Raw genomic sequence first — 43,079 nt, forward strand, 5'->3', positions numbered from 1 at the left:
GAGCCGTCGCCGCCGCCATCGGGCCAGCGCTGGGTCACCGTCTTGGTCTTGGTCCAGAAGCGCACGCCTTCGGTGCCGTGCTGGTTGATGTCGCCAAAGGCCGAGCGCTTCCACCCGCCAAAGCTGTGATAGGCGACCGGCACCGGGATCGGCACATTGATGCCGACCATGCCGACATTCACCCGCGCGGCAAATTCGCGCGCGGCGTGCCCGTTGCGGGTGAAGATGGCGACGCCATTGCCATATTGATGCTCGCTGGGCAGGCGCAGCGCGGTTTCGAAATCGGGCGCGCGCACAATCTGCAGCACGGGGCCGAAAATCTCTTCCTGGTAGCTCTGCATCTGCGGCGTCACCCGGTCGAACAGCGACGGGCCGATGAAATAGCCCTGTTCATGCCCCTGCAGCGTGAAGCCGCGCCCGTCGACCACCAGTTCGGCGCCTTCGTCGATGCCGGTCTGAATCCAGTTTTCAACGCGCGCCTTGTGCGCGGCATTCACCACCGGGCCGTAATGCGCATCGGGGTCGGTCGACACGCCCACGCGCAGCGCCGCCATCGCCGGGATCATCCGTTCGCGCAGTGCGTCCGCCGTCCTGTCGCCCACCGGCACGACCACCGGCAGCGCCATGCAGCGCTCGCCCGCCGAGCCGAACGCGGCGCCCGACAGTTCGGCCACCACCTGGTCCAGATCGGCGTCGGGCATCACGATGCCGTGATTCTTGGCGCCGCCCATCGCCTGCACGCGCTTGCCGGCGGCAACGCCCTGGCGATAGATGTAATGCGCGATGTCGGACGAGCCGACAAAGCTGACCGCGGCAATGGCGGGGTGGTCCAGGATCGCGTCGACCATTTCCTTGTCGCCGTGCACCACCTGCAAAATGCCCTCGGGCGCGCCGGCTTCGCGCATCAGCTCAGCAAGACGTACCGGCACGCTGGGGTCGCGCTCGCTCGGCTTCAGGATGAAGGCGTTGCCGCAGGCGATGGCAACGCCGAACATCCACATCGGGATCATCGCGGGGAAGTTGAACGGGGTGATGCCGGCGCCGATGCCGATCGGCAGCCGCATCGAATAAACGTCGATGCCCGGCCCCGCCCCTTGCGTATATTCACCCTTCAGCAGGTGCGGAATGCCGCAGGCGAATTCGATGACGTCGAGCCCGCGCTGAATGTCGCCCCGGGCATCGGCCACCACCTTGCCATGCTCGCTGGAGAGCAGGCGGGCGAGATCGTCGATATTCGCCTCGACCAGTTCCTTGAAGCGGAACATCACGCGGGCGCGGCGCTGGGGATTGGTGGCGGCCCAGCCGGGCTGCGCAGCCTGCGCGGCGGCCACCGCACGCGCCAGATCGGCCGCCGTGCCTAACGCGACGCGCGCCTGCACCGTGCCGTTATTGGGATCGAACACATCGCCCGAACGCGCCGCCGCGCTGCTGCCGCCGCCGGCGATATAATGGTCGATGATACGCATGAGGCTCTCCTGAAAGCGATATTGCGGCTCGCTTTAGGCGCCTTGGTTCAACCGGGCAATCGCGCGATGGGCACTGGCAGCAGGCGACCATCGGCACCGGGCGTCAGCGCAACATGGATGCCGAACAGCCGCGCGATGGCGGCCTCGTCCAGCGTATCGGGCGCGGCGCCAAAGCCCGCCAGCGCCCCGTCCGCGATCAGCAGCACGTCATCGGCCACCCGCGCCGCCTGCGCCAGATCGTGCAGCACGACCACCACCCCCATGCCGCCCGCCGCCAGCGCGCGCAGCCGGTCGAGCAGGTCGAGCTGATGCGCGGGATCAAGGCTGGCCAGCGGTTCATCGGCCAGCAGCCAGGCGGGCCGGCCCGCCAGCACGCGCGCCAGCAGCACCCGCGCCAGCTCGCCGCCCGACAGCCGGTCTACCGCGCGCGCGGCAAAGCGGGCCGTGTCGGTCGCGGTCAGCGCGGCATCGATCGCGTCACGGTCCGCGGCAGACAGCGCCGCCATCGGCGCGCGGTGCGGCAGGCGGCCCAGCGCGACCAGATCGGCCACGGTCATGTTCCAGTGCGCCACGCCCTGTTGCGGCAGATAGCCGATGGCGCGCGCCCGCGCCCGGGGCGGCATCTCGGCAACCGGCGCGCCCTCCAGCCGCACCGCGCCGCCGGCAAGCGGAACGAGCGCTGCCATCGCCTGCAGCAGCGTGGACTTGCCGGCGCCGTTCGGCCCCAGAATGGCGGTCACCCGGCCCGGCGCCAGCGTCGCGCTGACCCCGTCCACCACCGCCCGGCCGCCCAGCGCCACCCGCACCCCCTCCAGCGTCAGCGCCATGCCGCCCCCCGCCTGCCCAGCAGCAGCCACAGGAAGAAGGGCGCGCCGATCAGCGCCATCGCCACCCCCAGCCGCACCTCGCCCGGCCCCGGCACCAGCCGTACCAGCGCATCGGCCGTCAGCGTCAGCGTCGCCCCGCCCAGCGCGCTGGGCAGCAGCAGCGCGGCGGGCCGCGCGCCGAACCAGGGGCGCAGCACATGCGGCACGATCAGGCCGACAAAGCCGACCACCCCGGTCACCGCGACGCTTGCCCCGACTGCAAGGCCCGTGCCCAGCACCACCAGCGCCTGCACCCGGCCAAGCCGCACGCCCAGCGACCGCGCTGCCGCCTCCCCCAGCGTCAGCGCGTCGAGCGCGGGACCAGTCGCCAGCAGCAGCGCGGCACCGGCCGCCATCACCGGCACGCCCAGCGCCACCTCGTCCGGCCCGCGATCGGTGAGCGCGCCCATCAGCCAGTCAATCGCTTCCGCCACCGCATAGGGGTTGGGCGCGATCGAAATCAAAAAGGCCGTCGCCGCCCCCGCCAGCGTTGCCAGCACGGTGCCCGCCAGCACGAACGCCACCGTGCCGCCGCCGCGCCACAGCAGCAGCGTCAGCAGCGCCATGGCGAGCGCCGCACCGGCCATGGCGGCGGCAATCATCGCGCCGACGCTGCTGAACCCGGCAATGATCGCGGCGACCGCGCCCATCGCCGCGCTCGACGAAACGCCGACCACCGCCGGATCGGCCAGCGGATTGCGCAGATAGCCCTGCAGCACCGCGCCCGACAGCCCCAGCGCCGCGCCGACGGCGAGCCCCAGCACCGCGCGCGGCAGCCGCAGCTGGACGATGATCGCCCAGCGCGGATCGCCCGTGAACCAGCTCTCGGCCGGCACCCAGACCTTGCCCGCCCCCAGCGACAGCAGGAACGCCGCCGCGCACAGCAGGGCGAGCAGGGCCAGGCGCGCGGGCCGGCTCATCGCGCGACCTGCTTCAGGGTGGCCATCGCCTCGATGATCACCGGCCCGCCGCAATTGATCAGCCGGCGCGGGAACACTGCCTGCCGGGTGCGCGCGCCCAGCACAGCGGCCCGCGCCCGCGCCTGCCGCGCCGACAGGTCAGGCGCCAGGATCAGTGCCGGCGGGCGCAGCGCCAGCGCCTCCGCCGACACCGCGCCGCTATAGGCCAGGCCATAATCGGCCGCCGCATTGGTCAGCCCGGCGCGCGTCATCATGTCATCAAGCAGATTGCCGGGGCCATTGGCCATCCCCCCGCCCAGATAAAGCAGGGTGCGGATGCCCTTGGGCGGCACCGGCTGTGCCGCGCGCTCGATCGCCGCGACCAGCGCCTCGCCCCGTGCCTGCGCGCCGACGGCTGCTGCCAGCGTGCGCAGCTGCGCGACGCTCGCCGAAACCGAGGGCGCCCCATCGAGCACCAATGTGCGCAGCCCCGCCCGGGCATAGGCGGCGCGGGTGGCCGGCGGCGCAAAGCTGGAGGTGATGACCAGATCGGGCCGCAGCGCGATCACTTCCTCCGCCGTTCCCGCCGTCGCACGCAGCCGCGCGGCGAGCGCCGGGGCGATGGAACTCGCCGCCGGGTCCTTCGAATAATGGCTGATCGCCGCGACACGTTCAGGCGGCACCAGCGCCAGCAGCATCGCATCGGCACACGGATTGGTGGAGACGATCCCGCCGCCGCCCGGTGCCGCCGCCGACGGCGCGCACGCCGCCAGCGCCAGCGCCAGCATCGGCAGCGGGATCGCCCATTTCATGGCAGCGTGACCCGCACGCCCGCATAGGCGGTGCGGCCGAAGGTGCCATAGCCGTTCACCACCTGATAGCGTTCATCGGTCAGGTTCTCGACGCGCGCATAAAGTGCCAGCCGCTGGCCGACCGGCATTTCCGCCCGCGCGCCGACCAGCGCATACCCGTCCAGCCGGGTGCGGTTGCCGGCATCGTCGAAACTGTCCCCCACAATTTGCACCGTGCCGCCCAGCGCCAGACCGAAGGGCAGCCGGTAATCGATATTGGTGCTCAGCGTCTGGCGCGGCCGGCGGGCAAGTTCGCGCCCGAAATTGGCGCCGGGCGACTGGTTGCGGCTGTTGATGAAGCTGTACGCGCCGGTCACCGTCAGCGCGTCGATCGGGTTCAGCCGCAGCTCGACCTCGACGCCATCGGCGCGGGTGCGAACGATGTTGCTATAGGTGAAGGTGGCCAGGTCGAAATCGATCTGGTTGCGGATGCGCCGGTTGAAATAAGTGACCGACAGCCCGGCGCGCCCGTTCAGGAAGCGCTGGGCGACACCGACGTCGAAGCTGGTCGCGGTTTCGGGGCGCAGCGTGCGATTGCCGAACGCGCTGAACAGCTGGAACAGGGTCGGCGCCTTGAACCCCTCGCCATAGCTGCCCCGGATGGTCGTGCCGCTGGCCAGCGCCAGCACCGCGTCCGCGCCGAAGGTCAGCCGGTTGCCGAAATCGCGGTGCGCGTCGTAACGGATGCCACCGGTCAGCGTCAGCGGCGCGAGGGGCTTGGCGATCAGCTGGGCGAAGCCGCTGGTGATGCCGGTGCGATAGCGGTTGCGCGCATCGGCAAAGCGGCTTTCCTCATGCTCGGCACCGAACACGGCGCGCAGCGCCTTCGAAAGCTCGAAGTCGCCCTGATATTCATAGCGTTCGGTGCGGCCCCGGCCGACAAAGGCCGGCGTCGGCGCGGTCGGCGACGCGAAATTGTCGCGGTTGATGTCGGCAATGTTGAACGCCAGCCGGTTGCGAAACCGCCCCTCGAACAGCTGCACGTTGAGGCCGGCATAGCCATAAATTTCCTTCGCGGTCGAATATTCGGGCGTGTCGGCCAGCGTGAAGCGTGGCGCCGGAAAGCCATCCAGCATCGTGCGGCCATTGGCGTAATAGGTGCGCAGGTCGAGCTGCACATTGCTCGCCAGGTCGGCCGTCACCCGGCCGGAGACGCCATATTGGCGAAAACCGTCGCGCTCGGTGCCGATCGCGGCCGAGGAAATGCCGTCGGTCTTGTAATAGCCGCCCGACAGGCTCGCGCGGATCGGCCCGGTGCCGCCGCGGATTGCCGCCGTGCCGAACACTGTGCCGGCCTCGCCCCCTTCGATCTGGGCGCGCGCGGACAGCGCCTGGCCGGGCTTGTCGGTGATGATGTTGATGACGCCGCCGATCGCGCGGCTGCCCCAGGGCACCGAATTGGGGCCGCGCAGCACCTCCACCCGCTCGATGGTGGAGGTCAGCAGATTGCCGAAATCAAAGCCGCCGCCGGGCGAGGACGGGTCGTTCACCCGCACCCCGTCGATCAGCACCAGCGTCTGCTCGGCCTCGGCGCCGCGAATCCGCACGCCGGTAAAGCCGCCGACCGAGCCGTTGCGCGTCACCGTGACACCCGGCGTCTGGCTCAGCAGGTCAGAGAGCACCGCGATCTGCCGCTGCTCGATCAGCTGGCGGTCGAGAATGGTGATCGCCTGGCCGACTTCGCTCGCCGGCTGTTCGACGCCGGTTGCCGTCACCACCACCTCGTCGCGCTTGTCCTCGGCATCGTCGCCGGGTGCCGCCAGCGCCGGCAGCGGCAGCAGAGCGGACGAAATCACAATGTATTTAAATAGCTTAAACATAAGACGTACCCCAATGGGGGGCGTTGCACGGATTCCGGGTGGAATCCGGGCGCGGCCCGGTTACGTCGTTCGCTCGAGGAAGAACCTCGTCCGCGCAGGAGCACCCCGCCCGCGCAGTGGATCGACCGTGGCAGGCAGGTCTCCTGGCTCCCGGCTCGATCGCTGGCACCCCGCCTTCCCGGGCACGCGCCCAGTGGCATAATGGGGTGCCGGCTCGCCGGCTACAGTTGCGGGGGCAGCGTCGGCGTTGCTCCCGAAGGGGCGCACCGGCCTTCCCTTTTGATCCCCTTCCGGGGAACCTGTCACGCGCCTGCCCTTATCGCAGCGGGCGTGGCGCGGCAAGCCGCCACGCCGATGGCGTCGCGCGAGGCTGACCTGCCGGCGGCGCCCGCGCCTTTCGCGCCAACATTACCGCGCGGCCCTGCTGGCTGAATGCCGGATGAATTATTGTCCACAATAGCTTACATTGCTTGGCGCGTTGTTGATTTACACACCCAGCGCTGCCTTAGAATTGCGCGACGCCCGTTCCGTTCGCGCATTCAGGAGCGCTTTCTTTCGTGACCGAAGACCCACATGCCGCCCTGCCCCTGCCGCCGGTAACCCGGCTGAGCGGGCCTCGCCAATGGCGCCTGATCGCCCTGATCGCCGGGGCGATTGTGGCAATTGCGCTGCTGATCGGCGCGGTCCGCGCGCTGACCACGCCCAAGCCGCCCGAGGAAAAGCCACTGCCGCCCGGCACGGTAAGGCTCGACCCGAGCGAAGTCGCGCGTGCCGGCATCATGCGCGTGGGCGTGGGCAATCCGGGCGAGTCAATCCAGGCGGTCGGCGTGATCAGCGTCGACCAGAACCACACGACGCCGGTGCTGCTCAACTATTCGGGCCAGGTCGCGCAGGTCTATGTCGAAGCCGGCGACCGGGTGGGTGCCGGCCAGCCGCTGCTGCGCATCGCCTCGCCCGATCTGGTTGATGCCGTGAATGCCAGCCTGACCGCGCGCGCCAATCAGGCAACGGCTGCGGCACAGCTTGCCACTGCCAGCCTGACCGCGGAGCGCCAGAAGCAATTGTTCGAAACCGCAGGCGGCGCCGAAAAGGATTACCGCCAGGCGCAGACCGACCTGATTGCCGCGCAATCGGCCAAGCGCGCCAGCGACGCCGCCGTGCTCGCCGCGCAGAACAAGCTGGCACTCTATGGCCGCAGCGGCGGTGGCGGCTCGATCTCGCAGGTCATCTATCGCGCGCCGGTGGCCGGCACCATTGCCACCCGCGACGTGGCGATCGGCCAGTTCGTGGGCGCGGGCGGCGACAAGCCATTGCTGACAATTTCGGACCTGTCGCGCGTCTGGCTGGTCGCGCAGCTTTCCGAACAATATGCCGCCCGCATCCGCAAGGGCGACGTGGTGCGGGTGACGACGCCCGCCTATCCCGGCCGCACGTTCGAGGCGGTGATCGACAATGTCGCCGCATCGCTCGACCCGGCCACGCGCAAGCTGGCGGTGCGCGCCAGCGTCAACAACCCCGACAGCGCGCTGAAGCCGCAAATGTCGGCCCGCTTCGCCATCGCGCCCGCGCAGTCGCCGGGCGACAGCATCATCGTGCCGGCGGCGGCCATCATCTATGAAGGTGACACGGCGCGAGTGTGGGTGCTGGGCGACAATGGCCTGGCCCGCGCACGCACCGTGCAGGTGGGGGAAACCAACGGCGCCACCACCCGCATTGCCGCCGGGCTGAAGCCCGGCGAGCGCATCGTCACCAGCGGCGCGCTGTTCGTGAACGAGGCGGGGCTGGGTGAATGAACGGCCTTGTCGATTTCGCGCTGCGACAGCGCTTCATCATCCTGTTGCTGCTGGTCGGCATGGTGATTGCGGGCGGGTTCGGCTTCGCCAATCTCAACATCGAAGCCTATCCGGACCCGGTGCCGCCGATGGTGGAGCTGGTGACGCAAAGCCCGGGCATCTCCGCCGAGGAGATGGAGCGCAACGTCACCACACCCATTGAAATCGCGATTGCCGGCCTGCCCAATGTGAAGACGGTGCGCTCGATCTCGCTGTTCGGCCTGTCGGACGTGAAGATCCAGTTCACCTATGACGTGACCTTCCGTCAGGCCGAGCAGCTGGTGCTGGGGCGGCTGGCCCAGCTTGGCGGCCTGCCCAATGGCGCGCAGCCGGTCATCTCGCCCACCAGCCCGATCGGTGAAATCTATCGCTACCGGCTGAGCGGACCGCCCGGCTATTCGGTGATGGACCTGAAAACGGTGCAGGACTGGGTGCTGCAGCGCCGGTTCAAGCGGATTCCGGGCGTGGTCGACGTCACCGGCTGGGGCGGCAAGCTGCGCAGCTATGAAGTGGTGGTCGACAATGACCGGCTGATCGCCAACGGGCTGACCGTGCCGCAGGTGCTCGATGCGCTCAGCAAGAGCGACGGCAATGTCGGCGGCCAGACGGTGAATTTCGGCCAGCAGGCGGCCATCGTACGCGGCGTCGGCCTGATCCAGTCGGTGGAGGCAATCCGCGACACGCTGGTCGCAGATAACAACGGCACGCCGGTGTTCCTGAAGGATGTCGCCGACATCCGCATCGGCAACCTGCCAAGGCTCGGCATCGCCGGCGAAGGGCAGGATGACGACATCCTGATGGGCATCGTGCTGATGCAGCGCGGCGCCCAGTCGCTGCCTGCGATCGAGGCGGTGAAGGCCGAGGTGGAGACGGTCAACTCGAGCGGCATCCTGCCGCCGGGCGTGAAGATCGAACGCATCTATGACCGGTCCGAACTGATCTCGATCACCACCCGCACCGTTACCGAGAACCTGATCGAAGGGGTGGTGCTGATCTTCCTGCTGCAGTGGATTTTCCTCGGCAATCTGCGCAGCGCAATCATCGTTGCCGTCACCATTCCGTTCGCGCTGTCATTCGCGGTGCTGATCCTGATTGCGCAGGGCGAATCGGCCAATCTGCTGTCGGTCGGCGCGCTCGATTTCGGGCTGGTGGTGGATGCAAGCGTCATCATGGTGGAAAACATCTTCCGCCACATGGTCGATCGCGCGGCCGTCGTGCGCGCGGGGCGGGCGCATTTCACCCCCGCCAACCGCTTTTCGGCGATCCTGGGCGGCGCTTCCGACGTCAGCCGGGGCATCTTCTTTGCCGCGGCCATCATCATTGCCAGCTTCCTGCCGCTGTTCACGCTGACCGGAGTGGAAGGGCACATCTTCGGCCCGATGGCGAAAACCTATGCCTATGCGATTGCCGGCGGGCTGATCGCCACCTTCACCGTGTCGCCGGTGCTGTCGGCGATGATGCTGCCCGACGAGCTGGACGAGGTGGAAACCTGGATCGTGCGCCAGCTGCGCCGCCTGTACGAGCCGGCCGCCGCGCTGGCGCTGGCCAACCGCACCGCGACGATCGGCATCGCGGTGGTGCTGTTCGCCACGTCGATGGTCGCGGTGCGCTCGCTGGGGGTGGAGTTCCTGCCGGCGCTGGAGGAGGGCAACCTCTATGTCCGCGCCACGCTGCCCGCATCGGTCTCGCTGGAAGCGGGGCAGCCGGTGGTGAACGAAATCCGCCGGATCATCGCCAGCTATCCCGAAGTACGCCGGGTAACCACCACGCACGGCCGCCCCAATGACGGCACTGACGCGACCGGCTTTTTCAACGCCGAATTCTACACGCCCCTGAAGCCGGCGAACGAATGGCCGTCGGGCGTGACCAAGGAAAGCCTGACCAAGGAGCTCGAAGGGCGGCTGCGCGCGCGATACCCCGGCGTCGATTTCGAATTCACGCAATACATTCAAGACAATGTGCAGGAGGCCGCCTCTGGCGTGAAGGGCGCCAATTCGATCAAGGTTTTCGGGCCGGACCTGGCCGCGCTCACCAAGCTCGCCGGCGAGATCAAGGACCAGGCGGCCAAGGTGCGCGGCGTGACCGATCTGGGCATCGCCTCGTCGCTGGGCCAGCCGACGGTGCGCATCGACATCGACCGGATCGCCGCCGCGCGCTATGGCCTGACGCCCGACGACATCAACAAAACGGTCGCTGCCGCCATCGGCGGGCAGAGCAGCGGCGACCTGTACGAAGCCGGCACCGACCGCCACTTCCCCATCGTCGTGCGGCTGAAATCCGGTCAGCGCGACAGCCTGGACGCGATCAAGGCGATCACCATCGGCGCCCCCAGTCCCAGCGGCACCGGCGCGGTGGAAGTGCCGCTGGCCGAGGTGGCCAATGTCCACCTCACCTCCGGCGCGTCGTTCATCTATCGCGAGCATCAGGAACGCTATGTGCCGATCAAGTTCAGCGTGCGCGGCCGCGACCTGGGCGGCACGGTGGACGAGGTGCAGGCGCGGATCGCGAAGAACGTGACCATTCCACCGGGCTATCATCTGGAATGGGCGGGCGAGCTGGGCAGCCTGACCAGCGCGGTGCAGCGGTTGCAGATCGTCGTGCCGATCAGCCTGGTGCTGATCCTGGTGCTGCTGTTTTCCAACTTCCGCTCGATCCGCGACACGCTGCTGGCCTTTTCGGTGATCCCGATGGCGATCATCGGCGGGGTGCTGGCGCTGGCGCTGACCGGCACCAATTTCAGCATTTCCGCCGCGATCGGCTTTGTCGCGCTGTTCGGCATCGCGGTGATGGACGGCATCTTGATGGTGACGACGTTCAACCAGCAGCTGGAAGACGGGCATGCCCGCGACGTGGCGATGGCGCGCACCGTGCGCACCTGCCTGCGCCCGGTGGTGATGACGTGCCTGGCCGCCGCCATCGGCCTGTTGCCGGCGGCGGTTTCCAGCGGCATCGGCAGCCAGGTGCAAAAGCCGCTGGCGCTGGTGGTGGTGGGCGGCATGACGCTGGCGCCCTTGCTGATCCTGCTCGTGCTGCCGGTGCTGCTCGATATCTTCTCGCGCCACCGGCACATTCCCGTGGACCTCGACCACCCCCAAGCGGAGCCCGAACCGGCATGATCCGCCCTGCCCCCCGCGCCAGCATGCTGGCTGCCCTCGCGCTGCTGGTCGGCTGCACCGTCGGCCCGCGCAACCCCGGCACCACCGTGCCGCTGCCCCCCGAACGGCCGGCCGACACGATCGCGCCGGCAAGCGGCCCGGCGCAGCAGCTGGTCGCCGGCACGCTGGTGGAGCGCGGCTGGTGGAAGAAGTTCGGCAGCGCCAAGCTGAACGCGCTGGTCGACCGCGCCCTTGCCGCCAATAACGACCTTGCCGCCGCCGATGCCGCCCTTGCGCAGACGCGCGCGCTGGCCCGTGCGGTAAAGGGTGATTTCGGGCCGCAGCTCGACGCCGGCTTCAACGCCAACCGCACCCGCGTGTCTGGCCGGTTGCAGGGGCCGCTCCTCGATTCGAACATTCTCGATTATACGCTCAGCACCGCGCAGCTCTCGGTCAGCTATCCGCTCGACCTGTTCGGCATCGGCCGCAACCAGATCCGCTCGGCGCGTGCTCAGGCCGAAGTCGCGCTGCACCGGCGCGATGCGGCGCGCACCACGGTCGTTACCAATCTGGTCGTCGCGGTCATCTACCACGCCGCGCTGGCCGAGCAGTTGGCCGCCGCCAAGCAGAGCGTCAGCGACAACCGCCAGATCCTGGCCCTGCTCCAGCGGCGCCAGGCGCTGGGCGAGATCGGCCAGGTCGATGTGGCGCAGCAACAGACCGCGCTTGCCAATGTAGAAGCGCTGGTGCCGCCGCTCGAACGCGCGCTGCAGCACCAGAAGAGCCTCGTCCTGACACTCACCGGCCAGCCCGCCGGCGGCGCCGCGCCCGACCTGCCCGGTTTTGACGAGCTGACCCTGCCCGACACGCTGCCGCTGTCGCTGCCCGCCGCGATCGTTGCCAACCGGCCCGATGTGCGCGCGGCCGAAGCGGCGATGCGCGGCGCCGGCTATGACGTGGGCACCGCGATTGCCGCGCGGCTGCCGCAGCTCAGCATCAGCGGCACCTTTGGCGGGCAGACCGAAAACATCGCCAATCTGCTGAGCCCGACCAGCGCCTTTTTCGCGGTGATCGGCGGCCTCACCCAGCCGCTGTTCCATTCGGGCGCGCTGAAGAACCGTCAGCGCGCGGCCGAAGCCGCGCTGGAAGCGGCCAAGGCGCAATATCGCGCCGCCGCGCTGCAGGCGTTACTCGATGTGGACGATGCGCTGGCCGGACTGCGCACCGATGCCGGCGCGCTCGATGCCGCCACGCGGGCGCGCACCGCCGCGGCACAGGCGCTGCGCTTCACCCGGCGCCAGGCCGAATTGGGCGCGACCGGCACGCTGCAGCTGCTGACAGCGGCAGCGGCGGACGCGCAGGCGGCACAGGCGCTGGTGCAGGCGCGCGTCGCCCGGCTGACCGACACGGTCGCGCTCTATCAGGCGTGCGGGACGGACAGCTTTCCGGGTTGACCGGGCGGGAGGGTGACAGGCGCCCTCACCCACGCGCAACCCGTTCGTCCCGAGCAAAGTCGAGGGACGCGATGCAAAGCGTCGCGCCCGGTCCGCGTGTCTCGACTGCGCTCGACATGAACGGGTGATGATAGGCTGAGGTGCACTCGAGGGCGGTCAGTCAGGGAACCGCCCCACCCCAACCCCTTCCCTGAAGGGGAGGGGCTGATGGGGCTTTAACCCGTCACCGCCGTCACATTGTCATCCGAGTTGCGATCGACATATTTGTTATAGGCGTCGACCCCGGCAAAGGCCGGCTTCTTGGTAGAGATGACACGGATTTCCTGCTTGCCGCTGGCAATCGGGCGGCGGTCGATCAGCACCACGTCCTTCGCGCTGAACGCGCCGATGCCGGGCCGCGCACCGAACAGGCCGATATCGACCGTGTCGGCGAGCGGGGTCTCGCGCTCCTTGCCGCTGCCATCGGCATAGAATTTGCGCGCGGCGACCGTGATGCGCGTTTCATAGCGCCCGTCGGCCAGCTTCTTCACCGTCGCGGTTTCCGCCTTCAGGTCATAGAGCGTAATGCGTTCGAGCAGGTCGCTCACCAGCTGGCGCTCGGCATCGTTGCGGGCCAGGCTCTTGAAGCCTTCGACCAGGTCGGTCGAGCGGGCATAGGGCGCGCCCTTGAAGCGGAACCGGTCGAGCAGCTTGGCCAGCATCGCGTTGACGCGCGCCTCGCCCAGCCGGTCCTGCAACAGATAGAGCACGACCGAGCCCTTGCGGTAATGGATATAGGGCTGGTTCTCGACCCGGTTGAGCGGCAGTTCCTCAACCGATTCGCCGCCGCGCGAGCGCAGATAATTGTCCAGCTCATATTTCAGGAAGCGGCGGATCTTGTCCTCGCCGTACAGCTTCTTCATCACCATCAGCGCCGAATATTGCGCCATGGTTTCCACCAGCATGGTGCCGCCCTGCATTTCGGCGGAAATCAGCTGGTGCGCCCAATATTGGTGGCCCAGCTCATGCGCGGTGACATAGGTGACATAGTCGATCGCGTCGGGATCGCGCGTGTCGGCAATGAAGCCGATCCGCTCCGAATAGGGGATGGTGCCGGCAAAGGCCTGCGCGAAGCTGGCATAGCCGGGGAATTCCAGCACCCGGGCATAATCGAACTGATACGGCCCGAAATTGGCGCGGTAATAATCCAGCGACAGCTTCATCGCATTCAGCATCCGGTCGACATTATAGGCGTGCTTGGGGTCGAAATAGACGGTGCCCGTCACCCCGCCGCCCAGCGGCATTGATCGTTCGGCATAGGCCGCCGACTGGACCGAGAAAAAGGCCAAGATTGGTACTTTGGACACGAAGCGCGCGGTGCGGCGGCCATTGGCGGTGCTGTCCGCCACCCGCCGGCCCGGGGCGATGGGTGTCTGCCCCGCATCGGTCGTGACGGTGATGTCGGACTGCACCCAGCTGGCATTGCCGATATAGTTGCGCTGCGTGGCCGACAAGTCTTCAAGCTTTGCCATGCGCAGCTGCGAGGGCAGCTTGAACCGCCGCCGCGTGACCGGATCGCTCAGCAGCGTGTCGCGGTCCATACCGATCCGCGGCGCGAACTCGAAATTGTTCAGGAAGCTGCCGTTGCGCACCATGCGCGTGTCGTCACCCTCGGCACGGAAACCCCGCTGCCACCGCTGGGTGGCAAAGCGCATCTCCACGCCCGCCCCCGGCGCCAGCGGCTGGTCAAAGCGATAGATGCGATAGCGCAGGCGCTTGTCGTCATGCACCAGCCGCGCGCCCGGCAGATCGACCGACAGCAGCTTCATGTCGGGATCGATCACGCGCAGATGCAGGTCGCTGAGCGGCGCGCCGGTGGTGTTGACCAGCTGATAGCTGCCGCGTGCCTCGGCCCGCTTTTCGCTGGGGTAGAGGTCGACCGCCAGCTTGATGGTGCTGACCGAGGGCTGCTTCACCTTTTCGTAGTGCAGATATTTGCGCTCATACTCGGCGAGCAGCTTGTTGGTGTCCTCACGCGTGCGATATTCGTTCAGCACGTTCATATTGTAGTAGATGAAGCCGCCGGTTGCCGCTGCGGCCGCCACGCCGGTGGCGATCAGCACGCCGGGCAGCCCGGCCAGCCGCGCCGGCACCCGCCGCGCGCGCGACGCGAACGACACCTGCGTGCCGCGCCGCCACAGCAGATGCGCCAGCACCCCCAGGATCAGCGCGAAGCTGCCCCAGTAGAGCCGCAGCCACCAGCCGGTCGCGCCGCCGACATCGTCGCCGTTCATGTCAGACAGGCGGATATTGCCGGTCGAGCCGAAGTTATAGAGCGGGTGCTCAAACCCCAGATTGTTGAGCGTGATGGTGGCGACCAGATAGATCACCATGATGCCCCAGCCGATATATTTGTTGGGGCTGAGCGCCTGCACGAACACCGCCAGCACCGCCAGGATCACCATGTCGGCGGCGCTGGGCAGGACATACCAGGCCAGATATTCGCCCAGCGCCAGATCGGTCTGGCCCCGGATCAGCTGAACGGCGATCCCGCCCAGCATGGCGATGACCAGGCACGCGATCAGCACGCCCGACACGGCCAGCGTCTTGGGCACCATATAGGCCCAGTTGGGCAGCGCGGTCGCGTCGATGATCTCGTGCATCTTGCGCTCGCGGTCGCGCCAGACAAGCTCGCCCGAATAATAGATGGCGATGATGACCGGAATGATGCCGAACGCGCCGTTCAGCACGCCGATCACGCCAAAGGTCAGCGGGCGCGCGGGCGTGCCGTACAGATCATTGCCCAGGAACAGCGCGGACACCGCGTTGAACAGCCCGACCAGCATCAGCACCAGGAAAGCGGGGCTGCGGAAGACCAGCGCCATTTCGAACCGGGTGCGTGCCATCAGCTGCGTCCAGCCGGCACGATCGGGCTGCAGCGCGGGGAGCGTGGCGACCAGCTGCGGCGGCACCGCGGCCAGCTTTGCCTCGCGCCGCGCCGCCCGCTTAAGCGCGCGGCCGGAAATGCCGCGCTCCGAAAAGCTGAACCGGGCATAGGCAATGGCAAGCGCAACCAGGCTCAGCACGACGCCGAAACCGCGATTGAACAGCAAGGTGGTGGAAAGCGGCGGCACCATCCGGTTCGCCTCCGCCGCCGTCCAGTAGCGCGTGGCCTGGCCGAATGCCCCGAAGCCGAACGGCTCGAACAGGGCGGCCGTCTCGCGCAGTTCCGGCCGGGTGCGCAGCGCCGACACCACGACCAGATAGATGACCAGGAACACGACGACGCCGACATAGCTGTACATCACCGACCGCGTCATCGTGGCGACCGCGAAGAACAGCGCAGAGGTGAGCAGAATGTCGGGCAGCGCCATCACCAGATAGGCATGGGCATAGGCCGCCAGATAGTTCGGCCCCAGCGTTTCGCGGTCGACCCAGGGCATGAACGAGCCGAGCCAGATGGCCAGCGGCACGACCAGAAAGGCAATGCCCGCCGCCAGAAAGGCGCCGGTGAAGCGGCCCATCAGATAATCGAACTTGCCCACCCGCGTGGACCGCACGATCGGGCCAAAGCCGCTTTCATCGTCGCGCACGATGACATTGGCGACAAACGCCGTCGTCACGAACATGAAGAACAGCGACAGGATCAGGTGCGTCTGGATGATCGACACCGGGCTGTTGCGGTGGATGCTGCTGCCCCCGGAGCCGATCTGGATCTGTTCGATCGTCGCAGCCCCGAAGGTCATCAGGAAGAACAGGACGGCGACGGTCCAGAAGACCGGGTTGCGCAACTGGTAGCGCAGCTCGAAACTGGCGATCTTGGCGAACATTGGCGGCCCTCCCCCCAGCCGGCTCAGGCGGCCTGGGTCGCGCGGGTGCGCGCCAGCGTGGCGAAATAAACATCTTCCAGCCCGCCCGACACCGGCGTGAAGCCGTCGCCCGGGTCATGGTCGGCCAGCACATGGATCACCGTGCGGCCGGCGAACAGGCGCGTCGAAATCACCGTGTAGCGCGCCTGGTGGTCGGCCAGTGCGTCGCGCGTGATGGTCTTGGCCCACACGCTGCCACGCGCCCGCTCGATCAGCTCGTGCGGCGCGCCTTCCAGCTGGATGCGCCCGCCGGCGAGCACTGCCATGCGCGGGCACAGATCGGCGACATCCTCCACGATGTGGGTGGACAGGATGACGACGACCTGCTCGCCGATTTCGGCCAGCAGGTTGAGGAAGCGGTTGCGCTCCTCCGGGTCCAGCCCCGCGGTCGGCTCGTCGACAATGATCAGCGCCGGGTTGCCGATCAGCGCCTGGGCAATGCCGAAGCGCTGGCGCATGCCGCCTGAAAAGCCGGCAATCGCCTTTTTGCGTACCGCCCACAAATTGGTCTGGTTGAGCAGCGTCTCGACCGTCGCCTTGCGGTCAGCGGCAGAGGCGACCCCCTTCAGCACCGCCATATGATCAAGCATGTCATAGGCGGAAACACGCGGGTAGACGCCGAAATCCTGCGGCAGATAGCCCAGCCGCGCGCGCAGCGCCTCGGGCTCGGCCAGCACATCGATATCGCCGAAGCGGATGCTGCCCGATGTCGGCGTCTGCAGCGTGGCGACGGTGCGCATCAGCGTCGATTTGCCCGCGCCATTGGGGCCGAGCAGACCGAACATGCCGGTCGGCACCGTCAGGCTCACATCGTCGAGCGCACGGGTGCCGTTGGGATAGACATGGGTGACATTGGCAAGGCTGAGCATGGTTCCTCCCCGATTTGAGCAGGACCATAGCAGGGGTGTATTATATGTCTATAGCGGAATGACGACTTTCTGTGCGACGACCACGATCGCCGCCGCCAGCACGCCCATCGCCAGGCTGCGCCGGTCGGTGATTGCAAAGGCGATGGGGTCGCCGGACACCTCGCCACGCCGCGCCATCATCCATACCCGCGTCAGCCAGTAGAGCAGGATCAGGCACAGGCCGGAGAGCAGTTGCGGCGTGCCATGGTCATAAACGGCGGTGGCGTTGGAAATGAACAGGGCGAGCACCAGCACCGACACCATGCCGGCGGCGACCCCCATCATCATCACCACCTCGACATCGCCGCCGGTATAGCCGCGCCCGCCGAGCAGGCGGCGGGGATCGTCGGTTGCCTGCGCCAGTTCGGTATAGCGCTTCAGATAAGCCAGGCTCAGGAACAGGAAGATCGCGAAGGTGAGCAGCCACGAACTTACCGGCACCGCAATCGCCATCGCGCCGGCGAAGATGCGCACGGTGTAGAGGCAGGCAAGCACGATCACGTCGAGCGTCATCACTGCCTTCAGCCGCAGCGAATAGGCCGTCGTCAGCGCCAGATAGCCGATCAGCACCACGCCAAAGCGCGGGCCGAGCAGCGCCCAGCCCAGCACCGGCGGCACCAGCAGCAGCAGCGTGCCCGCCGCCAGCGCCGCCGGAATGGGCAGCGCGCCGCTGGCCAGCGGCCGGTGGCGCTTGGTGCGGTGGGCGCGGTCCGCCTCGATATCGAGCAGGTCGTTGATGAGATAGACGCCCGACGCGGCGAGCGAGAACAGCGCAAACGCACCCAGCGCCTGCGCGATCAGCCGCGTGTCGGCCCATAGGCCGGACGTGACCAGCGGCACGAAAATCAGCGCATTCTTGGCCCATTGGTGCGAGCGCATCGCCTTCAGCAATGCCCGCCACAGCGGCTTGCGGCGCACGCTGAGCGCGCGCACCCCGGCCGGGCACACGCCCACGCTCACCGCCTCCGCCGCCGCGCGCCAGATCGGGCGGTCGGCGGGGCTGTCGCCGACATAGCCGAAATCGCCATCGGCATCGGCCATGATCCAGGCCAGCTTGTTGCGCCCTTTCAGGTTGCGCCGCGCGCTGGTGCCGATACTGGCGTCGAACAGCCCCAGATGCCGGGCAATCGCCGCGACCGGGCGCCAGTGCGATCCGCTGGCCAGCACGACGCGGCGCCCCTCGCGCCGTGCCTCGGCAATCATCGCCAGCACCTCGGCACGATAGGGCAGGGTCGCCGGGTCGATCCGCACCCGCCGCGCGACCATCGCCTTGGCATAGGCCCGGCCACGCATCAGCCACCACAACAGCAGCAGCGCCTGCGCCACCCCGCGCCGGGCAAAGCGCACAAAGCTCTCCAGCGAGATATCGGCCGAGACCAGGGTCTGGTCGAGATCGACATAGAGCGGGCGGGTTCGCACCGGCGCGTGAACGGTCATGCAAGCACCATCTTCAAGCGCGCAGGGGCCGCGCGGCGCAGCAGCGGGGCAGTCGCACCCGCCGCCAGCAGGCACAGGAACGGCATGACCGGCAGATTGTATCGCGGGATCACATAGGCCCCGGCATGCACCGCCCAGAACAGCGCCATCACCGCGAGCATCACGCGCATGCCCCGCCCGAAGCGGCGCCAGCCAGTGAGCGCGACGGCCGCCATCGCAAGCAATGCCAGTTGCTGCGCCACGCTCGCCCAGCGCAGCAGGCGGACGGCAAGACCCTGGCCTTCATCGGCATGTGGTGGCTCCGGCAGCCAGAACAGCGCCAGCTTCCAGGCTGCCAGCCGCGCGGTATCGCCGGGATGGGCAGCGATATGCGCGCGGGCTAGATCGCCCAGCCGATCAGTCGCGGCCAGTTCGCCGAGGTCGCGGTGCAGCTGGCGCCATCGGTCGCTACCCAGCGGCGTGTCGCGCATCGACACGAAACGGCCGGTCGCGTTGGCATTGTTGCCGATATAGAGGTTGAAGGCCGCATTGGTGGTCAGCACGGGGCGGCCCAGCATGGCATCGGTATGCCATAGCCAGGGGCCGAGCACGACCGCCACGCCCAGCGCAAAGGCGACCGCGGGCCCGCCGGGGCGCCCTGCACGCCCGCGCCACCACAAGGCGAGCGGCAGCGCAAGCGCGGTCAGGATCACCGAACCGCCGGCCAGCACCCCGGCGCCATAAATGAGCCCCGCCACCGCCGCGACGATCCGCGGCCGGCGGGTGTCGAGCAGCATCACCAGCGCCAGCGCAAAGCCAATGAGCAGCGGCACCGACAGATTTTCGCGCGTCAGCGTGACATTGGCGACCACCATCGGCGCGAGCAGCGCGAAGAACAGCGCCGCCAGCAGCGCAACGCCCCGCCCGGCCAGCCGCCGGGCAAGCGCATGGAGCAGCAAGATGCTGATCGCGACGAGAATCAGATTGGGCACCAGCGCCACGGCCGGCCACGCCCCGAACAGCGCGAAGAACGGCGCCAGCACGAACGGATAGCCCGGGCTGTAGAACGCCGCATTGCCCCAGATGTCGCGCATCGGCGCCTGGCCGGCCAGGGTCTGCGCCATCATGAAATAGGACGCCTGATCGGCATCGCCCAGATTGGCCGACAGGACCATGCCCGCCGCAAGCCGCACCGCCAGCGCCAGCAGCACGATCAGCGCCAGCGCCGCAGCACCCTGTCGGGGGGAAAGACGCGAAGGCGGCAGCATCGCCATTCGCCATGGCACAACCGCCATTGAGATTGGCTTAAGACGGTTAGGCTAAACGCTTTCTGCATGAAGATGACCGATCTGGCCCTGATTCTGACCAGCGTGGCGATGAGCTCGGGCGCGCAGTTCGCGTTGAAGATGGGCGCCAGCGCGCCGCAGGTGAAGGCCGCGATTGCCGGCGGCGGCACGCTCGTCGCGCGCGCCTGGGCGCTGGGCACCACGCCGATGCTGGTGCTGGGCCTCACCATCTATGCCCTGTCGGCGGCGGCATGGATCGTGGTGCTGTCGCGGCTCGACCTGTCCTTTGCTTATCCCTTTGTCGGGCTGGGCTTCATCATGACCTTTCTGGTCGGCGCGCTGCTGCTGGGCGAGGGCGTCAATGCCTGGCGGCTGGCCGGCACGCTGTTGATCGCGGCCGGTGCCGTGCTGGTTGCGCGCGGCGGCTGACGGCTATTTCGCCGCCCGGTCGTACCACGCGCCCAGATCGGCGTGGAGCTGTGCCAGCGCGTCGGGGTTCAGATAGATCATGTGGCCGCTTTCATAATATTTGAAGCTGATATTGCCGCGCAGCTCGGGCGGCAGCAGCATGTGGTTGGCATCGAACTCGGCGCCATAAAAGGGCGTCGCCATGTCGTAATAGCCGTTCAGGAACAGCACCTTCAGATGCGTGTTGGTCCGCATGGTATAAGCCAGATCGACGGCGGTGTTGGGCGAGGTCTGCGGCCCGCGCCCGCCCGGCGCGCGGTGGCGCCAGTCCCAGTCGAAGCCGCCGTCGCGGGCGGACAATTTATAGGTCAGGTCCGTCTTGTAGCCCAGCGTCTTGGCCGCATAGTCCATGAAGCTGGCGACATAGGCGCCGGTGATCGCGGTCGAGGCGGGATCGTCATCGGGGCTGTCGGCATTGGCGTCCGTCGGGTTCGCCAGATAGCGCGCGTCGAGCCGCCCGGTCGACACGCGCCGGTCGCGCAGAAGTTCGGTCTGGAAATGCGGCAGGTCGATGCGCAGGTTGGCGCGGCGGATGAACGCCTCGCTCAGCCCGGTATAGGCCGCCATCTGGCGCGCGGTGGCGGCGGCTTCCTCCTCGCTGATCGCGCTGCCCTTGGCGAGCGCGGCGGCATAAGGCCCGCTCACCCAGGCGCGCACCTCGGCGATGAAGGCGGCCAGGTCCGCCGGGCGGTTGGCCAGCCGGTTGTGGTACCAGGCGGTTGCCGCATAGCCGGGGAACAGCACCTGATAATTCTGGTCATAGCCCGGCTGGCGCACGCCATAATTGAGGATGGTGGACAGCAGGACGACGCCATTAAGGCTCATCCCCCGCTGCTCCAGCTGCGCGGCGAGCGCCCCCGAGCGCAGCGTGCCATAGCTTTCGCCGAACAGGAATTTGGGGCTGCCCCAGCGCTGGTTCTTGGTGACGTAACGCATGATCGCGCGGGCAAAGGCGTCGACATCCTGGTCCACGCCCCAGAAATCCTTGCCGGTCTTGTCGCCCAGCGGGCGCGACCAGCCCGCCCCCATCGCATCGATGAAGACCAGATCAGTCTTGTCGAGCAGCGAATAGGGGTTCGCCGCCACGCCGTAGGGCGCGGGCTTCACATAGACGGGCGCCGTCGTCTGCACCCGCACCGGGCCGAAGCTGCCCATGTGCAGCCAGATCGTCGCCGAGCCCGGGCCGCCATTGTAGAAGAAGGTCACCGGCCGGTTGCCGCCGCCATCCTTGGTATAGGCGGTGTAGAACATGCTGCCGATCGGCTTTGAATCATCATCGCGCAGCGTCAGCGTGCCGGCGGTGGCCGTATAGGCAATTGCGGTGCCCTTCACCGTCACGCTGCCCTTGCTGACGGCGGCGGTTTCTTCCACCGGCGGCTTGGCCCAGGCGGCTTCGACCTCCGCCACCATCGCGTCCTTGTGCGCCGGCGCCTTGGCGGTGTCGGGCTTCTTTTCCTGCGCCAGCGCGGGCGTGGCAACGAGCATCAAAGCGGCAAGCGCGAGGCGCATCAGATCATTCCCCCCGGTATCGGTATCTCTTGGGGGGAGACCTTGCCGCGCCCCGCGCCGGTGCGCAAGCGCCGCTTGCCGGGCTCAGCCGACGCGGCGTTCCGCCCAGATCTGGCGGCTGACGGCGTTTTGCTGGCGGTTGAGGTTGATCTGCTGCTGGCGGGTCAGATAGCCGCCATTGCCGATAATCGCGGCGCGCTTTTGCAGGTTGATCGCGCGCACGTCGCGGTGCAGGTCGCGGGCCTCGGCGCCGGAAAGCTGGCCCTGGCGATAGCCGGCCACGATGCGGGCATTCTGGTTGATCACGCGGTTGTTGACCTGGGCAATGCGCGGATGGCGCGGATAGGCATTGGCAATGGCCGGCACGGTGATCAGCGCGCTGGCGGCAATAGCGATGGCGACGGGTTTGAACATGGCTGGCGTCCCTTGCTGCAGCGCCAAAGCATTATTGCCAGGCGCCCATGCACATTGCCGCTTTCAACCTGTCACGCCGCTGAACAGATGCTCGGAATAAGTATAACAGGCGCCGCTATAGTGTCGCAATATGTATCAACGAAAGTATAGTTAAGCGACATCAAGCATCTTCACTATCGCAGCGACTTTTGCAGCCATGGCCGCGCTCGCAAAAAGGCGCGATAGGCGCGCTCCAGCAGCCATTCCATGCCGGGCAGCCTTGCCATCAGCCCCAGCGGGCGCAGCAGCGGGATAGCCCGCCACATCGCGGCAAAGGCCGCCGCGCCCGACAGCAGCACGCCATTTTCGGCGGCATGGAAGCGCGCAAGCAGCGCGGCGCGATCGATCGGGCAGCCACCGCCATCGCCGGTGGCCACATCGACGAAATCAATCGCGCCGCGCCGGTCCAGCCGCCGCATCAGGGCAATCTCGCGCGTGCACAGGGGGCAGGCGCCATCATACCAGACGGTCAGCCTATTCATTGCCGCCGATGAAGTGGCCGAGCTGCCCCAGCACCGATCCCTCGCCCGCGTTGCGCCCGGTGCCGGTAGCCGTTGCCAGCACCCGGCCAGCAAGGCGGCCGAACGGCAGCGACTGAATCCACACTTTGCCCGGCCCGCGCAGCCGGGCAAAGAACAGCCCCTCGCCACTGAACAGCACGCTTTTCACGCCGCGCACCATTTCCAGGTCGAAATCGATGCTGGGGGTATAGGCCGCCAGGCACCCGGTATCGACGTGCAGCACTTCGCCCGGCGCCAGTTCGCGCTCGACCAGCGTGCCGCCCATGTTGACGAACACCCAGCCATCGCCCTCCAGCTTCTGCATGATGAAGCCTTCGCCGCCGAACAGCCCGGTCATTACCCGGCGCTGAAAGGCCAGCCCCACCTGCACGCCCTTGGCCGCGCACAGAAACGCATCCTTCTGCGCGATCAGCGTGCCGCCAATGTCGGACAGTTTGAGTGGCAGGATCACTCCCGGAACGGGCGCGGCAAAGGCGACGCGCGCCTTGCCCTGGCCGCGATGGGTGAACACGGTCATGAACAGCCCCTCGCCGGTCAGCAGCCGCTTGCCCGCGCCGATCAGCTTGTCCATCAGCCCGCCGCCCGCGCCCGACCCGTCGCCGAACACGGTGGTCAGCTCGATGCTGGCATCCTTCCACACAAAGGCGCCCGCCTCGGCCAGCGCGCTTTCGCCGGGGTCCAGCTCGATCTCCACGAACTGCAGGTCCTGGCCCTTGATCTCGAAATCGATTTCGTCGGCACCGCCACGGCGGGGCTGGCTCCAGGGGCTCTCGGGCATCGGCGACTCTCCTGTTCGGGTGGAGCCACTGGTTTAGCCCGGATGGCGCCCCATCGCCAGCATCACCCCGGCCGGCGGCGGATCATCAAGGATTGCACTGGTCGCAGCTGGCGGGGTCGGCGCGGCGGTCGGGCTCCAGCACGCCTTCCACGGCATGGCCGCAGCCCAGGCACTGATAAAGCTGGCGCCATGCGCTCTGCGTCGGCGCGCCGCACCAGCCACAGGGGCGGCCCGGCCCCAGCTGTGGCACCCAGCCGGGATGCGCACACACCGGGCAGCGCGCCGCCCAGCGTTCGGCAAGGTTCGCAGCCGCCCGCCCGATCGAGGCCATGCGGCGCGGATTGCGATGGGCGCGCATGTCGGTTTCGATCCACACCGCGCCATGCTCTGCGATCGCCGCCGCCACGGCGCGGTCGAACGCTGCCCAGTCGGCAATATCCTTGGTAATCGGCTGCGCGCCGCCCGGCGTCATCAGCACCAGCCCGTGCGCGGGAAAGCCGCACAGATCGGCAAAGTGGCGCGCATCGTCGGGCGCGCTCACCTGCTGATGCGCATAATTGGTGTCGAAGGTGCGGTCGGCGCCGATCAATTCGCGGCCGTCGCGGTCGCGCATCAAGACGATCTCGTGCCCGCCTGGCACGATGGGGAGCGCGGGGTGCGGGCCGAACGCGCCCTCGCTGGCAATCGCCACCTGTGCCCAGGGCCACAGGTCTAGCGCCGCCTGCGCCTTGGCGCGCGCGGCCTCCATCTGGTCACCCGCGCGGGCCACGTCGCGGGTGAAGGTGCCGAACCGGTCGGTATCCAGCCCGGCGGGTGTCTGGCGGAACGCGAGCTCCAACGCCTCGAGCGCTGCGACGATGACCGGCGCCTTGCCGTGCATCGTCGCAACGACCGACGGAGCCCCCCGCCAGTCCCAAACGTCGCCGCGATCAGGCAGCGACGAAATAGTCGGAACGCAAGACTTCGACATCGCTGACGAACAGAACGCCCGGCTTGTGCATAAAGATCCGCCCGATGTTGCGCGCGGCCTGCCGCACCGCTTCGGACGGGCCGACGCCGACGAACATCACCAGACCCGTGCGGTCGTTGAAAATGGTGCGCGCCTGGTGAAAGCCGCCATGGCCCATGCCGGCGACGTCGCGCAGGATCGTCCAGCCGCCAAGCCCGGCATCGCGCAGCGCGTCTTCCACCAGCTTGGCGTCCTCGGCCTCGACGACCGCCTCCACCTTGCGCATCGGATGCAGTTCGCCATCTTGAAGTGACATGTAACTTCCCCTGTTAGAAATCGACGAGTGCCGAGCAGCCGGTGCCGTCGGCCATCATTTCGGTGTCCGGCCGCCAGCGCTGGGCCGCGCCGGTCTCCGGATCGACCACCACCAGCTGCACCCAGCCATTGCCGAACAGCCGCCGCAGCACCGCCTGCCCCGCCACCACCTGCTCGACCAGGGCATAGGGCGCCTGGACGATGGTGAGCAAGCGCTGCGGCACATGCGCGGGCGTGCCGTCGTCATGGAACAGCGCCTGCATCGGCAGGCCGACCGCCAGATCGCCACCATTGCCGCGCAGCACGCCAATGCGGCCGACGGGGTTATGGATGGTCTTGTCGCCCGCGCCGAAGCGGCGATTGTCGAGCGTGGAGAACAGATACTGGCAGTTGATCCACTGCGCGACCACCATCGGCGCGGTCAGGATGGTGGCCAGCGCCTCGCCCGTCGGGTCGATCCGCCAGTCATAGCTGTGCAGGAACGAGCGCCCCTCCAGATCGATATCGGCGGTGAAGCTGCGCTGCGCGACGATGAAGGCAGCGTTGCCGGCCAGCCCCCATTCGGGCCGCACCTCGCCCCAATGCGCCGCACCCGTCGCCAGATCGTCGGCCGGGCGGTGGAGCAGCTTGGCCCGCCGCGCGCGATTGGCGACCCCGGCGCGCGCCAGCGCTGCGCGCAGCTTGGCCAGATCCTCGGCATGGCTGGCGGGCAGGCAGCAGGTGTCGAACAGCGTCACCTCGTCCACCGTCGTGTCATGCTCGGCGGGCACGAAGATGGTGTCCTCGGGGATCGCCTCGCCCTCTGCCGCCAGCGCCGCGCGCACCGCCGGATCGTTCATGATCGCTGCCATCGCGCGGGCATTGGCGGCGCCGCCATGGCCCGCACAGGCGCCGCAGTCATAGGCCGCGCCATAGGGGTTGTTGACGGTCTGGCCGCGATGTCCGGCCAGCACTACCAGCCGCGCGGTGCGCCGCTCCATGCCAGTGAGCGCAAACAGCGCGCGGGCATAGGCCAGCCGCTCCTCGGCACTGAGGCCGGCATCGCCGCCCGGCACCGGATCGAGCGAGGGGGCAAGCGCAGCGCCATCCCCCTTCATCGCGCGCGCCATTTTCTGCGCGGCGCGCGGCAGCAGCGTGCTCGCCACCATCAGCGCGCCGGCGAGCGGGCCGACCGCTTCGGCAGTGGCGAAGGCGGTTGCCGCCCCGCCCTTCATCGCGCCGAACAGGTCGCGCGTCGCGGCCGAGCGGCGCTCCAGCGCAATCGCCTCGCGCGCGGCCTTTTCCTGGCCAGGTGCTGCGACCATGGTCAGGTCCTGCTGCGGCTGGACGAGCACCGGCAGCTGGCGGGTGCGCGGGCGGTTGGGCTCGCGCACCGCGATCATCAGGCCGAAAAAGCCCGCATAGCCGAAGGTTTCGAAATTGCCCTCCGCCTCGAACGCGCGGCGATAGGGTTCGCTGCGCACGTCGATGCACATCACCAGCTGCGCGTCGGGGCGGGTGGCGCGTGCCGGCGCCTGCGGCCGGGCGAGCCGGGGGACCAGCATTTCGCGGTAGCCGACCTCGGCCGCACGCTGGAAAATCGCGCCCAGCGCATCCTCGCCGCCGGCCGACACCTGCTGCAGCGCGTCGCCGCCGGCATCGATCGAGAAACCGAAATGCTGCGCCAGTTGCTGCGCAACATCGGTAACCACCGGCGCCAGGCGCGGCCGCATGCGGGTGGCGGGGGCGGCCCGCACCACCAGCAGCTGCAGCGCCAGCAGCGAGGCCATGTCGGCCGGGGCATGCGCCACCAGCTCGGCATCGACATGGTCGGTGCGCCAGCGGATGTGCCCCGCCCAGCCGGGCAGGCGCGCGATCAGCCGCTGCAGGAACAAGATGCGGTCATCATCGTCGATGCCCAGCACTTCCAGCCCCTGCGTCACCGCATCGACCGCATCGCGCGGCACCGAGGCGAGCAGCGCGCGCAGATCGCCCTCGGCCAGGCCCTTGAACACCGGGTCATGCCCGATCAGCGTCAGCACCGCTCGGTACAGGCCCTTGTCGCGCCCGGGCATCGCGGCGGACGCCGTGCCGCCGTCGAAAAAGGCCGCGCACCATTTGGCGACCAGGTCCATCGCCGGGTCTTCCGCCGCAATCCGCGCGGGGTTGAGCGGCAGGCGCGTCAGCCGCGCCATCATGCAGTCGAGCATCGAAACGCCGGCACCAACCGGGTCAGCGGCGGCATCCGCCCCGCCCAGCGCGACGACGGCCGCGTCGCGCAGCGCCGCTTCGCTCAGCCGGCCCTGCGCCAGCAGGCGGCGCCACAGCTGCAGCGGCAGCGCGGCATTGGCGTCGAACAGCTCGGCCCCTTCCTTGACCGCATCTTCAAAGGGCAGCTCTTCAAGCCCGGTGAGCGGGTTGACGGCAATCGCCCCGTCGAGCGGCCACACGGGCGGCACGATCCGTTCGGCGATGTTGATCTGCAGCTCGGTCTCGGCGCGGCGCTGTTCGGGCTGCACCCGCAGCGGCGGATAAGCGATGTTCATGGTCATATGCCTTTCTTCAAGCAGCCACGCCGGCGTTCAGCAAGCGCACATAGAGACTGGGGGGCAGCGCGTTGCCGCGCAGCGCCTGCCACACCCACACCCCCAGGAAGGGAAGCGCGGCGGCCAGCGCAATCACCCCGGCGACCGGCGACACGCCTTCCGCATGCGCCATGCCAGCGCCGATCAGCGTCAGCCCGGCGGTATGCGCCACCACCAGCGCCACGACAAAGCCCAGCAGCTGCACCCAGCGCCCGGTCTTGCTGCGCATCGTGCCAAGCGCGGTGGCGAGGCCGGTGGCGGTTGCCAGCAGCAGCGGCAGCAGTGCCGCCTCGCTGCGGCCCATGGCGACCAGGGCAACGCCGCCCGCCACCACTGCGGCCGAGATGACGCCCAGCGTCGCCCCGTCGAGCTTGCTCATCGCGGTGTCGGTCTGCCCGCCGATCGCCGAGCCCGAGCGCAGGAACAGCCATGCCTTGAACAGGCCGTGCGCGACCAGGTGCCAGAGTGCAGCGGCATAGGCGCCCATCCCGCACGACAGGATCATGAAGCCCATCTGCGCCACCGTCGATCCGGCGAGCGCGCGCTTGATGTCCGGCCGGACCAGCGCGATGCCGGTGCCCCAGAGCGCGGCGATGATGCCGGCGACCACGGCGGCGATCTGCACCAGCGGCGCGGCTTCCATCACCGGCGCGAAGCGGATGAGGAGGAAGCCGCCGGCATTGACGAGACCCGCGTGCATCAGCGCCGAGACCGGCGTCGGCGCGGTCATCGAGCCGATCAGCCAGCCATCAAAGGGCGGCAGCGCCGAGCGCGCCATCGCCGCGACCAGGAACAGCGCGGCGACCACGGTCAGCACCACCGGCTCGAAGCTCAGCTCGGCGCTCAGCATCGCCTTCAGCTCGATGCTGTTGGCGTGGATCGCCAAAATGGTGAGCGCGACCAGCAGCGCGGCATCGCCGATGATGAAGGTGCGGCGTGCGCGCGCCTCGGCCGCGCGGGCCTCCGCCCAGCCATCGACATGGCCGATCAGGCTGGCGAGCAGCTGGCCGCTGGCCAGCCAGCCCAGCGCCAGCGCAATCGCGTCTTCAGCGGCAACCGCCAGCAGCACGCTTGACGCGAGCAGCGCGACGGTGACGGCAAAGCTGCGCGGCGCCCGGTCGGCGCGCATATAGCGGCTGGAAAAAGCCAGCGCGATGGTGGCGACAAAGCTGGTCAGCGTTATCAGCGTCAGCACCAGGCCATCGGCCTGCACCTCGCCCAGCGCGGCCGCAACCGCCAGTGCCAAGCTCGCCACCAGGCCAAGGGCGGCGCCCAGCGTTGCCCGCTCGATCGCCTTGGCCCCATCGGCGCTCAGCGCGAGCGCCGCCCCCATCACCAGCAGACCTGCCGGAATCAGCATCATCATGGTAAAAGACCCTCCGTTGGGTGGGCCGATGGCGGAACGATCACCATTTGCAAAACGATTAGTTGAAATGTTATGCATTGAATACGTAAATGATAGGCGACCATGCCGCACCGAACGCTTGACCTGGACCTGCTGCGCGCTTTCGTGACCGCCGCCGATGCGGGCGGTTTCACCCGCGCGGGCGCGCTGCTGGGGCGTACCCAGTCGACGATCAGCCTGCAGATCAAGCGGCTGGAAGACTCGCTGGGCGGCCGCCCGGTGTTCCAGCGCACACCGCGCCTGTTGAAGCTCACCCCCGATGGCCAGGCGCTGCTCCACCATGCCCGCGCGATGCTGCGGCTGAACGACGCCGCGATTGCCGAACTGGTCGAACCCGAAGTGGCCGGGCGGGTGCGGCTGGGCGTGCCGGAGGATTTCGCCACCGCCCATCTGCCGAGCGTTCTGGCCGCCTTTACCGACGCGCATCCCCGCGTCGAGCTGGAGGTGACGTGCGACCTGACGCTCAACCTCCACGCCAAGTTCCGCGCGGGCGAGTTCGACCTGGTGCTGCTGAAGCGCGAGCCCGATGTCGCGATCGAGGGAGTGCGGGTGTGGCGCGAACCGCTGATCTGGGTCGCGCGCGACGCGCAATCGGTGCCGGCGGACGGCATTGTGCCGCTGATCGTGTCGCCGGCGCCGTGCGTCTATCGCCAGCGCGCGACGGCGGCGCTCGATGCGCATGGCCGGCGATGGCGGATTGCCTATACGTCAACGTCGCTGGCCGGCACGCAGGCGGCGGTCAGCGCCGGGCTGGGGGTGGCGGTGCTGCCGCGCGAAATGTGCCCGCCGGCACTGGTGATGGTGGGCACCGATGGCGCCCTGCCGGCACTGGCCGATACCGAGATCGCGCTGATCGAAGCGCCCAACGTCTCCGTCACCGCGCACCGCTTCGCCCAGCACATCGCCGCCGCGCTGGAGCGATTTTAGGGCTGGATCACGCCGCTCCCTCAAGTCGATCGAAAATAGGGACAGTCCCCATTTTTTTCTAAGGGACTGTCCCTATTTTAGGCCGGCGCAGCCCTGTTGGAAATGCCCGCAAGAAGACGCGATCCGGTGTCCACGAGACGCTCTACTTAAGCCGGCGGCGGCACCAGCCCGATCAGCTTCAGCACCACCGCCTGCGCCACCATCACCGCCAGCCAGTGGAGCGCATCGCCCATCACCGATCGTGGCGCCTGCCCCCGCGCCAGCCCGGTCACCGCCAGCACCGGCAACACGAAGCCGATCCAGATCACCACCGCACTCGCCACTGCCATCACCCAGGGCGAGGCCTTGTCGGGCGCCAGGATCAGCGCGCCCGCCAGAATCGACGCCAGCCAGAATTCCGCCAGCACCGCCACCAGCCCCAGCGCCGGCGACGCGCTGCGCCCGCCGAGCCGCAGTGACAGTCCGCCGATCGCCAGCCCCGCGATCGTCGCGATGACAATTGGCACCAGATTGATCATGATGTAGATCATCGTCGCCCCCGCCGTTCATGCAGCGCCTAGCAGACGGCCAGTTAGGGCACATCATCAATTAACCAAAGGCCGCTAGACCGGTTGAGAATGTTGGCCATTACCCACGGAACACCCTCCGCAATCAGCTGGCGGCGCGTCGTGACGATTGCGCTTGCCTATGGCGTGCTGGCGGTGGCGATGATCCGGCTGACGCGATTCGACGACGGCCTGGCGACCTTGTGGGTGGCATCCGCGCTGCTGATGGCGGAACTGCTGATCGCGCCCAATCCCCGCCAGCAATGGGCCACCATCCTTGGCTGCGGCACGGCGATGTTGACCGCCGGCGTGATGCTCAACTTCACCTTCTTTGGCAGCGCCCAGCTGGCGCTGGCCAATATCGGCGAGGTGATGCTGACCGTCATCCTGCTGCGCCGATTCGGCCATGCGCGAACCTATTTCGAAAGCGCTGCCGGCGTCGGCTGGTTCGCGCTGTCGGTGGCCATGGCAATGGCCGCAGTCGCCATTCCGACGGGCGTGCTGCTCAGCCTCTCGCTCGACCGGCCATGGACCAATTTCGCCTTTGCCTGGTTTGCCGGGCACGGGCTGGGGCTGGTGGCGTTCACGCCGCTGTTCACCCTGATCCTGACCGGCGAGGCACGCCGCCGCCTGACCGAGATAACGGCGCGCGAACTTGTGGAGGGATGGGTTCTGCTCACCTCGCTGCTGGCGGTCTGCGTCGCGGTGTTCAGCCAGGCGGTCTATCCCGTGCTCTACCTGCCGGTGCTGCCGCTCATGATCATTGCCTTCCGGCTGGAACGGCTGGGCACGATGCTGGGCATCGTCATTCTGGCGGTAACGGGGACGGCGGCGACGGCGCTGGGCCATGGCCCGTCCTTTGTCGGTGAAAATCTCGACATGCACATCCGCCTGTTGCAGACCTTCCTCGCGGTGACGGTGCTGACCGTGCTGCCCGTCGCCGGGGAGATGAAGCATCGGCGCGAGATCATGCGGCGGCTGCGCGAAAGCGAGATGCGCCACAAGCTGATCACCGAAAGCGCCACCGACATGATCATCATGCTGGGGCGCAGCGGGCACATCACCTATGCCTCGCCATCGACGCTGGAAGTCACCGGCTTCCCGCCCGAGGATCTGCTGGGCCTGCATCCGCATGATCACCCCAGCGGCCCCGACCGCGAGACGATGGCGCTGGCCAGCGAACAGTCCCGCACGCTGCGCGACAAGCCGTCGATCGTCGAATATCGCGCCTACACCGCCGATGGCACGCTGCGCTGGTTCGAGGCGCATACCCGCACCACCTTCGACGCGGAGGGCCATGTATCGGGCTGGGTCACGGCGGTGCGCGACATTTCGGCACGAAAGGCGCTCGAGCAGCGGCTGGCGCATGCCGCCACCACCGATCCGCTGACCGGCCTTGCCAACCGGCGCAAGTTCGACGCGATCATCGACCGAAAGATCGCCGCCGCCGCCAATGGCACAGTGCAGGGCTGCGTCGCGCTGTTCGACATCGATTTCTTCAAGCGCGTAAACGACGAGTTCGGCCATGCGGTGGGCGACCTTGTGCTGGAAACCTTTGCCAGGGCCGCGCAACGCTGTGTCCGCGCCGGCGACCAGGTCGCGCGGCTGGGCGGTGAGGAATTCGGGCTGATCCTTGATGGCGCAACGCTAGACCAGGCCGCGCGCGTGTGCGAGCGCGTGCGCGAGGAAGTCGCTCAGGCGATCACCACGACGCCAACCGGCGCCGCCGTGCGCGTTACGGTAAGCGCTGGGATCGCGCCGATCAGCGCAGAGCAGGGCCGCGTGCAGTTGATGCGCGCGGCCGACGAAGCGCTGTACCGGGCCAAGGCCGGAGGGCGCGACCGGCTCGCCTTCGCCGCCTGACGCCCCCCGCACCTTTCCCGCGCCGCCGGGGCTTGCCGCCAGCCGATTCGCGCTTAGGCTCGGGATGATGACCGACACCATGCCAGAAGCCATTCCCGCCGCCACGCTGGTGCTGTTCCGCGACCGCGCGGGCGCCCCGCCCGAGCTGCTGATCGTGGAGCGGGCGAAGGCAATGGCCTTTGCCGGCGGCGCGCTGGTTTTCCCCGGCGGGCGGATCGACGCGGGCGACCGCGCACTGGCGCTGGAGCTCGCGGCCGATCCGTTGATCGATGCCGCCCGCATCGCCGCGATCCGCGAGATGATCGAGGAAGCCGGCGTTGCCGTCGGCCTAGCGCCGCATCCGACGCCGGACCAGCTCACCGCGATCCGCGTCGCGCTGCATGCCGGCGAAACGCTGGGCGCCGTCCTCGACCGCCACGGCCTGACGCTCGATCTGGCGGCGCTGGAGCCGTTCGCGCGCTGGCGGCCGGCGCATCTGCACATGCGCATTTTCGACACGCTGTTCTTCCTGGCCGCCGCCCCCGCCGATGCCGCGCCGCGCGTCGATGGCACCGAGAATAGCCGCGCCTTCTGGGCGAGCGCCGCGCAGGTGCTGGCCGAGGCCGATGCCGGGCGCGCGACGATCATCTTCCCGACGCGGCGCAATCTGGAACGGCTGGTGCAATTTGCCGATTTCGCCGAGGCGGTCGCCCATGCACGCCGGCACCCGGTGGAGACGATCACACCCTGGGTCGAGGCGCGCGACGGCGCCGACCATCTGTGCATTCCCGAAGGGCTGGGCTATCCGGTCACGTCCGAGGCGATGAGCCGCGTTGATCGGGGGTAACGGTCCGATCGCGCGGGTCAGTTCGGCAGCGCGCCGGCCTCCACCTTTTCCACCCAATAGGGGAAGAAGCTGGGTTCGCGCGTGGACCAGCCCTGGGCGGTGGCGGCCGCCTCGCTGATCGACTGGAGCAGGCGGCGGCGCATTTCGGGCTGCAAATGCGGCAGCGCGGCGGCGGCGCAGAAGGCGGCCGGCAGCCACGGCCGCACGGTGGCGCCCAGCAGCCGCTCATACAGGAAGCGATAGGCCGAAAAGCTGCACAGCCGGCCCTGGCCCAGATCGAAGGCGGAGAGCGACACCAGCTGGCCCAGAAACGCATCGACCTGATCGATGCCGCTTTCGCTGGGGACGGTGGCGCGGATGTCGGGCAGCCGGTCGTACAGGCGATATTGCGCGCGGATGCTGGCGGCCTCGACCACGTCGCGCGACCAGCGGGCCAGCGCGTCGTCGCGTTCCAGCCCAATGTCGAGCGAGCGGCGCACATAACGCTGCGTTGCAGCGCTGAACCCGGCAAACTCTTTCATCTCGGCCAGTGCCATGGCGCCGGCGGCGGGCTTCATCCGCGAACTCATCTCTGTTGTCCCATCATCCTTGTTGCGACCTGTGCATTCTGCGACCGATTTGGTTAACAGCACCTTAGCGATACGCCGCCAAGGTTCGAAAAACACCATATCGCGCTGCACAATGCAATAAGTTTACGCCGGTGTCGCCACTGTGGTTACATTATGACAATAATGTAAGCTGGGGCACCGGCGACCCGGCGCAACAAAAAAGGCCCGGCAGGTTTCCCCGCCGGGCCCAGCGTCTTCGCGACGAAGCTGCTTAGTCGCGGCTGCCGAACAGCCGCAGGATGAACAGGAACATGTTGATGAAATCGAGATAGAGGTTGAGCGCGGACATGATGACCACGCGCCCCTCATATTCGGTGCCGGCCACCTCGGCATACATCGCCTTGGTGCGCTGAGTGTCATAGGCGGTGAGCCCGGCGAAGATCAGCACGCCCAGGATCGAGATGACCAGACCCAGCGGGCCGGACTGGACGAACAGGTTGATCAGGCTCGCCACGATGATGCCGACCAGGCCCATGATCAGGAAGGTGCCCATCGCCGACAGGTCCTTCTTGGTCGTGTAGCCCCACAGACTCAGCGCCGCGAAGCTGGCCGACGTGGCGAAGAAAGCCTGTGCGATCGACAGCGGCGAATAGACCAGGAAGATGGTCGACAGCGACAGGCCCATCGCCACCGCAAAGCCCCAGAACATCATCTGCAGCGTCGCGGTCGACATCCGCATCTGGCCAAAGCTCATGCCGAACACGAAGCCCAGGGGCGCCAGCGTGATGATCCACTTCAGGATGCCGCCGCCCGCAAACACCTGCTCCGCCGCGCCGGTCTGCACGAAGCCGAGCGCGACGATGCCGGTCAGCAGGATGGCCGACAGCATATAGTTGTAGACCGAGAGCATGTAGGACCGCAGCCCCGCGTCGTACGCGGCGCCGCGCAGACCCGCACTGGCCGCATAGGCGGCGCCCGGCCGGGGATCAGACCAATTTGCCATGTGAAACAAACTCCGTTGCCCGGGAAACACCCCGGATAGGCGAAATATCGGGTTTTTCAATGCAGCTTTCAAGCAAAACCGGTATCGGCCGGGCGCACCGCCGGGCAATTTCTGTGCCATTGTACAGCAGCTTAACGGCGGATGAATGCCGCCGCCCTCGACAGGCGTGCCATTGCAGCGCAGATTTGGCGCGCGATGCACAGGCTTTTCATCGGTTTATGCCCGCCGCCGCCGATCCGTGCCCGGCTGCTGGCGATCATGGGCGGCGTGCCCGGCGCGCGCTGGCAGGACGATGCGCAACTGCATCTGACGCTGCGCTTCATCGGTGAAGTGGACGGACGCGTCGCGGCTGACATTGCCGATCTCTTGGCGACCATCCATGCCCCGGCGCCAAAGGTGGCGATCAGGGGCGTGGGCGCGTTCGACAGGAAAGGCCGGCCCGACGCGATCTGGGCCGGCGTCGCGCCCGCCGCGCCGCTCGCCGCGCTCCACCGCAAGATCGACCATCTGCTCGTCCGCCTCGGCCTGGCGCCGGAGGGGCGCGCCTTCGTGCCGCACATCACGCTTGCCCGGCTGGCGCGCGGTGCCGATGCGCGCGCGGCGACCGATGCCTTTCTGACGCGCCATGCGGGCCTCACCAGCGATATGTTCAGCTGCGACGATCTGATCCTCTACGAAAGCCATCTCGGCCATGGCGGCGCAGCCTATCGCGTCGCCGCGCGCTGGCCCCTGGGTTGACCGCCGGGTTGACCGCCGGCCGGGCTCTGCTAGGCGACGGTCAAAAGGGGAAGCGCATGGACCAGCCCGCCGGGGAAACCACCCCCCGCACCACAGCCTACGCCTGGTATGTCCTTGCCGTGCTGTTCGTCGTCTATGTGCTGAACTTCGTCGACCGGCAGATCATCTCGATCCTGGCGGAGGACATCAAGCGCGACCTCCATCTGCGCGATGAGGATCTGGGCTTTCTCTACGGCACTGCCTTTGGCGTTTTCTATGCGCTGTTCGGCATTCCGCTGGGCCGGCTGGCGGACAATTGGCACCGGGTGCGGCTGATGACGCTGGGGCTGGCGCTGTGGTCGACGATGACGGCGCTGTCGGGCTTTGCGCGCAGCGGCACCGCGCTTGCCGGCGCGCGGATCGGCGTGGGCATTGGCGAGGCAACCGCCAGCCCGTCCGCCTATTCGCTGATTTCGGACTGGTTCCCCAAAAGGCTGCGCGCGACCGCGCTCGCCATCTATTCGGCCGGGCTTTATGTCGGCGGCGGCCTGTCGCTGGGCATTGGCGGGCTGATCGTGAAGGGCTGGAACCAGGCCTATCCCGATGGCGGCCCGCTGGGGCTGAGCGGGTGGCAGGCGGCGTTCCTGATCGTCGGCATTCCCGGCCTTGGCCTTGCCCTGCTGATCGCCACGCTGCGCGAGCCGCCGCGCGGCCAGTCCGAGGGATTGCCGCCGCCCCCGCCCCATCCGGCGCCGTTTGCCGCCTTTTTTCAGGAACTGGTCACCATCGTGCCGCCGCTCACCCTGATCGGCGCGGCGATGGGCGGGGCGCGTGCGCTGATCGCGAATCTGGCCGGGCTGGCGGTGATCGCGGCGGCGGTGACCATGCTGGTGCGGCTGGGCGAGCCGGTGCCGCAATGGGTGGCGGTGGGGATCGGCGTCTATGCCGTTTATTCCTGGGCCGGCGCCCTGCGGCGGCGCGACCCGCCCACCTTTGCGCTGATCGTCGCCAATCCGGCCTTTTTGTGCACGGTCGTCGCCTATGGCCTGAATGCGTTTCTCAGCTATTCAGTCACCTTCTGGGCGCCGCCTTATGCCATTCGCGTGCTGGGCGCGACGCCGGCGGAGGCCGGGTTCATCATCGGCGGCATGGGCGCGCTGTCGGGCTTTCTGGGGGTGACGATCGGCGGGCTGATCGCCGACCGGCTGCGCCAGCGCCATCCGGCCGGGCGGCTGATGGTCGTCATCTTCGGCGCGGTGGTGCCATCGCTCGCCATCGCCACCGCCTTCACCACCAGCAGCATCACGCTGTTCTACATCATGCTGTTCCCGGCACAGGCGCTGGCAAGCTGCGCGCTGGGCGCGGCGGCCGCCACCACGCAGGATCTGGTGCTGCCGCGCATGCGGGGCACCGCAACCGGCACCTTCTTCATCGGCACCACCCTGCTGGGGCTGGCGATGGGGCCCTATCTGGCGGGCCGCGTCTCCACACTGTCGGGCAGCCTGTCGGTCGGCGTGCTGACGATGCTGGCAACGGTGCCGGTCGCGCTGATCGCGGCGATCATGGCCTATCGCCTGGTGCCGGTGGCCGAGGCCAACCGGGAAGCCCGCGCGCGCGCCGCCGGCGAAACCGCGTAAGCACTCCGTTAACCACAAGGCGGTAGTTCCAACACCGTAGTCCTACCGTATGGACGGCAGGGGTGATCGCAAGGGGTGTGCGATGCTATCGGTCGAATTGCTTGTGGCAGAAGGAGATAACCGCCGCGCGCCGCGCCGCCGGGTGCGCATGCCCGGCCGCATGACCACCAGCAACAGCTGGCGCGCGGTGTGCCGGATCGTCGATATTTCGCGCTATGGCGTGCGGCTTGAAACGCTGCACGCGCTGCCGGTGGGCCAGCCGCTGTGGATCACCCTGCCCGGCGAACGCCCCCGCAAGGGCGCGGTCGCCTGGGCCGATGGTCAGCAGGCCGGCTGCGTGTTCGACAAGCCGCTCGACAAGGCACTGGTCGACAGCCTGATCGCGCGCTTCAGCGAGCCAGACACCGTCAATTGAGCGCGAAGACACCGCAGGCAATGCGCGCGCCGCTGTTGCCCGACGGGTCGCTGACCTGATCGTCGCGCGCGGCATGAACGATCATCGCGCTGCCATCGCTATCGAGCAGCCCCGCCATCGTCGCGCCCTTGATGGTGACGCCCAGCGTGCCGTGCCCGTCATTGCCAACAATCAGATTGGGCAGGTCGCCCTCATGCGGGCCGGCAGGGTTCATCAGGCCATGCTTGGTCGCAGCCGGGTTCCAATGGCCGCCCGCCGTCATGAAATCGGTCGGATCACAGCGGCCAACCGCATGGATATGCGCGCCATGCTCGCCCGGTGGCATGCCCATAACGTCCACCGTCAGCCGCAGGCCGCCCTTGGTCTGGCGCGCGGTGGCGCGGCCGACATCGGCACCGGTTGCGGTGCGCAGCGATGCAATCGCCACCGGCCCCGTGGTCGCCTTGCCCATATCCTTGGTATAGCTTGCGCAGCCACCAAGCAGGGCGGCACCGGCGACGAGCGCCGGGAACAGGTTGCGCATTATCTCTCTCCCATTTGCCCGCCCCATGATCGCGTTAGGCAACAGATTGCGTTTTGCCAAGGTAAATGAAGCTGGTTTCTCACGCCATCATCACGGTTTTAAGGTTCATGAACTCGTGCATCCCCCATGGCCCCAGCTCGCGGCCATGGCCCGATTTCTTCACGCCGCCAAAGGCCGCCTCGTTCATGCTGGCCAGCACCTGGTTGATCGCGGTCATGCCGCACTCCAACCAATCCACGAAATAGTCTTTTTCGGCCGCATCGCGCGTCCACACGCTCGAGCCCAGGCCAAAGGGCACGTCATTGGCCAGCGCCACCGCCGCCGCCGCACTGTCGACCCGGAACAGCATGGCGACGGGGCCGAACAGTTCTTCCTGCGCGATCGGATGGTCGGCCGGCACCCCGGTCAGCACGCCGGGGGTGAGATAGGCACCGGGGCCGTCGACCACGGTGCCGCCGGCCAGCCTCGCGCCCGCCGCCTGGAACCGGGCCAACTGGTCGAGCACGGTGTCGCGCTGCTCAGCGCTCGACAGCGGGCCGATGACATTGGCCGGGTCCATGGGGTCGCCCACCTTCGCCGCCAGCATCGCCGCGGTATAGCGCTCGGCAAAGGCATCATAGATATCGGCATGGACGATGATCCGCTTGGCGCAGATGCAGCTTTGCCCGGCATTTTGCAGCCGCCCCGTCACGGCCGCCGCCACCGCTGCGTCCAGATCGGCAGACGGCATCACGATGAACGGGTCCGACCCGCCCAGTTCGAGTACCACTTTCTTGAGCGCTGCACCCGCTGCCGCTGCCACCTTCGCGCCGGCCTCTTCGGAGCCGGTGAGCGTCACGGCGGCGACCCGGTCATCGGCGATCAGCGGCGCGACGCCCCCGGCGCGGATCGCCAGATTCTGGAACAGCCCGTCGGGCGCACCGGCCGCGCGCACCCGCTCCTCGATCGCCGCCGCGCAGCCCTGGGTCAGCGAGGCATGCTTCAGCAGCCCGGCATTGCCCGCCATGATCGTGGGCGCCAGAAAGCGCACCACCTGCCAATAGGGGAAGTTCCACGGCATCACCGCCAGCACCACCCCCATCGGCAGCCAGCGCTGATAGACGGTGCCCGCCGCCATCGGCACCGCGACATCGGCCAGCATCGCCGGCCCGGCCTTTGCATAGTATCGAAAGCCGCCGGCGCATTTCATCACCTCGGCCCGGGCGGAGGCGAAGGTCTTGCCCATTTCGGTGGTGGCGAGCGCGGCCAGCCGGTCGGCATCCGCCTCGAACGCATCGGCAATCGCTTCCAGCAGGCGGGACCGCTCTGCAAGGCCGGTCTGCCGCCATGCGATCTGCGCGGCATGGGCCCGCGCCACCGCCGCTTCCACCTGATCCGGCGTCATTTCGGGAAGCCGGTGCGCGATCGCGCCGGTTGCCGGGTTGATGCATTCGAACATCGCCATTCGTCCTTTTCTGTCGCGTCGCTGCCGCCGCTTTGCGGGGCCGGGGCGCTCTCGTGCCTTGACCCTCCTCGCCCGCCTGCCCCATAGCGGCAAAATGCACGGTTCGGAAACGATCGAGACGATGCCTTTTGAAGAGGCGCTGAAGGAGCTGGAGCGGATCGTCGCCCGGCTTGAAAGCGGCGACGAGGCGCTCGACACCTCGATCGCGCTTTACGAGCGCGCCAGCCAGCTCCGCCAGCGTTGCGTTGACCGGCTGGATGCGGCACAGGCGCGGATTGAGGCAATCCGTCTTGATTCCGAAGGCCGGCCGGCCGGCACCACCCCTTTTGCAGCGAGCTGATTTCCCTATGGCCGAAGCCTCGATGGCTCTGAAAGCGGCACTTGCCGATGTTTCCGCCGAGATCGACCAACGGTTCGACCAGTTGCTGGCGGTCCCCGGCGATCCGCGCGCCGACCTGTATCGCGCGATGCGCCATGCCGCGATCGGCGGCGGCAAGCGGCTGCGCCCGCTGCTGGTGTTCGCAACCGCCCAGCTGTTCGGCGTTGATCGTGAATGCGCTGCCCGCGCGGCCATCGCGATCGAGTGCATTCATGTCTATTCGCTGATTCACGACGATCTGCCGGCGATGGACGACGACGATCTGCGCCGAGGCAAGCCGACCGTGCACAAGGCATTTGACGAGGCGACCGCCATTCTGGCGGGCGACTGCCTCCATGCGCTTGCTTTCGAAGTGCTGGCCGACCCGGCCACCCATGCCGACCCGTTCGTGCGCGCAGAGCTGGTGTTCGACCTGGCCCGCGCCGCCGGCCCGTCTGGAATGGCCGGTGGCCAGATGATGGACATCGAGGCCGAAAAGTCGAGCTTCGACCTGCCCACCATCACCCGGCTGCAGGCGCTGAAGACCGGCGCCCTGATCGCCAGCTCGGTTGAAGCGGGCGCCATTCTGGGCAAGGTGCCGCCGGAAGGGCGCACCGGCCTGCGCGGCTATGCGCGCGATGTCGGTCTCGCCTTCCAGATCGCCGACGACCTGCTCGACCATGAAGGCGACGAAGTGAAGATGGGCAAGCGCGTCGGCAAGGACGAGGCGCAGGGCAAGGAAACCTTCATCACCCTGCTGGGCGTGGAACGCGCCCGCGAGCAGGCGCGCATGCTGGTCGATCAGGCCATCGCCCACCTCAATCCCTATGGGGCGGAGGCCGATCTGCTGCGCGACATCGCCCGCTTCACGCTGGAAAGAGACCGTTAAGCAGTGCGCGGCGGGCGCCGGCAGCGTCACCCCGTCGGGACCGCGCCGGCCCGCCCGATGAACATCGCGCGGAACATGGCCGTGGCGACCCCGGCCGCTGATGCCACCACCTTTAGCCTTGGGGGCCGTTCATGACCATCCGCACCGGCGTCTATCCCGGCACTTTCGACCCGCTCACGCTGGGCCATCTCGACATCATCCGCCGCGGTGCGAAGCTGGTCGACCGGCTGGTGATCGGCGTCACCACCAACCCCAGCAAATCGCCGATGTTCACGCTCGCCGAACGCATGGCGATGGTGCAGCGCGAAGTCGCCGGGCTGGAGGGCGAAATCCATGTGGTGAGCTTCGATTCGCTGCTGATGGACTTTGCCGAGCGCGAGGGGGCGAGCGTCATCGTCCGCGGGCTGCGGGCGGTGACCGATTTCGAATATGAGTTTCAGATGACCGGCATGAACCAGCAGCTGAACAACCGGATCGAAACGATCTTCCTGATGGCCGACGTCGCGCTGCAGCCCATTGCCAGCCGCTGGGTGAAGGAAATCGCGATCTATGGCGGCGATGTGCGCAAATTCGTCAGCCCCGCCGTCAACGCCGACGTCGTCGCCCGCGTCGCACAACTCGGCCGCAAGGGAACGACCGGCGGACACGCTTAACGTTGGCGCTTACCGCAATTTGCGTTAAGCGCGGCGCATCAGCTCGATTCCGGCACGGTGAAATAATGCGCTTCTTGATGTCTTTGCTGGCGGTTTGCAGCTGGCTGATCGCGGCGCCCGCCAGTGCCCAGCTGGTCGAATCGTTCCGCACCAAGCCTGCCGACATCAACGACAAGGAAAACATCCTCTATCTGGACCTGTCGACCGGCGGCCGCGTGACAATCTGGCTGCGCCCCGATGTCGCGCCCAAGATGGTGGAGCGGGTGAAGATGCTCACCCGCAAGCATTTCTATGACGGGCTGACCTTTCACCGTGTGATTGACGGCTTCATGGCGCAGACGGGCGACCCCAAGGGCGACGGCACCGGCGGCTCGGACCTGCCGGACCTGCCGGCCGAGTTCAACTATCTGCCGCACACGCGCGGTGCGGTGTCCGCCGCGCGCCAGGGGGCCGCGCCAGACGCCAAGTCCGAAGAAAAGAAAAAGGCGGAAGACACAGCCAACAGCCAGTTCTTCATCGTGTTCGAGCCCAATATGCGGCTCGACTTCAAATATACCGTGTTCGGCCGGGTGATCGACGGCATGCAATGGGTGGACACGATCGAGCGCGGAGAGCCGCCCATCGCACCGTCCAAGATCCTGCACGCGTATGTCGCTGCGGATAATCCGCCGCCTTATCAGCCGCCCGAGCCGCCCAAACTGGACCCGGGTGCGCTGGGGCCGGCCGTCTCCTTGACCGGCAACGCGCCGCCGGCCGGCACCGCTGGCACGGTCGCGCCCCCGCCCCCTGCTGCGGCACCTGCGGCCAAGGCGCCCGCCCGCAAGCGACCGGCCGGAGCGCGCCGCTGACCGCCACGCGAACGCTGGTCATCGACACCGCGACCGCTGCCTGCTCGGTCGCGTTGATCGAGCATGGCCAGATCATTGCCGAAGACGCCGCCACCGTCGGCCGGGGCCATGCCGAACGACTGCTGCCGATGATTGCCGCACTTCCCGATGGTGGGCGCGCTGGCGCCGTTCTGGTCGATTGCGGCCCCGGCAGCTTCACTGGCATCCGTGTCGGCCTGGCGGCCGCGCGTGCGCTGGGGCTGGGCTGGGGCGCCAGCGTGCATGGCTATTCGTCGCTTGCCTTGCTGGCGGCGTCATTTTTTGCGCAGGCGCCAGATGAACAGGCAATTGCCGCCGTGCTGGAAGGCGGGCATGGTGAGGTGTTCATGCAGCATTTCACTGCCCGCCCCTTTGCCGCTGTCGGCGGCATCCTGTCGCTGCCGCCGGCGGCGGCCCTGGCGCAGCTGGGCGGCGGCGCGGTGGGCAGCGGGGTGAAGTGGCTGCGCCCGATCGCGCCCGATCTGGCGGGCAAGGAAGCGCTGCCCGTCGCGCGCGATGCGCTGCTGCTCCCGCCCGATCTTCTCGCGCTCGCCGCGCAGCCAATCTATGGCCGCCCGCCCGACGCCAAACCGATGCCGCAGCCATGACCGGCACGCTGAGCGTCGTCGATCTGCGCAGCGCGACGCCGGCACACCTGCCCGTGGTCGAAGCCATCATGCAGCGCGCCTTCGACCCGCGCTATGGCGAAGCCTGGACCCGTGCCCAGTGCCTGGGGATTCTGGCGATGCCCGGCGTCTGGCTGACCATGGCCAGCGTCCAGGGGACAGCCGCCGGTTTTGCGCTGGCGCGCGCCGGCGGTGGCGAGGCCGAACTGCTGCTGCTGGCGACGGACCCCGCATGGCGCCGGCGCGGTGTCGGCAGTGCCCTGATGCGGTCGGTGGTCAACGACGCACGATTTCGGTCGGCCGGCAGGCTCTTTCTGGAAGTGCGCGCTAACAACGATGCGATCAACTTCTATAAGTTGTTGGGATTTGCCAAGGTTGGTGAGCGGCGCGGCTATTATCGTGGGCCGGGCGGGCAAGCTTTTGATGCCTATACCTTGGAACTCAAGATAAGCTGAGGCAGTTTATCGGTTGGTCATTAGGTCTTGCATCATCTGTCATATCGGCCGATAGCGTTGTCATCCATCGCCTGGCGATGA

Annotated in this window: 38 protein-coding genes and 1 riboswitch; of the genes, 16 read left to right on the plus strand and 22 right to left on the minus strand. The window is 68.0% G+C overall.

The window, feature by feature from the left end; genetic code table 11:
• The 5 genes from K2Y03_RS03920 to K2Y03_RS03940 all read right to left on the minus strand — a co-directional run.
• On the minus strand, nucleotides 1–1,466 hold a 1,466-nt coding region (locus K2Y03_RS03920; protein ID WP_294088427.1), incomplete at its 3' end, for a CoA-acylating methylmalonate-semialdehyde dehydrogenase.
• Between the two features lie 47 nt (nucleotides 1,467–1,513).
• On the minus strand, nucleotides 1,514–2,293 hold the full coding sequence (locus K2Y03_RS03925; protein WP_294088428.1) for an ABC transporter ATP-binding protein: 780 nt from the start codon (nucleotides 2,291–2,293) through the stop codon (nucleotides 1,514–1,516).
• Nucleotides 2,284–3,252 carry an iron ABC transporter permease gene (locus tag K2Y03_RS03930; protein ID WP_294088429.1) on the minus strand — a complete coding sequence of 323 codons (969 nt, stop codon included), beginning with the start codon at nucleotides 3,250–3,252 and terminating at the stop codon, nucleotides 2,284–2,286. Before K2Y03_RS03930 ends, K2Y03_RS03925 begins: the two co-directional genes overlap by 10 nt.
• Nucleotides 3,249–4,043 (minus strand): ABC transporter substrate-binding protein, encoded by a 795-nt coding sequence (locus K2Y03_RS03935; RefSeq protein ID WP_294088430.1) that lies wholly within the window; start codon nucleotides 4,041–4,043, stop codon nucleotides 3,249–3,251. Before K2Y03_RS03935 ends, K2Y03_RS03930 begins: the two co-directional genes overlap by 4 nt.
• On the minus strand, nucleotides 4,040–5,878 hold the full coding sequence (locus tag K2Y03_RS03940) for a TonB-dependent siderophore receptor (RefSeq protein ID WP_294088431.1): 1,839 nt from the start codon (nucleotides 5,876–5,878) through the stop codon (nucleotides 4,040–4,042). The genes K2Y03_RS03935 and K2Y03_RS03940 overlap by 4 nt, the downstream gene beginning before the upstream one ends.
• Before the next feature lie 139 nt (nucleotides 5,879–6,017).
• Nucleotides 6,018–6,220, minus strand: a riboswitch (cobalamin riboswitch).
• A 239-nt stretch (nucleotides 6,221–6,459) separates the two neighbouring features.
• On the opposite strand from K2Y03_RS03940, the gene K2Y03_RS03945 reads away from it, so the two are divergent.
• The 3 genes from K2Y03_RS03945 to K2Y03_RS03955 are packed head-to-tail and all read left to right on the plus strand — an operon-like array spanning nucleotide 6,460 to nucleotide 12,283.
• The gene (locus tag K2Y03_RS03945; protein ID WP_294088432.1) at nucleotides 6,460–7,695 is read left to right on the plus strand and encodes an efflux RND transporter periplasmic adaptor subunit; all 1,236 of its coding nucleotides are present in this window, start codon (nucleotides 6,460–6,462) and stop codon (nucleotides 7,693–7,695) included.
• Nucleotides 7,692–10,850: a CusA/CzcA family heavy metal efflux RND transporter gene (locus K2Y03_RS03950; RefSeq protein WP_294088433.1), complete on the plus strand. Its 3,159-nt coding sequence runs from the start codon at nucleotides 7,692–7,694 to the stop codon at nucleotides 10,848–10,850. The genes K2Y03_RS03945 and K2Y03_RS03950 overlap by 4 nt, the downstream gene beginning before the upstream one ends.
• Nucleotides 10,847–12,283, plus strand: a complete 1,437-nt coding sequence (locus K2Y03_RS03955) for an efflux transporter outer membrane subunit (protein WP_294088434.1) — start codon at nucleotides 10,847–10,849, stop codon at nucleotides 12,281–12,283. The genes K2Y03_RS03950 and K2Y03_RS03955 overlap by 4 nt, the downstream gene beginning before the upstream one ends.
• Nucleotides 12,284–12,498: 215 nt before the next feature.
• On the opposite strand, the gene K2Y03_RS03960 is transcribed toward K2Y03_RS03955, so the two are convergent.
• Genes K2Y03_RS03960 through K2Y03_RS03975 form a run of 4 tightly spaced genes read right to left on the minus strand, consistent with a single transcriptional unit; the run spans nucleotide 12,499 to nucleotide 19,723 of the window.
• Nucleotides 12,499–16,092, minus strand: a complete 3,594-nt coding sequence (locus tag K2Y03_RS03960) for a M1 family aminopeptidase (RefSeq protein WP_294088435.1) — start codon at nucleotides 16,090–16,092, stop codon at nucleotides 12,499–12,501.
• A 23-nt stretch (nucleotides 16,093–16,115) separates the two neighbouring features.
• On the minus strand, nucleotides 16,116–17,000 hold the full coding sequence (locus K2Y03_RS03965) for an ABC transporter ATP-binding protein (protein ID WP_294088436.1): 885 nt from the start codon (nucleotides 16,998–17,000) through the stop codon (nucleotides 16,116–16,118).
• Nucleotides 17,001–17,048: 48 nt separating this feature from the next.
• The gene (locus K2Y03_RS03970; RefSeq protein WP_294088437.1) at nucleotides 17,049–18,476 is read right to left on the minus strand and encodes a UbiA family prenyltransferase; all 1,428 of its coding nucleotides are present in this window, start codon (nucleotides 18,474–18,476) and stop codon (nucleotides 17,049–17,051) included.
• On the minus strand, nucleotides 18,473–19,723 hold the full coding sequence (locus K2Y03_RS03975) for a glycosyltransferase family 39 protein (protein WP_294088438.1): 1,251 nt from the start codon (nucleotides 19,721–19,723) through the stop codon (nucleotides 18,473–18,475). The genes K2Y03_RS03970 and K2Y03_RS03975 overlap by 4 nt, the downstream gene beginning before the upstream one ends.
• Nucleotides 19,724–19,795: 72 nt before the next feature.
• Between K2Y03_RS03975 and K2Y03_RS03980 the strand changes: the two genes are divergently transcribed.
• On the plus strand, nucleotides 19,796–20,170 hold the full coding sequence (locus K2Y03_RS03980) for a permease (RefSeq protein ID WP_294088439.1): 375 nt from the start codon (nucleotides 19,796–19,798) through the stop codon (nucleotides 20,168–20,170).
• 3 nt (nucleotides 20,171–20,173) lie between these two features.
• Here K2Y03_RS03980 and K2Y03_RS03985 read toward each other — a convergent pair whose 3' ends face one another.
• The 8 genes from K2Y03_RS03985 to K2Y03_RS04020 form a co-directional block, all read right to left on the minus strand.
• Entirely contained in the window at nucleotides 20,174–21,718 is a 1,545-nt protein-coding gene (locus K2Y03_RS03985) for a peptidase S10 (RefSeq protein ID WP_294088440.1), read from the minus strand.
• An 84-nt stretch (nucleotides 21,719–21,802) separates the two neighbouring features.
• Complete coding sequence (locus K2Y03_RS03990; RefSeq protein ID WP_294088441.1) at nucleotides 21,803–22,132, minus strand: hypothetical protein; 330 nt, start codon at nucleotides 22,130–22,132, stop codon at nucleotides 21,803–21,805.
• A gap of 173 nt (nucleotides 22,133–22,305) precedes the next feature.
• Complete coding sequence (locus K2Y03_RS03995; protein ID WP_294088442.1) at nucleotides 22,306–22,653, minus strand: thiol-disulfide oxidoreductase DCC family protein; 348 nt, start codon at nucleotides 22,651–22,653, stop codon at nucleotides 22,306–22,308.
• Nucleotides 22,646–23,470 (minus strand): TIGR00266 family protein, encoded by an 825-nt coding sequence (locus tag K2Y03_RS04000; protein WP_294088443.1) that lies wholly within the window; start codon nucleotides 23,468–23,470, stop codon nucleotides 22,646–22,648. Before K2Y03_RS04000 ends, K2Y03_RS03995 begins: the two co-directional genes overlap by 8 nt.
• An 85-nt stretch (nucleotides 23,471–23,555) precedes the next feature.
• Nucleotides 23,556–24,350 (minus strand): DUF6671 family protein, encoded by a 795-nt coding sequence (locus K2Y03_RS04005; RefSeq protein WP_294088444.1) that lies wholly within the window; start codon nucleotides 24,348–24,350, stop codon nucleotides 23,556–23,558.
• Between the two features lie 49 nt (nucleotides 24,351–24,399).
• Nucleotides 24,400–24,735 (minus strand): P-II family nitrogen regulator, encoded by a 336-nt coding sequence (locus K2Y03_RS04010; RefSeq protein WP_294088445.1) that lies wholly within the window; start codon nucleotides 24,733–24,735, stop codon nucleotides 24,400–24,402.
• A 13-nt stretch (nucleotides 24,736–24,748) separates the two neighbouring features.
• Complete coding sequence (locus K2Y03_RS04015; protein WP_294088446.1) at nucleotides 24,749–27,259, minus strand: putative inorganic carbon transporter subunit DabA; 2,511 nt, start codon at nucleotides 27,257–27,259, stop codon at nucleotides 24,749–24,751.
• Between the two features lie 16 nt (nucleotides 27,260–27,275).
• On the minus strand, nucleotides 27,276–28,664 hold the full coding sequence (locus K2Y03_RS04020; RefSeq protein ID WP_294088447.1) for a proton-conducting transporter membrane subunit: 1,389 nt from the start codon (nucleotides 28,662–28,664) through the stop codon (nucleotides 27,276–27,278).
• 102 nt (nucleotides 28,665–28,766) lie between these two features.
• Here K2Y03_RS04020 and K2Y03_RS04025 point away from each other — a divergent pair, with 102 nt between their 5' ends.
• The gene (locus K2Y03_RS04025; protein WP_294088448.1) at nucleotides 28,767–29,630 is read left to right on the plus strand and encodes a LysR substrate-binding domain-containing protein; all 864 of its coding nucleotides are present in this window, start codon (nucleotides 28,767–28,769) and stop codon (nucleotides 29,628–29,630) included.
• Nucleotides 29,631–29,776: 146 nt separating this feature from the next.
• On the opposite strand, the gene K2Y03_RS04030 is transcribed toward K2Y03_RS04025, so the two are convergent.
• Nucleotides 29,777–30,160 carry a hypothetical protein gene (locus K2Y03_RS04030; protein ID WP_294088449.1) on the minus strand — a complete coding sequence of 128 codons (384 nt, stop codon included), beginning with the start codon at nucleotides 30,158–30,160 and terminating at the stop codon, nucleotides 29,777–29,779.
• A 138-nt stretch (nucleotides 30,161–30,298) separates the two neighbouring features.
• Between K2Y03_RS04030 and K2Y03_RS04035 the strand changes: the two genes are divergently transcribed.
• Nucleotides 30,299–32,038, plus strand: a complete 1,740-nt coding sequence (locus K2Y03_RS04035; protein ID WP_294088451.1) for a sensor domain-containing diguanylate cyclase — start codon at nucleotides 30,299–30,301, stop codon at nucleotides 32,036–32,038.
• 67 nt (nucleotides 32,039–32,105) lie between these two features.
• Nucleotides 32,106–32,864 carry an NUDIX hydrolase gene (locus tag K2Y03_RS04040; RefSeq protein WP_294088453.1) on the plus strand — a complete coding sequence of 253 codons (759 nt, stop codon included), beginning with the start codon at nucleotides 32,106–32,108 and terminating at the stop codon, nucleotides 32,862–32,864.
• Nucleotides 32,865–32,881: 17 nt separating this feature from the next.
• Here the strand turns inward: K2Y03_RS04040 and K2Y03_RS04045 are convergent, their stop codons facing one another.
• Nucleotides 32,882–33,433, minus strand: a complete 552-nt coding sequence (locus K2Y03_RS04045) for a hypothetical protein (RefSeq protein ID WP_294088458.1) — start codon at nucleotides 33,431–33,433, stop codon at nucleotides 32,882–32,884.
• Nucleotides 33,434–33,683: 250 nt separating this feature from the next.
• Nucleotides 33,684–34,415 (minus strand): Bax inhibitor-1/YccA family protein, encoded by a 732-nt coding sequence (locus K2Y03_RS04050; RefSeq protein ID WP_294088459.1) that lies wholly within the window; start codon nucleotides 34,413–34,415, stop codon nucleotides 33,684–33,686.
• A 195-nt stretch (nucleotides 34,416–34,610) separates the two neighbouring features.
• Between K2Y03_RS04050 and thpR the strand changes: the two genes are divergently transcribed.
• The 3 genes from thpR (at nucleotide 34,611) to K2Y03_RS04065 (ending at nucleotide 37,184) form a co-directional block, all read left to right on the plus strand.
• Nucleotides 34,611–35,153, plus strand: coding sequence for an RNA 2',3'-cyclic phosphodiesterase (gene thpR / locus K2Y03_RS04055; protein ID WP_294088460.1), 543 nt, complete (start codon nucleotides 34,611–34,613; stop codon nucleotides 35,151–35,153).
• A gap of 56 nt (nucleotides 35,154–35,209) precedes the next feature.
• Entirely contained in the window at nucleotides 35,210–36,769 is a 1,560-nt protein-coding gene (locus K2Y03_RS04060) for an MFS transporter (RefSeq protein WP_294088461.1), read from the plus strand.
• 82 nt (nucleotides 36,770–36,851) lie between these two features.
• Nucleotides 36,852–37,184: a PilZ domain-containing protein gene (locus tag K2Y03_RS04065; protein WP_294088462.1), complete on the plus strand. Its 333-nt coding sequence runs from the start codon at nucleotides 36,852–36,854 to the stop codon at nucleotides 37,182–37,184.
• Here the strand turns inward: K2Y03_RS04065 and K2Y03_RS04070 are convergent.
• Together K2Y03_RS04070 and K2Y03_RS04075 are read right to left on the minus strand one after the other, a co-directional pair.
• Nucleotides 37,177–37,707, minus strand: a complete 531-nt coding sequence (locus tag K2Y03_RS04070; RefSeq protein WP_294088464.1) for a superoxide dismutase family protein — start codon at nucleotides 37,705–37,707, stop codon at nucleotides 37,177–37,179. The two genes, K2Y03_RS04065 and K2Y03_RS04070, sit on opposite strands and share 8 nt — an antisense overlap.
• Nucleotides 37,708–37,786: 79 nt before the next feature.
• Nucleotides 37,787–39,145: an aldehyde dehydrogenase family protein gene (locus K2Y03_RS04075; RefSeq protein WP_294088471.1), complete on the minus strand. Its 1,359-nt coding sequence runs from the start codon at nucleotides 39,143–39,145 to the stop codon at nucleotides 37,787–37,789.
• 100 nt (nucleotides 39,146–39,245) lie between these two features.
• Between K2Y03_RS04075 and K2Y03_RS04080 the strand changes: the two genes are divergently transcribed.
• From K2Y03_RS04080 to K2Y03_RS04105, 6 genes are all read left to right on the plus strand, one after another.
• Complete coding sequence (locus tag K2Y03_RS04080; protein WP_294088465.1) at nucleotides 39,246–39,491, plus strand: exodeoxyribonuclease VII small subunit; 246 nt, start codon at nucleotides 39,246–39,248, stop codon at nucleotides 39,489–39,491.
• A 7-nt stretch (nucleotides 39,492–39,498) separates the two neighbouring features.
• Nucleotides 39,499–40,398 carry a polyprenyl synthetase family protein gene (locus K2Y03_RS04085; RefSeq protein WP_294088466.1) on the plus strand — a complete coding sequence of 300 codons (900 nt, stop codon included), beginning with the start codon at nucleotides 39,499–39,501 and terminating at the stop codon, nucleotides 40,396–40,398.
• Nucleotides 40,399–40,529: 131 nt separating this feature from the next.
• Nucleotides 40,530–41,051 carry a pantetheine-phosphate adenylyltransferase gene (coaD, locus tag K2Y03_RS04090; protein WP_294088467.1) on the plus strand — a complete coding sequence of 174 codons (522 nt, stop codon included), beginning with the start codon at nucleotides 40,530–40,532 and terminating at the stop codon, nucleotides 41,049–41,051.
• A gap of 65 nt (nucleotides 41,052–41,116) precedes the next feature.
• Nucleotides 41,117–41,899, plus strand: coding sequence for a peptidylprolyl isomerase (locus tag K2Y03_RS04095; RefSeq protein ID WP_294088468.1), 783 nt, complete (start codon nucleotides 41,117–41,119; stop codon nucleotides 41,897–41,899).
• On the plus strand, nucleotides 41,896–42,525 hold the full coding sequence (gene tsaB, locus K2Y03_RS04100) for a tRNA (adenosine(37)-N6)-threonylcarbamoyltransferase complex dimerization subunit type 1 TsaB (RefSeq protein ID WP_294088473.1): 630 nt from the start codon (nucleotides 41,896–41,898) through the stop codon (nucleotides 42,523–42,525). The genes K2Y03_RS04095 and tsaB overlap by 4 nt, the downstream gene beginning before the upstream one ends.
• Complete coding sequence (locus tag K2Y03_RS04105) at nucleotides 42,522–42,998, plus strand: GNAT family N-acetyltransferase (RefSeq protein WP_294088470.1); 477 nt, start codon at nucleotides 42,522–42,524, stop codon at nucleotides 42,996–42,998. The genes tsaB and K2Y03_RS04105 overlap by 4 nt, the downstream gene beginning before the upstream one ends.
• Nucleotides 42,999–43,079 lie beyond the last annotated feature (81 nt).

It is taken from the genome of Sphingomonas sp. (assembly GCF_019746015.1).
Taxonomy (GTDB): domain Bacteria; phylum Pseudomonadota; class Alphaproteobacteria; order Sphingomonadales; family Sphingomonadaceae; genus Sphingomonas.

What these genes read in the sequence shown, in the direction of transcription:
- K2Y03_RS03925 (WP_294088428.1), bottom strand. Translation starts at nt 2,293, where the DNA reads ATGGCGCTGACGCTGGAGGGGGTGCGGGTGGCGCTGGGCGGCCGGGCG.
- K2Y03_RS03930 (WP_294088429.1), bottom strand. Translation starts at nt 3,252, where the DNA reads ATGAGCCGGCCCGCGCGCCTGGCCCTGCTCGCCCTGCTGTGCGCGGCG.
- K2Y03_RS03935 (WP_294088430.1), bottom strand. Translation starts at nt 4,043, where the DNA reads ATGAAATGGGCGATCCCGCTGCCGATGCTGGCGCTGGCGCTGGCGGCG.
- K2Y03_RS03950 (WP_294088433.1), top strand. Translation starts at nt 7,692, where the DNA reads ATGAACGGCCTTGTCGATTTCGCGCTGCGACAGCGCTTCATCATCCTG.
- K2Y03_RS03955 (WP_294088434.1), top strand. Translation starts at nt 10,847, where the DNA reads ATGATCCGCCCTGCCCCCCGCGCCAGCATGCTGGCTGCCCTCGCGCTG.
- K2Y03_RS03960 (WP_294088435.1), bottom strand. Translation starts at nt 16,092, where the DNA reads ATGTTCGCCAAGATCGCCAGTTTCGAGCTGCGCTACCAGTTGCGCAAC.
- K2Y03_RS03965 (WP_294088436.1), bottom strand. Translation starts at nt 17,000, where the DNA reads ATGCTCAGCCTTGCCAATGTCACCCATGTCTATCCCAACGGCACCCGT.
- K2Y03_RS03970 (WP_294088437.1), bottom strand. Translation starts at nt 18,476, where the DNA reads ATGACCGTTCACGCGCCGGTGCGAACCCGCCCGCTCTATGTCGATCTC.
- K2Y03_RS03975 (WP_294088438.1), bottom strand. Translation starts at nt 19,723, where the DNA reads ATGCTGCCGCCTTCGCGTCTTTCCCCCCGACAGGGTGCTGCGGCGCTG.
- K2Y03_RS03980 (WP_294088439.1), top strand. Translation starts at nt 19,796, where the DNA reads ATGACCGATCTGGCCCTGATTCTGACCAGCGTGGCGATGAGCTCGGGC.
- K2Y03_RS03985 (WP_294088440.1), bottom strand. Translation starts at nt 21,718, where the DNA reads ATGCGCCTCGCGCTTGCCGCTTTGATGCTCGTTGCCACGCCCGCGCTG.
- K2Y03_RS03990 (WP_294088441.1), bottom strand. Translation starts at nt 22,132, where the DNA reads ATGTTCAAACCCGTCGCCATCGCTATTGCCGCCAGCGCGCTGATCACC.
- K2Y03_RS03995 (WP_294088442.1), bottom strand. Translation starts at nt 22,653, where the DNA reads ATGAATAGGCTGACCGTCTGGTATGATGGCGCCTGCCCCCTGTGCACG.
- K2Y03_RS04000 (WP_294088443.1), bottom strand. Translation starts at nt 23,470, where the DNA reads ATGCCCGAGAGCCCCTGGAGCCAGCCCCGCCGTGGCGGTGCCGACGAA.
- K2Y03_RS04005 (WP_294088444.1), bottom strand. Translation starts at nt 24,350, where the DNA reads ATGCACGGCAAGGCGCCGGTCATCGTCGCAGCGCTCGAGGCGTTGGAG.
- K2Y03_RS04010 (WP_294088445.1), bottom strand. Translation starts at nt 24,735, where the DNA reads ATGTCACTTCAAGATGGCGAACTGCATCCGATGCGCAAGGTGGAGGCG.
- K2Y03_RS04015 (WP_294088446.1), bottom strand. Translation starts at nt 27,259, where the DNA reads ATGAACATCGCTTATCCGCCGCTGCGGGTGCAGCCCGAACAGCGCCGC.
- K2Y03_RS04020 (WP_294088447.1), bottom strand. Translation starts at nt 28,664, where the DNA reads ATGATGATGCTGATTCCGGCAGGTCTGCTGGTGATGGGGGCGGCGCTC.
- K2Y03_RS04025 (WP_294088448.1), top strand. Translation starts at nt 28,767, where the DNA reads ATGCCGCACCGAACGCTTGACCTGGACCTGCTGCGCGCTTTCGTGACC.
- K2Y03_RS04030 (WP_294088449.1), bottom strand. Translation starts at nt 30,160, where the DNA reads ATGATCTACATCATGATCAATCTGGTGCCAATTGTCATCGCGACGATC.
- K2Y03_RS04040 (WP_294088453.1), top strand. Translation starts at nt 32,106, where the DNA reads ATGACCGACACCATGCCAGAAGCCATTCCCGCCGCCACGCTGGTGCTG.
- K2Y03_RS04045 (WP_294088458.1), bottom strand. Translation starts at nt 33,433, where the DNA reads ATGAGTTCGCGGATGAAGCCCGCCGCCGGCGCCATGGCACTGGCCGAG.
- K2Y03_RS04050 (WP_294088459.1), bottom strand. Translation starts at nt 34,415, where the DNA reads ATGGCAAATTGGTCTGATCCCCGGCCGGGCGCCGCCTATGCGGCCAGT.
- thpR (WP_294088460.1), top strand. Translation starts at nt 34,611, where the DNA reads ATGCACAGGCTTTTCATCGGTTTATGCCCGCCGCCGCCGATCCGTGCC.
- K2Y03_RS04060 (WP_294088461.1), top strand. Translation starts at nt 35,210, where the DNA reads ATGGACCAGCCCGCCGGGGAAACCACCCCCCGCACCACAGCCTACGCC.
- K2Y03_RS04065 (WP_294088462.1), top strand. Translation starts at nt 36,852, where the DNA reads ATGCTATCGGTCGAATTGCTTGTGGCAGAAGGAGATAACCGCCGCGCG.
- K2Y03_RS04070 (WP_294088464.1), bottom strand. Translation starts at nt 37,707, where the DNA reads ATGCGCAACCTGTTCCCGGCGCTCGTCGCCGGTGCCGCCCTGCTTGGT.
- K2Y03_RS04075 (WP_294088471.1), bottom strand. Translation starts at nt 39,145, where the DNA reads ATGTTCGAATGCATCAACCCGGCAACCGGCGCGATCGCGCACCGGCTT.
- K2Y03_RS04080 (WP_294088465.1), top strand. Translation starts at nt 39,246, where the DNA reads ATGCACGGTTCGGAAACGATCGAGACGATGCCTTTTGAAGAGGCGCTG.
- K2Y03_RS04085 (WP_294088466.1), top strand. Translation starts at nt 39,499, where the DNA reads ATGGCCGAAGCCTCGATGGCTCTGAAAGCGGCACTTGCCGATGTTTCC.
- coaD (WP_294088467.1), top strand. Translation starts at nt 40,530, where the DNA reads ATGACCATCCGCACCGGCGTCTATCCCGGCACTTTCGACCCGCTCACG.
- K2Y03_RS04095 (WP_294088468.1), top strand. Translation starts at nt 41,117, where the DNA reads ATGCGCTTCTTGATGTCTTTGCTGGCGGTTTGCAGCTGGCTGATCGCG.
- K2Y03_RS04105 (WP_294088470.1), top strand. Translation starts at nt 42,522, where the DNA reads ATGACCGGCACGCTGAGCGTCGTCGATCTGCGCAGCGCGACGCCGGCA.